This is a genomic window from Curvibacter soli (genome assembly GCF_029211125.1).
Taxonomy (GTDB): domain Bacteria; phylum Pseudomonadota; class Gammaproteobacteria; order Burkholderiales; family Burkholderiaceae_C; genus Curvibacter_A; species Curvibacter_A soli.
The window spans coordinates 1-52,214 of the sequence record NZ_JARGEN010000032.1 but is presented as its reverse complement, the minus strand read 5'-3'; the positions used below and the strand labels follow the sequence as shown (position 1 = coordinate 52,214).

Below are 52,214 nucleotides of genomic sequence, written 5' to 3'. Positions count from 1 at the left end.
TTCGTTGCTCTCAGACTACTTGCGTCAGGAACTCAGAAGTCCATCGCTCTCCATGGCTTTTGCGTAAGTCCTACCTTGAAGTCCAATGCGAACCTGGCCAAGTCCCCCGCGCGAACGCTGCGGACCAAAAGCAACCATGTTTTCATGGTCATGTACGCCACCTTCAGGCTTGAATGCCTGAGCATTATGAACAAGCTCAATCCCTTTGCGCTTTGTCGCAAGCTTCTCATCAACGCATCGCGCACCGCCTACGCCCAGCTTTAGCTTTTCAGGGCGGCTGCGTAACATCAGTGAATAATCAGTGAAGTTAACCAACCCGAGGCAATCCCCATGAGCATGGATATTTCCCGCCGCACCCTAGTGCAAGCGGGCACCACCGCATTGGCCAGCATGGCCTTGCCCTCCCTGGCGCAGACAGATTGGCCGAGCAAGCCGATCAAGATCATCGTGCCCTACACGGCAGGGGGCTTCACCGACCAAATGGCGCGCCTGTTGCAGGTGGGGCTGCAAAAAGCATTGGGCCAGCCCATCGTCATCGACAACAAGCCCGGCGCCAACAGCATCATCGGCGTCGATGCGGTGGCCAAGGCGGCGCCCGACGGGCACACCTTTGGCGTGGTGATCGCGGCCTATGCGGCCAACACCAGCCTGTACCCCAAGCTGCCCTACAACCCGCGCAAAGACTTGGTGGGCGTGTCGCTGATGGGCGTCTCGCCGCTGCTGGCGGCGGTTCCCAACAACGCGCCGTTCAAGAATACCAAAGAACTCGTGGAGTATGCTAAGGCCAACCCGGGCAAGATCAGCTTTGGTTCGTCGGGCACGGGCTCGGCCGCGCACCTGACCGGCGAACTCATGAAGGCGCTGACCAAGACCTATATGGTGCACATCCCCTACCGGGGCGCATCGCCCGCTTTCGCCGACCTGCTCGGCGGCCAGATTCAGCTGTTCTTTGATGCACCCACCGGCCTGATCCAGGCGGGAAAGTCGGGCCGCGTGCGCCTGATCGGCGTCTCGGGCGACAAGCGCCTGCCCGCTGCGCCCGATGTGCCAACTTTTGTCGAGCAGGGTATTCCTGGCCTGATCGGCAGCACCTGGGCCAGCATGATCGCGCCCGCGGGCACGCCGCGCGACATCATCAATCGCATGTCGGCGGCAGTAAACCAGATCATCCACAGCGAAGAGACCCGCGCCAAGCTCGAAGCCATGGGTACGTTTGCCGAAGGCACCACGCCCGAGGCCTGCGACGCTTTTATTGCGGCGGAGACGACTAAGTGGGGCAAGGTGATTCGCGATGCCGGGGTGACGCTGGAGTGAGGTTGCCCCCTGGAAAGTGGAGTTCTTAGTCCCATGCCTTTCAACGTCTTTGCTCAGCCTTCTCGATAACGCGGGCCGTAATGTGTCAATGACTTTGCGTCACCCGGGAACATTAACCTGAATCCGTGAGCTCAACTGTATTTGTTCTTGATTTATCTTTATAAATCAAAGATTTACGTGTGCAATGGCGTCCAGCCTGCCCCCAGAGCATCACGCCGGCGCATAGCGCTCTCACCCACGAGGTGAACCCCATCGAAAGCCGGCAACGCCTGATTGCATGCGGCCTGGCAAGGGATGCGAAGCGGTCAACTGCCGTTTCCAGGATCATCGGGTCGTACTGCCAGCACGGCACCCATGGGCAGTTCCATTCCGGGTTCAAGACGGGCATGAGGCGGCACGGTGCCCTGACCAGCGACTGCGAGCCATCCCGGCAACAGCAGGGTGTTCTACGCCGCCGTGCCGTGCTGCGGGCTGGCAACGCCCAGCAGCGCATGCAGGTGTGTGCTGGTCGTCGTGTACTGCAACGCAATCTTCTCGCCGGGCCGCAGATGCTCCGCCGCGCTGAATGCAGCCAGCGCGGCTTCGTGAAAGGCGCAGAGGATCAGCTTGCGCTTGCCCGGGTACGTCACCACGTCGCCCACGGCGAACACGCCGGGCAGGCTGGTGGCGAAGCTTGCAGCGTCGACGGCAAGCTGCTTGCGCTCCATCGCCAGCCCCCAGTGCGCGAGCGGCCCCAGGCGCGGCGACAGGCCGAGCCAGGCCAGCAGCAGCCGGGCCGGCAGCGCGTGCTCGGTGCCTTCGGCGTCGGTGACGCGCAGCGCTGCCAGTTGGCCGGATGCATCTAGCGCATGCCCCGTGACCTGACCCGCGATGAAGTGAATGCGCCCCGCCGCGCGCAGGGCCGCAAGGCGCTCCATGTTGTGCGGCGCGGCCTGTAGCACCTCGCGGCGGTACAGCAGGGTGACATGGGCGCCGGCATCGGCCAGATGGAAGGCGCGTTCCAGCGCCACGTCGTCGTCGCCATACACCGCCACGGGCTGGCCGGCCCAATCGGCAAGGGTGGCGGGCTCCCCGTCGAGGTGGTAGCGCACGAACGCCTCGGCCTGCGGCACCGGCAGGGCGCGCGGCACGAAGGCGCCCACGCCCGCCGCGATGACCACCGTGCGCGCCAGCAGCCGGGTGCCGCCCATGGTTTCCAGCAGCAGCCGGCCATCGGCCTGCGGCGCGAGCGCCGCGACCTCCTGCCCAAGGTGGTAGACGGGCGCGAACGGCGCGGCCTGCCGTTGCAGACGTTCGGCCAGTTCCTGGCCGGTGCAGAACGGCAGCGCGGGGATGTCGTAGATCGGCTTGTCGGGATACAGCTCGGCGCACTGGCCGCCCGCGTGGGGCAGTGCGTCGATGACGTGGGCGCGGATGCCGTGCAGACCCAGTTGAAAGACCTGGAACAGCCCGGCGGGGCCGGCGCCGATGACGGCGGCATCCGTCTCGATGGGCGCCGGTGCTGCGGCCACGTCAGCGGATCAGTTCAGCCAGCTTGCCGGGTTTGCCGTTCCACTCGTCGGCGTCGGGCAGCGCGGGCTTGCGCTTGGTGATGCTCTTCCAGCCCGCCTGGGTGAGTTCGGCGTTGAGCTTGATGAAGGCCAGTTGATCGGCGGGCACGTCTTCCTCGGCGAAGATGGCGTTGGCCGGGCATTCGGGAATGCACACGGCGCAGTCGATGCATTCATCGGGGTCGATGATGAGGAAGTTCGGGCCTTCGCGGAAGCAATCGACGGGGCAAACGTCCACGCAATCGGTGTATTTGCACTTGATGCAGTTTTCGGTGACGACGTGGGTCATGTTCTGTAGGGGAGGGGCAAGTCGGGCGTAGCCGCGTATTTTAAGAGCGCACCAAGACCGCGCCGGCGGTGCGGTGGCTGGCGGTGTCCACCAGGATCAGCGCGCCCAGCGTGCGGGCCTGCTCGAACGGCAGCACGGCCAGCGGCTCCTGCAGCGTCAGTTCCACGCGGCCTATGGCGTTGGGGCCCAGCTCGTCGGCCTCCTGCTGCGCCAGGGTGGTGATGTCGAGCCGGTGCAGGATGCGCTTGGCGCGTGCCTTGACCCAGCGGTGGCCGTGCAGCGCCCAGTACGCGCGGCCCGCGACCAGCGGCTCGTCGTCGAGCCAGGCCACGGTGGCGGTGATCTCGCGCTGCGGCGCGAAGGCGCCGGGCGCCAGCAGCCAGTCGCCGCGCGACACGTCCACCTCGCGCTCCAGGGTGATGCCGGCGCTGTGCCCCGCCGCCACCGCGCCGGGGCGGCGCACGGTGTCGAGCACCTGCGCCACCGTGGCCGTCTGGCCGCCGGGAAACACGGTTACTGCCTGCCCCACGGCCACGGCGCCCGCGGCCACGCGGCCCCAGAAAATGCGCCGGCCTTGCGAGATGTCCGACGATGCGGAAAACTTCTCCACCCACTGCACGGGGAAGGCGAACGGCGCCTGCGCATCGGCGGGCGTGGCGGGCAACTGTTCCAGCAACTGCAGCAGGCCCGGGCCCTCGTAGCCGGCCCAGCCTGGCCGGGCATCGACCACGTTCCAGCCCTGCAGGGCCGACACCGGCACCGCCGCGCGCACGGCGATACCCGCGGCCTCGGCGAAGGCTGCGAGCGCGGCGCGGATATGGGCGAAGGCCAGCGCCGCGTCGTCCACCGCGTCGAGCTTGTTGACGGCGAATACCAGCGAGGGCACGCGCAGCAGGTGCGCCAGCAGGCTGTGGCGGCGGGTCTGGGGCAGCAGTTCCAGGGCAGGGTTGCGCCAGTCGAGCTTGGTGGCATCGACCAGCACCACGGCGGCGTCGGCGCTGCTGGCGGCCGTGACCATGTTGCGCGTGTACTGCTCGTGGCCCGGCGCGTCGCCGATGATGAACTTGCGCGACTCGGTGGCGAAGTAGCGGTAGGCCACGTCGATGGTGATGCCCTGTTCGCGCTCGGCGGACAGACCGTCGGTCAGCAGCGCCAGGTCGGTGGTGCCCGCGCGCTGTACGCCGGCCAGGTGGTCTTGCAGCACGGCGCGGCTGTCCACCAGCAGGCGGCCGATCAGCGTGCTCTTGCCGTCGTCCACGCTGCCGCAGGTGATGAAGCGCAGCGCGGCTTCATGGTCATTTCGGCCTCCAGCGCTTGTTGCGCCTGCGGTGGCAGCTATGTTTTCAGTAGCATTCGTCATATGCGTTACCTTTGTTCGCAGGATCGCCCATTCCAGAAACGCCGCGGAACTGGCGTTGCCAGGCCGCTGGCGTTGCCCCCCGCAAAGGGGTGGCGCAGCGACACGCAGTGCGCGCAGCCCGGGGGTGTGCCTACGCTAAAAATATCCGTCCCTCTTGCGCTTTTCCATCGAGGCGTCGGATGTCCTGTCGTCCATGCGCGTGGCGCCGCGCTCGCTCACGTCGGCAGCCAGGGTCTCGACCACCACGGCGTCGGCGTCGGCGGCCAGGCTGGGCACGGGGCAGGTGCAGGTGATGTCGCCCACGGTGCGGAAGCGCACGTCGCGGGTGACCACCTGCTCGCCCTCGCGCGGCGGGGTCAGCGGCGTGACGGGCACCAGCAGGCCCCGGCGCTCCACCACCTCGCGGCGGTGGGTGTAGTAGAGCGCGGGCAGGGCCACCGGCTCGCGGGCGATGTACTGCCACACGTCCAGCTCGGTCCAGTTGCTGATGGGGAAGACGCGGAAGTGCTCGCCGGGCGCCAGGCGGGTGTTGAACAGCGTCCACAGTTCGGGCCGCTGGTCCTTGGGTTGCCACTGGCCGAAGCTGTCGCGGTGGCTGAAGATGCGCTCCTTGGCGCGGGCCTTTTCCTCGTCGCGGCGGGCGCCGCCGATCAGGGCGTCGAAGCGGAACTCCTCGATGGCTTCGAGCAGCGTGACCGACTGGTGCACGTTGCGCGATTCGTCGGGACGCGCCAGGCGCACGGTGCCGCGCTTCATCGAGTCTTCGACGCTGCGCACGATCAACTCGGCGCCCAGTTCCCGCGCCCGCTGGTCGCGCAAGGCCGTGACCTCGGGGAAGTTGTGGCCGGTGTCGATCATCAGCAGCGGGTAGGGGATGCGCCCGCCGCCGCAGGGGCCGATCCTGCTGCCGAAGGCTTTTTCTGCGCACCGCAGCAGCACCAGCGAGTCCTTGCCGCCCGAGAACAGCAGCGCCGGGCGCTCGAAGGCGGCGGCGACTTCGCGCAGGATGAAGATGGCCTCTTCCTCCAGCGCGTCGAGGTGGGCATTGCTCAGGTGCCCCGGTGCCTGGGGTTCGGTGCGGGCGTTCATGCGTGGGTTTCCCGGATCGCAATCATGGGGACGGTGCTGGCGTGGTCGGCATGCAGGCCGCATTCCTTGGCGCCTTCCTGCTCCCACCACCAGCGGCCCGAGCGGAAGTCCTCGCCGATGCTGATGGCGCGGGTGCACGGCGCGCAGCCGATGCTGGGCATGAACTGGTCGTGCAGCGGGTTGTAGGGCACGCCGCGCAGGGCGATGTAGTGCCACACGTCGCCCCAGGTCCAGTCGGCCAGCGGGTTGATCTTGGCGCGGCCCTGGCCGGGCTCGATGTCGGCCACGTCGGCGCGGGCGTTCGACTGCTCGCGCCGCAGGCCGGTGATCCATCCGTTGTGGCCGGCCAGTGCGCGCTCCAGCGGTTCCATCTTGCGGATGTGGCAGCACTGCCGGCGCAGGTCGATGCTCTGGTACATGGCGTCTTCGCCATGCGCGGCGGTGAAGGCGGCGGCCTCGGCGGCGTCGGGGCGGTAGACCTCCACCGCGCGCCGGTAGTGCGCGCGCAGGCGGTCGACCAGTGCCAGGGTTTCGGGGTGCAGCCTGCCCGTATCGAGCACGAAGATGGCGCTGGCGATGCCGCCGCGCTGCAGCAGGTCGGTGACCACCATGTCCTCGGCGCCCAGGCTCGACGCCTGGGTCAGCGGCGCGAACTCGCGCTGCGCGCGCGCCAGCAGCGCGAGCGATGCCTCGACCTTGCGGTCGAAACCGGCCGAAGCCTGGTGGGCGTAGAGGTCGATCGCGCCCATGGCGTCAGTCCTTCTGTGGCGATGTCTCGCGGAAATGCGGCAGGTGCGCCACGTCGCCCTGGTAGAAGCCCTTGAAGCGGTCGAACTGGGCTTTGGCATCGGCGGCGTTCACGCCGTCCTTCAGCACGGCGCTGGAAAAGCCGGTGCGCTCCATCTGCACCAACTGATCGATCAATACGTCGCCGGTGGCGCGGATGTCGCCCGCGAAGCCGCGCCGTCGGCGCAGCAGGTAGGCCTGGCTGTAGGCGCGGCCATCGTTGAAGTCGGGGAACTCCAGGTCGATGCGGGCCACGCCGTCGAGCGGCAGCGCCAGCGGGTCGGCGTCGTTGGGCAGCGCGACGACGGCGCTCGCGCCCGCGGCGGGCGGCTGGTGGTCGTGGGACGAAAGGATTTTCAGCATGGTCGTCATGCGGCCTCTTCCTCGGCGGGGATGCGCGCGGCGTTGGCGGCGTCCTTGAACGGCTGCAGCCCCAGGCGGCGCACGGCGGCGATGAAGGTTTCGCGCGGCTGGCGCTGGTCGCGGTAGGTGGCGAGCACGGCCTCGACCACGTCGGGCACCTCGGCGGCGCTGAAAGACGGGCCGATCACCTTGCCCGGCATGGCCTCGCCCGACAGCGCCGAGCCGTCGGAGCCGCCCAGCGTGACCTGGTACCACTCCTTGCCGTCCTTGTCCACGCCCAGGATGCCGATGTGGCCGCTGTGGTGGTGGCCGCAGCTATTGATGCAGCCGCTGATGTGCAGGTCGATCTCGCCGATGTCGTCGAGCTCGTCGAGGTCCTGGTAGCGCTCGGTGATGGCCACGGCGATGGGGATGGAGCGCGCGTTGGCCAGCGCGCACAGATCGCCGCCGGGGCAGGCGATCATGTCGGTGAGCAGATGCACGTTGGCGCTGGCAAAGCCCGCCGCCTTGGCGTCGAGCCACAGCGCATGGAGCTGGTCGGCGCGCACCCAGGGCAGCAGCACGTTCTGGTCGTGCGTTACGCGCGCCTCGCCGGCGCTGTAGCGGTCCGCCAAAACGGCCAGCGTGTCGAGCTGGTCGGCGCTGGCATCGCCGGGCGCCTGGCCGGGGCGCTTGAACGACAGCGTCACGGCGCGCAGCAGCGGGTTGCGGTGCGGCGCCACGTTGCGCTGCAGCCAGCGGGCGAACAGCGGCTCGGGCGCGGCGGGCGTGGGCGCTTCGGCACTGGCGCCGGCCAGGTCCAGCGCGGGCGGCACGAAGCTGGCGGCCACGCGGTCGTATTCGGCCTGCGGGATGGTGTGCGGGCCGCCGTCCAACTCGACGATCTGGCGGAACTCCTGCTCCACCTCGTCGATGTAGCGCTGGCCCTCGGCCTTCACCAGGATCTTGATGCGCGCCTTGTACTTGTTGTCGCGCCGCCCGAAGCGGTTGTACACGCGCACCACGGCTTCCAGGTAGTTCATGATCTGCTGCCAGGGCAGGAACGCGCGCAGCAGCGTGCCGATGACGGGCGTGCGGCCCATGCCGCCGCCTACGCTGACGCGAAAGCCCAGCTCGCCGGCGTCGTTCTTCACCAGGTGCAGCCCCACGTCGTGCCAGCCGGTGGCGGCGCGGTCTTCCGTGGCGCCGATGATGGCGATCTTGAACTTGCGCGGCAGGAAGGCGAACTCGGGGTGCAGCGAGCTCCACTGGCGCAGGATCTCGGCGAACGGGCGCGGGTCGGCGATCTCGTCGGCGGCCACGCCGGCGCGCTCGTCGGTGGTGATGTTGCGGATGCAGTTGCCGCTGGTCTGGATGCCGTGCATGTCCACGCTGGCCAGCAGGTCCATCACGTCGGCGCTTTTCGCCAGCGGGATCCAGTTGAACTGCACGTTGGTGCGCGTGGAGAAGTGCGCGTAGTGCGTGGGCAGATAGGTGGTGCCCATGGCGCCTTGCGTGGCCAGGGCGTTGCGGTAGACCTCGGCCTCGGGCTCGTCGTATTCGCGGGCGATGCGCGCCAGCGCGCGGATCTGGCGGCTCGACAGCTCGCCATACGGCACGGCCACGCGCAGCATGGGCGCGTAGCGTTGCACGTACCAGCCGTTCTGCAGCCGCAGCGGGCGGAATTCGTCTTCGCTGAGCGTGCCGGCCTGCCAGCGCTGGAGCTGGTCGCGGAACTGGTCGGCGCGCAGGCGCACGAACTGGCGGTCGAAGTCGGTGTATTGGTACATCGTGGGTGGGATGGATGCAGTGCGCGCCGGCGGCTGGATGCCGGTTTCCAGGCAAGGCCCGACTGTAAAAGCTTGCCATAGATCGGCAAACTATTTATTTTTTAGCGCCTTATGCTGATAAACATATTAGCAAGTGCTGGCGCGGGTTTCGGGGCGGTTGATCCAGGTTCATCCTGGAAACGGCAGTTGGATGCGCCTGCCGGTGCCGTGATCGGGGGGCCAGGCAAGGCTGAGCGCAGCGGCTCCAACAGCACCTGCGTGCTGTTGGACAGCGCGAAGAAGGCCTGTCTCCGGCAGGCCTGCGCCCTGCAAGGGAGACGACGCGGCGGGCTACTGCCCGCAAGGAGGAGCAACGCCGCATGGCGCGCCGAGCGCGGTGCTGGCAGGTGCATAGCGCTCTCACCCACGAGGTGAACCCCATCGAAGCCGGCAACGCTCGATTTGATGCGGCCTGACAAGGGATACGAAGCGGTCAACTGCCGTTTCCAGGTTCATGGCTTATGCGGGATAAGGGCTGCTCTGCGGCAACGCCTCGGGGGTTCACCATGGCCGTGGCGGCGGCTGCAAAGTGCGCCAGCGCTGCCGCATTTTTCGATGGCAACCATATACTCCCCTATATGCTATCTGCCGCCGCAGTATTTTCGGGCGAAAGATATGGGTACTCCTGGGGAGTATATCGTTTTGCGCCTACAGCACCAGCGTGTCGAACTGCCCGTACACCGCCGCCAGCCAGGTCTTGACGCGCTGGCGCTCCAGCAGGCCCAGCGCGTGCGGGCTGGCCTTGTCGTTCACGGCCTTCCAGAAGCTGGTGTTCTGCGCGTCGATCTTGCGCATGCTGGCGTCGTGCAGGCGCGGCAGCGTGATGGTGCGGGCGCCGAGCGCGGCGGCGCGGGCGTAGCCGGGCGATGCTTGCAGCAGGCCGAAGTCGCTGCCGCGGCCTTCGTTGCGCACCACGATGTAGTTCGGGCGCTCGCCGAAGGTGCCGACCAGGTGGCCCAGCAGGTCGCTGGCGTCCTTGCCGTCGTCGGCCACGTGCCAGAAGTTGACGGCCACGCCGAGTTCGGCGAACACGTCGAACAGGCTGGAGGCCTCGATCCAGCCGGCCAGCGGCGCCAGCGTCTGCGCGGCCAGGTCCACCACCACGCTCTGGTCGGGGCTGTCCTCGAATCCATTCACGATGCTGTCCAGGCCCTCGAAGCTGTCCACCGCCACGGGCGAGGCATAGCCGTCGTAGAAGCGGGTGAAGGAGCCGTGCGAGCGGTCGGTGTCGAAGCCGGTGAACGCGCGGCCATGGTCGATGAAGTACTGCGCCAGCAGCCGCGAGGTGACGGACTTGCCGACACCGCCCTTTTCACCGCCGATGAAATTGATGGAACCCATGAAGAAGTGCCTGGAGAAAGTGGGGGGATGGATGAGCCGGCATTCTAGGGGCCGCCCATGACGGGAGCCGGCGGCTCCATCAGTCATCGACGCGCCGCACGTTGACCTGCACCTCCATGTCCTGGTAGGCGCCGACGCCGCCGAACCAGCTCCCGGACACCGGCGCGGCCTGCGCCGGGTCGCGCGCCACGCCCACGCGGATGAGCTGTGCGCTGGCGCTGGTGAGGTTGTTGGTCGGGTCGTAGGCCACCCAGCCCGCGCCGGGCAGATAGGCCTGCAGCCAGGCGTGGGTGGCGCCCGCGCCCACGGTCGGCTGGCCGTCGGGGCCGGGGGCGCCGTCGAGCGCCGCGTCGTACAGGTAGCCCGAGACGAAGCGCGTGGCCACGCCCAGGCGGCGCGCGGCCTCCATCATCAGCAGGGCATAGTCGCGGCAGGTGCCGCGCCCGTACTCCAGCGTCTCCAGCGGGGTCTGCGTTCCCTCCTCGTGGCGCACGGTGTATTCGAGCGTCTGGCCGATGTGCGCGTTCATGCGCGCCAGCACCTCGCGCGTGGCGTTGGGCGTGTTGCTGAACAGGAACTGGCGGGCCCAGCGGATCAGCACGCCGTCGGGGTCGTCGTGGTAGGGGCGCAGGTAGTGCTCCAGGTCCAGCCGGTCCTGCACCGAGTAGGCGAAGGGCATGAACTCGGCGGAGGGCTCCAGCACCGGCAGGGCTTCGGTGGCCGGCACATGTTCGATGCTGAAGGCGCAGACCACGCGCAGTTCCGTGGCCTCGCCCTCGGGCTGCACCAGCGCGATGGAGTTGGACAGCGGGTCCTGGATCATGCGCACCGTGGCCTTGGGGCTGACCTGCAGGTCGGTGGCCAGCACACGCAGGTCGTGGCTGTCGCGCGGGCGGAACATCACGCGGTGCAGGCCAAAGCGCACGGGCTGCTTGTAGCGGTAGGTGGTGGTGTGGGTGATGTCGTAGCGGAAGGCCATGCGAAGACTCCTCGAAAGATGGGCCCAGGGTCTACCGCGCCGCGCCGCGCCGCGCGTCCAGCGCCCGCGCAAGCGTATCCGGTATCGGCAGCGGCTCGCCATGCCAGCGCGCGGCCAGCAGTTCGGCGCACAGCACGCAGAAGGTCAGCCCGCGCGAGCCGAGCGCCGTGCTCACCCACAGGCCGGGCGCCTCGGCGGGCTGCGGCTCGCCGGCCAGCGGGCGGCGGTCCGCCGAGGCGCAGCGCACCCCGGCCCAGGCGTGCACGCGGCCCGCGGCGAACCGGGGCGCGAGCTTTTCCGCCGCCGCCGGGTGCAGGCGCGCCAGCCGCGCCTGGTTGGCGGCGGTGCCGCTGTCGCGCAGGTCGCAGCCGGTGTCGTCGCGCTCGAAAGTGGCGCCGGTGAGCCAGATGCTGCCGCCGGGCCGCGGCATTTGCGTGACGAGGTGCCCGTCGCCGTTGAGCGCCATGGCGGGCAGGCCGTCCGCCGCGCCGTGCGGCCCCCATGCCAGTTGGCCGCGCACGGGCTGCAGCGGCAGGGCGGGCAGGAAGCGCCCGCTCGCCGGACCCGCCGCGATGACCACGCGGTCCGCCTGCGCCAGCACGCGGCCCGCCGCATCGTGCAGGCGCCAGCCGGCCGCGCCGCCCGACAGGCGCTCCACCGCGGCACCTGGGGCAAAGCGCACGCCGGGCAGCGCAAGCCATGCGGCCACCAACTGCGCGGGGCAGGCCCAGCCGGCCTGCCGGTGCCACAAGGCGGGCGTATCGGCGGGCAGGCCCACGGCGTGCAGCGCGGCGGCGCCGGCGTGCCAGCTTTCGTTCGGCCCGTGGGCCGACCACGGCGGCGGCAGGCGCGGCGCGGGTTCTTCGCCATGTGCCTCGCGGCGCTCCAGCACGCCATCGCCGCTCCAGCCGCTGCCGGTCTGCAGGTGCTGCTCCAGTTCCTGCCAGAGCATGCGGATGCCCGCACGCGTGAGGCGCGAGAGCAGCGCGTCGTCGGGCGACACGTGGGGCGCGAACACGCCTGCGGGCGCGCCCGACGCTCCCTGGGCCGGCTGCGCGGCGGCGTCCAGCACGTCCACGTGCCAGCCGCGCCGCGCCAGGCTGGCGGCCACCGCCGCGCCGGCCAGGCCCGCACCCACCACGGCGCAGCGCCCGGCGCGCTCCACGGGCCGCGTGGCAGCCGGCGCGCGGCGCGGCGTCCAGGCCGGCTCGAACACGGCTTCGAGCCGCTCGCGCTTGGGGGGCAGGCCGGGCGCCTTGGTGGCCTGGAAGCCCTGCTGCGCCAGCGCGTCGCGCACGGCGCGTGCCACGCTCCAGGTGGCCAGCCGCGTGCCGCGGCGCGCGAACCGGGCCACGGTCTTGAGCGTGTCGGCGGACCACATCTCCGGGTTGCACTGTGGGCGAAAGCCGTCGAGGTAGATGCTGTCGGCGTCGAAGCGCTGGGCACGCAGCATGGGCCGCACGTCGCCCACGCACAGCGTCAGCAACACGCGCCCCGCGTCGAAGGCCAGGCGGTGCAGGCCCGGCAGCAGGCCGTGCCACTGGCCGGCCAGCGCCTGGGCCAGTGGCGCCAGCTCGGCAATGGAAGCGCCTGCGCGCAGCAGGTCGTGCGCGGCGACGGGGTAGGCCTCCACCGATACGAAGTGCAGCAGGCCCGGGCGCGCGGCGTCATTGCGCCAGGCGTGCCAGGTCGCCAGGAAGTTGAGCCCCAGGCCGAAGCCGGTTTCCAGGATGCGCCACTGCGGCTGCCCGGCCCAGGCCGCGGGCAGCCCGCAGCCGCCCAGGAAGACATGGCGCGCCTGCGCCAGCGCGCCGGTGCTGGAGTGGTAGATGTCGCCGAAGCGCGCGCTGCGGGGTTCGCCGTCGGCACCCCAGTCCACCGGCTCGACGGCGTGCGGGGCGGTGGGGGCCATTCAGGTAGTGGAGGGGGGCGGGACATAGCCCGCCGCAGCGTCCGCGCCGGCGCCGAAGAAGTGGTTTTCCATCTGGCGGGCCAGGTACTGGCGGGCGCGCTGGTCGGCCAGGTTCAGGCGGTTTTCGTTGACCAGCATGGTCTGCTGCTTCATCCAGGCGGCCCAGGCTTCCTTGCTGACGTTTTCCCACAGGCGCCGGCCGAGTTCGCCCGGATAGGGGGGGAAGTCTAGACCCTCGGCCTCGTGCCCGAGCTTGATGCAATTCACCATGCGTGCCATCTGTTTACCTTTGAGCCATACGGCTAAGATGATTTTCGAATAACAAACTGAAATCTTATTTGTTCCAGTTTTCAGGAGCGGCTTTGAGAATGGCCCTGCATCACGACAACCCTGCAGAGAAACCTTCCCATGAACAATCGCCGCAACTTTATCAAGATTCCCCTGGCCGCCGTCCTGGCAGGCGCCATGTCCCTGTCGGCGGTGCCGGCCCTGGCCCAGCAGGTGGAACTGCTCAACGTTTCCTACGATCCCACGCGCGAGCTGTACGTCGAGTACAACGCCGCGTTCGCCAAGTACTGGAAGGGCAAGACGGGGCAGGATGTGGCCGTCAAGCAGTCGCACGGCGGCTCGGGCAAGCAGGCGCGCTCGGTCATCGACGGGCTCGACGCCGACGTGGTGACACTGGGCCTGGCGCCCGACGTGAACGCGCTGGTCAAGGTCGGCCTGGTGCATGCCGACTGGCAAAAGCGCCTGCCGCACAACGCCGCGCCCTACACCTCGACCATCATCTTCCTGGTCAAGAAGGGCAATCCCAAGGGCATCAAGGACTGGGACGACCTGGTCAAGCCCGGGGTGGCCGTCATCACGCCCAACCCCAAGACCTCGGCCGGCGCGCAGTGGAACTACCTGGCCGCCTGGGAATACGGCAAGCGCAAGTACGGCGGCGACGCCGGCGCCAAGGATTACGTGGCCAAGGTCTACGGCAATGTGCCGGTGCTCGACACGGGCGCGCGCGGCTCCACGATCACCTTCGCGCAGCGCGGCGTGGGCGACGTGCTGCTGGCCTGGGAGAACGAGGCGTTCCTGGTGCTCAAGGAGTTCGGCGCCGAGAAGTTCGAGATCGTCGTGCCTTCGGTGAGCATCGTGGCCGAGCCGGTCGTGGCCGTCGTCGACAAGAACGTCGACAAGAAGGGCACCCGCAAGGTCGCGGAGGAGTACCTCCAGTACCTGTATTCCGACGAAGGCCAGGACATCGCGGGCAAGAACTACTACCGCCCGAGCAGCGACAAGGCCCGCGCCAAGTACGCCGCCCAGTTCCCCAAGCTCACGCTGTTCACCATCGACCAGGCCTTCGGCGGCTGGCCCAACACCACCAAGGCGCATTTCGCCGACGGCGGGTCGTTCGACCAGATCTACACCAACAAGAAGTAGCCAGGAAACCCCCGAGGTGGCCCAAGCCCTGTTCGGCGATTCGCCGATTCGCCGATTCGGCGGAGCGGGGTGTCTGGGGCGCCCGAGCCCGCCATGCCCGTGCCCGCGTTGTGCGGCTTGATGCTGGGTCACGAAAATCCTGTCGATTTCCTTTCCCCCGCAACCCGAAGAGGTATTTCCCATGTCCATCCAAGCCATCAACGTACGCAACCAGTTCCGCGGCAAGGTCAAGGAGATCATCCGCGGCGACGTGGTCTCCGAGGTCGATGTCGAAACGCCCTGGGGCATCGTCACCTCGGTCATCACCACGCGCTCCGTGGACGAACTGGGCCTCGCGCCCGGCTCGGACGTGGTCGCGCTGGTCAAGTCCACCGAGGTGTCGCTGGCCAAGCTCTGATGCTGATTGCTACTGTTTTTGTAGCTGCCAGCGCAGGTTCCGCCTGCGCTGGAGGCCGATTTGATGCTTATTTCATGGACTGCTTACCACCGCATCGCATTTGAACCTGGAAACGGCAGTTGACCGCTTCGTATCCCTTGCCAGGCCGCATGCAATCGAGCGTTGATGGCTTCGATTGCGTTCACCTCGTGGGTGAGGGCGCCATGCGCCTGCCAGCACCGCGCTCGGCGCGCCATGCGGCGTTGCTCCTCCTTGCGGGCACCAAGCCCGCCGCGTCGTCGCGCCTTGCCTGGCACCCCGATCACGGCACTGGCAGGCGCATCCAACTGCCGTTTCCAGGTTGAATGGCGGAGGGGGAAGCTCCTCCATCAGCGCCGTGGCGCTCACGCCGCCAGCGCCTGCAGCAGTTCCGTCTCTATCGCGATCTGCGCCTTGTTGTGCTGCAGCTCGGGGCCCTGGATCAGGAAGGTGTCCTCGACGCGCTCGCCCAGCGTGGTGACCTTGGCGAGTTGCAGGTTCAGCGCGTGGCGCGCCAGGATGCGTGCCACCAGGTACAGCAGGCCCGTACGGTCGCTGGCAGAGATGGAGAGCAGCCAGCGCTGGGCCTTCTCGTCGGGCGCCAGGCTCACGCGCGGCGCCACGGGGAAGCTCTTGACCCGCCGTGACACGCGCCCGCGCCCCGGCGCCGGCAACGGGCCGGCCTGCTCGATGGCGCGCGCCAGGTCGGCTTCGACCATGCTGGTGAGTTCGCGGTAGTGCTCGGACAGCACCGCGGTGACGATCTGGAAGGTGTCGAGCGCGTAGCCGTCGGTGGTGGTGTGGATCTTCGCGTCCTGGATGCTGAAGCCCGCGTGGTCGAAGTAGCCGCAGATGCGCGCGAACAGGTCGGCCTTGTCGGCCGTGTAGACCAGCACCTGCAGCCCTTCGCCGAACGGCGACATGCGCGCGCGCACCACGGGCCTGGGGCTGCCGAGCATGCGCGAGAGGTGGCGCGTGTGCCAGGCGATCTCGCCGGCGTCGTGGCGCATGAAGTAGCTCACGTCCAGCGTGCTCCACAGCGCCTTGTGCGCGTCGGCGGGCATGGAGTTGAGGGCGAGCTGCACCAGCGCCTCGCGCTTGTGGGCCTCGATGTCGGCGTCGGGGTCGGGCATGTAGCCGCCCAGCACGCGCAGCGTGTAGCGGTACAGGTCTTCGAGCAGCTTGCCCTTCCAGGCGTTCCAGACCTTGGGGCTGGTGCCGCGGATGTCGGCCACGGTCAGCAGGTAGAGCGCGGTCAGGTGGCGCTCGTCGCCCACGCGCTGCGCGAAGGACGCGATCACGTCCGGGTCGCTCAGGTCGGCCTTCTGCGCGATGCGGCTCATGGTGAGGTGCTCGCGCACGAGGAATTCGATCAGCTCGCCGTCCTGCGGCGCCACGCCGTGCGCGCGGCAGAAGGCGCGCGCCTCCACCGCGCCCAGGTCGGAATGGTCGCCGCCGCGGCCCTTTGCGATGTCGTGGAACAGCGCTGCGGCGTACAGGATCCACGGCGCGTCCCAGCCCGCGGCGAGCTGCGAGCACAGCGGGTATTCGTGCGCGTGCTCGGCGATGAAGAAGCGCCGCACGTTGCGCAGCACCATGAGGATGTGCTGGTCCACCGTGTAGACGTGGAACAGGTCGTGCTGCATTTGCCCGACGATGCGGCGGAACACCCACAGGTAGCGCCCGAGCACCGAGGTCTGGTTCATGAGCCGGATGGCGTGGGTGACGCCCTTGGGCTGCTGCAGGATATTCAGGAAGGTGGCGCGGTTCACCGGGTCGCGGCGGAAGCGTGCGTTCATCACGTTGCGCGCGTTGTAGAGCGCGCGCAGGGTGCGCACCGACAGGCCCTGGACGCCCACGGTCTGCTCGTGGACCAGGAAGGTCTCCAGGATGGCGTGCGGGCAGCGCTGGTACAGGTCGTCGCTCGCCACCTCGAGCATGCCGGCCTTGTCGTAGAAGCGGTCGTTGATGCGCCGCAGCGCGTGGGCCGAGGGGCTCAGGCGCTCCTCGATGTTGAGCAGCAGGATCTGGTTGAGCTGGCTCACCGCCTTGGCGGCCCAGTAGTAGCGGCGCATCAGCACCTCGCTGGCGCGCATGGCGGCGCGCGCGGTGCCGGCCTGCCGGCCATCCGGGCCGGGCGGCGTGGCGGCGTAGCCGAAGGATTCGGCCACCGCCGTCTGCAGGTCGAACACCAGCCGGTCCTCGTGCCGGTGGGCGATCAGGTGCAGGCGTGCGCGCACCAGGCTCAGCAGCGCCTCGTTGCGCTTGATATGCCGCACCTCGAACGGCGTGGCCAGGCCCGAGCGCTCCAGCGCGTCCCAGCTACCGCCGAAGCCCGCGGCCTTGCTCACCCACAGGATCACCTGCAGGTCGCGCAGCCCGCCGGGCGACTCCTTGCAGTTGGGCTCCAGCGCGTAGGGCGTGTTCTCGAACTTGTTGTGGCGCTGGCGCAGCTCCAGCGTCTTGGCGATGAAGAAGGCGCGCGGGTCCATGGCTTTCATGAAGCGCGCCCTGAAGGCATCGAACAGCGCAGCGGCGCCCGCGATGCGACGCGCCTCCAGCAAGGCGGTCTGGATGGTCACGTCCTTGGCCGCCTCGGCCAGGCATTCGTCCACGGTGCGCACGCTGGAGCCGATCTCCAGCCCCGTGTCCCAGCAGTTGCCGATGAACGCCTCGATGCGCGCCTGCAGGGCAGGGTCGGCGGCGGGGCCGGCGCCCAGGGGCAGCAGCAGCAGCACGTCCACGTCCGAGTACGGGAACAGCTCGCCGCGGCCGTAGCCGCCCACGGCGATGAGCGCGGCGTCGGGTGCGAAGCCCGCGTGCTGCCACAGCGTGGTGAGCACGTGGTCGGTGAGCCGCGCCAACTGCCGCAGCACCACGTGGACGCCGCGCGCCGACGCGCCGCTGGTGCGCACGGCGTCGAACAGTTGCTCCTTCTTCTGGCGGTAATCGTCCCTCAGCGCTGGTAGTTCGGTCATCTTCTGCTATTTTTCTCGTAGCGACGTGAAGACGCGATCGTAAGCAAGGAACATGCAAGCAAGGGCATTCAGCCCTTCGTGGCAAACCCGGGCGGCGGCGGCGGGCTGCCGGCGGACAGCGTCAGCACCTCGTAGCCGGTGTCGGTGACGAGAACGGTGTGCTCCCACTGCGCCGACAGGCTGTGGTCCTTGGTGACGATGGTCCAGCCATCGTTGCCCAGCTCCTTCACCTCGCGCCGGCCCAGGTTGAGCATGGGCTCGATGGTGAAGGTCATGCCGGGCTTGAGTTCTTCCATGGTGCCGGCGCGGCCGTAGTGCAGCACCTGCGGCTCCTCGTGGAACTTCTTGCCGATGCCGTGGCCGCAGAACTCGCGCACCACCGACAGGCCGTTGCCCTCGGCGAACTTCTGGATCGCCGCGCCCACGTCGCCCAGGTGGGCGCCGGGCCTGACCTGCGCGATGCCGATCCACATGGCCTCGTAGGTCAGGCCGCACAGGCGCCGGGCCGCGATGGAGGCGTCGCCGACCACGTACATGCGGCTGGTGTCGCCGTACCAGCCGTCCTTGGTGATGATGGTGACATCGATGTTCATGATGTCGCCCTTCTTCAGCGGCTTCTCGTTCGGGATGCCGTGGCAGACCACGTGGTTGACCGATGTGCACAGCGCGCCGGGGTAGGGCGGGTAGCCCGGCGGCTGGTAGCCGATGGTGGCCGAGCGCGTGCCCTGCACGTTGACCATGTAGTCGTTGGCCAGGCGGTCGATTTCCTTGGTGCAGACGCCGGCCTTCACGTGGGGCTCGATGTAGTCCAGCACTTCGGATGCCAGGCGGCAGGCTTCGCGCATGCCCGCGATTTCCTCGGGAGTCTTATAGGTGATGCTCATGGTCGGGAATTATCCCATCGGCCCTATTTCCCTACCGTCTATGAGCGCCGTGCGCGGACCTGCGGCCGGTAAAATGCCAGGTTTCACGACAACGCCCACGCCGTTCGCGCGCGGCCCCATTCAGCGGCCCGCAGGCGGCGCGGGCACATGCCGCTCCCACCCATACAGGCCGCCACAGTGACCCTGCACACCACCCAGTTCGAGGGCTGCAACGCTCTGAGCGACTTCCGCGCCCAGCAACTCCTGCCCCGCCTGGCGGCGGTGCACGACAAGATCACCGGCATCGCGGCGCGCTACGTGCACCTCGTGGCCACCGGCGCCGCGCCTGATGCCGCGCTGCGCGAGCGGCTGGCCGCGCTGCTGACCTATGGCGAGCCTTATGCCGGCCCGGTGGAGGGCGGCGAGGCGTTCATCGTCACCCCGCGCCTGGGCACCGTTTCGCCCTGGGCGTCGAAAGCCACCGACATCGCCCGAAATTGCGGACTGGGCGGGCCCGGCGGCCTAGCGGTGCACCGCGTGGAGCGCATCGTCGAATACCGCGTGGCCCTGAAAGGCGGGCTGCTGGGCAGCAAGGCCGCGCTCGACGCCGCGCAGCGCGCGCGGGTGGCGGCGCTGCTGCACGACCGCATGACCGAATCGGTGGTGGCCACGCGCGCCGATGCCGAGGCCCTGTTCACCGAGCTCGCGCCCCAGCCCATGGAATACGTGGACGTGCGGGGCGGCGGCCGGCAGGCGCTGGAGGCGGCCAACGCGCGCTTCGGCCTGGCCCTGGCCGACGACGAGATCGATTACCTGGTGGATGCCTTCACGCGGCTGGGCCGCAACCCCACCGACGTGGAGCTGATGATGTTCGCGCAGGCCAACAGCGAGCACTGCCGCCACAAGATCTTCAACGCCCGGTTCATCATCGACGGCGTGGCGCAGGACAAGAGCCTGTTCGCCATGATCCGCAATACGCACCAGCTCGCGCCCCGGCACACGGTGGTGGCGTACAGCGACAACGCCTCGGTCATGGAGGGCGTGGAGGTCGAACGTTTCATGGCCAAATCGGCCCCCAGCGCAGGTAGTGCAAGCGGTGGAAGCTATGAAAAGAGTAGCGGTGTGAACCATGTGCTGATGAAGGTGGAAACGCACAACCATCCCACGGCCATCTCGCCGTTCCCCGGCGCATCGACCGGTGCGGGCGGCGAGATCCGCGACGAGGGTGCCACGGGGCGCGGCAGCAAGCCCAAGGCCGGGCTGACCGGCTTCACCGTCTCCAGGCTCTGGCCCGCCGCCGGCCAGAGCATTGGCAGGCCCGCGCACATCGCCAGCCCCCTGCAGATCATGACCGAGGGGCCGCTGGGCGGCGCGGCCTTCAACAACGAGTTCGGGCGCCCCAACCTGCTGGGCTATTTCCGCGAATACGAGCAGACCGTGGCCAGCGACGTGGATGTGCAGCAGCGCGGCTACCACAAGCCCATCATGATCGCGGGCGGGCTGGGCAGTATCGACGCGGGACTCACGCAGAAGATCGCCTTCCCCGCCGGCACGCTGCTGATCCAGCTCGGCGGCCCGGGCATGCGCATCGGCATGGGTGGCGGCGCGGCCAGCTCCATGGCCACGGGCGCCAATGCGGCGGAGCTGGACTTCGACTCGGTGCAGCGCGGCAACCCCGAGATCGAGCGCCGCGCGCAGGAGGTCATCAACCACTGCTGGCAGCAGGGCGCGGACAACCCCATCCTGGCGATCCACGACGTGGGCGCGGGCGGGCTGTCCAATGCCTTCCCCGAACTGACCAACGACGCCGGGCGCGGCGCGCGCTTGGACCTGCGCGCCGTGCCGCTGGAGGAATCGGGCCTGTCGCCGAAGGAAATCTGGAGCAACGAAAGCCAGGAGCGCTACGTGCTCGCCATTGCGCCCGCGGCGCTGGAGCAGTTCCGCGCCTTCTGCGAGCGCGAGCGCTGCCCATTTGCCGTGGTGGGCGTGGCCACTGAGGCGCGCGAGCTGGTGGTGGCTGATGCGGGCCAGCCCACACCTGTGGATATGCCCATGGATGTGTTGCTGGGCAAGCCGCCCAAGATGCAGCGCGACGTGCGCCGCATCGCGCGCAACGTGCCGCCGATCGACCTGGGCGGCGTGGCGCTGCAGCAGGCCGCCATCGACGTGCTGGCCCACCCCACGGTGGCGAGCAAGCGTTTCCTCATCACGATTGGCGACCGCACCGTGGGCGGCCTGAGCCACCGCGACCAGATGGTCGGCCCCTGGCAGGTGCCCGTGGCCGACTGCGCCGTGACGCTGGCCGATTACAAGGGCTTTGCCGGCGAGGCCATGAGCATGGGCGAGCGCACGCCGCTGGCCGCCACCAACGCGCCCGCATCCGGCCGCATGGCGGTGGCCGAGGCCATCACCAACCTGCTGGCCGCGCCCATCGAGCTGCCGCGCGTCAAACTCAGCGCCAACTGGATGGCCGCCTGCGGCGAGCCCGGCGAGGATGCCGCGCTCTACGACACGGTGCGCGCGGTGGGCATGGAGCTGTGCCCGGCGCTGGGCATCAGCATTCCCGTGGGCAAGGACAGCCTGTCGATGCGCACGCAGTGGGCCGACGAAGGCGGGAAGAAAAAGGTCACCTCGCCCGTCAGCCTGATCGTGAGCGCCTTCGCCACCCTAGACGACGTGCGCGGCACCCTCACGCCGCAGCTCGACGCGCAGGCGGAGGACACCACGCTGGTGCTGGTGGACCTGGGCCGCGGGCGCAACCGCATGGGCGGCTCCATCCTCGCGCAGGTGCTGGGCCAGCCCGGCGGCGAGGTGCCCGACCTGGACGACGCGCAGGACCTCGTGCGCCTGGTCGATGCCGTGAACGCCCTGCGCGCGCGGGGCCGCATCCTGGCCTACCACGACCGCAGCGACGGCGGCCTGTTCGCTGCCGTATGCGAGATGGCCTTCGCCGGCCACGTGGGCGTGGCCCTCAACGTGGACATGCTGGTCACCGAGGGCGACGGCATCTCCGACAGCCGCATGGAAACCGGCGACGCCAAGAACTGGGCCGCCCAGGTCGGCGCGCGGCGCGAGGAACTCACGCTCAAGGCGCTGTTCAGCGAAGAGATCGGCGTGCTGCTGCAGGTGCGCACCGCCGAGCGCGCGGACGTGATGCAGGTGCTGCGCGAGCATGGCCTGTCCAGGCACAGCCACGTGGTCGGCAAGACCCGCCCCGCCGCCTCGGCCATCGACGCCGGCAAGGGCGAGCTGCAGGTCTGGCGCGATGCCAAGGCCGTGTTCAGCGCCAGCCTGCACGACCTGCACCAGGTCTGGGACAGCGTGAGCTGGAAGATCGCCCGCGAGCGCGACAACCCCGCCTGCGCCGACGCCGAGCATGCCGCCGCAGGAATGCCAAATGACCCCGGAGCGCATGTGGTACTTGCGGAAGGCGCTACAGAAAACGTAGCGGCACCGTATCTGAACCTGTCCAGGCCCCGGGTCGCCATCCTGCGCGAGCAGGGCGTCAACTCGCACGTGGAGATGGCCTATGCCTTCACCGAGGCCGGCTTCGAGGCCTTCGACGTGCACATGACCGACCTGCAGGCCGGCCGGGCCGGCCTGGGCGACTTCCGCGGCATCGTCGCCTGCGGCGGCTTCAGCTACGGCGACACGCTGGGCGCGGGCATCGGCTGGGCGCGCTCCATCACCTTCAACCCGGCGCTGTCGGAGCAGTTCCAGCGCTTCTTCGCGCGCGGCGACACCTTCGGCCTGGGCGTGTGCAACGGCTGCCAGATGTTCGCCGAGCTGGCCGGCATCATCCCCGGCGCGCAGGACTGGCCGCGCTTCACCACCAACCGCAGCGAGCGCTTCGAGGCCCGGCTGTCCATGGTGGAAGTGCTGGATTCGCCGAGCCTGTTCTTCGCCGGCATGGCCGGCAGCCGCCTGCCCATCGCCGTGGCGCACGGCGAGGGTTATGCCAACTTCGCGCAGCGCGGCAACGCCGCGCGGGCAGTGGCCGCGATGCGTTTCGTGGACAACGGCGGCATGCCGACCGAGCAATACCCCTTCAACCCCAACGGCAGCGCGGGTGGCCTGACGGCGGTGACCACGGCGGACGGCCGCTTCACGGCCATGATGCCGCACCCCGAGCGCGTGTTCCGCAACATCCAGATGAGTTGGACCAGCGGCGACAGGAGCGCGCTCAGCCCCTGGATGCGCATCTGGCGCAATGCGCGCAGGTGGGTGGGGTAACGCAGGGAAGCAGGAGTGCTGTCGTCATCGGATGAGGGGTTGGCGCAATCATCCTGGAAACGGCAGTTGACCGCTTCGTATTCCTTGCCAGGCCGCATGAAATCTATCGTTGATGGCTCCGATGGCGTTCACCTTTTGGGTGAGAGCGCTATGCACCCGCCAGCACCGCGCTCGGCGCGCCATGCGGCGTTGCTCCTCCTTGCGGGCAGTAGCCCGCCGCGTCGGCGCGTCTTGCCTGGCACCCCGATCACGGCAGCGGCAGGCGCATCCAACCGCCGTTTCCAGGATCATCAGGATGCAGGCTGTGGCGCCGCTTGCGCCGCGCCCGCCGGCTCCGGCTGCTGCCAGCCGCCGCCCATCACCTTGTAGAGCGTGAGGCGGTTCACCTGCTCGGCCAGTTGCAGCGTGATGAGCGTCTGGCCGGCGCTGTAGAGCGAGCGCTGGGCCACCTGCACGTCGAGGTAGCTGTCCACGCCCGTGCGGTAGCGCGCCTGCGACAGCTCCAGCGCCGTGGCCGAGGTGTCGCGCAGCGAGCGCTGGGCGGCGAGCTGTTCGTCCACCGTGGCGCGCGCGGCCAGCGCGTCGGCCACTTCGCGGAACGCGGTCTGCAAGGTCTTCTCGTACTGCGCCACGTTGATGTCGCGCGTGATCTCGGCCACGTCCAGGCTGGCCTGCAGCGCCCCGGCGCTGAAGATCGGCAGCACGATCTGCGGCGCGAAGGTCCAGGCGCCGTTGCCGCCGGCGAACAGGCGGTCCAGGTCGCGGCTGGCGCTGCCGGCCTGGGCGGTGAGCGTGATGCGCGGGAAGAACGCGGCCCGCGCGGCGCCGATGTTGGCGTTGGCGCCGCGCAGCGTGTGCTCCGCCGCCAGCACGTCGGGGCGGCTTTGCAGCAGGTCCGACGGCAGGCCCTCGGGCACCGCCACCAGTGCGGCGGCTTGCGCCGCGCTGTCGTCGTCGGCGGGCGGCAGCAGCGCCTCGGGCACGGCGGCGCCCGCGAGCAGCGCCAGCGCGTTGCGGTCCTGCGCCACGGCGCGCGTGTAGCCGGCCACGTCGGCGCGTGCGGCATCGACCGTGGTGCGGGCCTGGGCCAGCGTCAGGCCCGATTCGGCGCCGACGGCGTGGGCGCGGCGCGTCAGCTCGTACGACGCCTGCTGGCTCTGCAATGTTTCGCGCGCCAGCCGCAGGCGGCGCTGGTCGGCGGCCAGCGTGAGCCAGGCGGTGGCGGTATCGGCTACCAGGCTGATCTGCGTGCTGCGGCGCGTCTCGGTGGTGGCCAGGAAGGTTTCCAGCGCCGCGTCGTCGAGGTTGCGCAGGCGGCCGAAGAAGTCGATCTCCCAGCTCGCCAGCCCGGCGTTGGCGCTGAAGGCGTTTTGCGTCGTCGCGATGCCGTTGGACGACACGTCCTCCGCCGTGCGCGTGCGGCTGGCGGCGCCCGTGGCGTTGATGGCGGGCAGCAGGCTGGCGCGCTGGATGCCGTACTGCGCCCGCGCGCGCTCGATGTTGAGCGCGGCCACGCGCAGGTCGCGGTTGCTGGACAGCGCCAGCTCCACCACGCCGCGCAGGCGCGGGTCGATGAAGAAATCCTGCACGGTCAGGTCCGGCACGGGCGCGGCCAGCGCGCCGGGCCGGGGCACTGCGGACTGCCAAGCCGCAGGCACGGGGGCCGCGGGCTGCACATAGCCGGGCGCCAGGTTGGCGCAGCCGGCGGCCAGCCATGCGGCGGCCAGTGCCGCCGCGCGCCATGCGGAATGCCGCGCTTTCATGCCGCACCCCCTTGTGGCTGCCGGGCCGGCGCTGTGCCGGCGCGCATGCGCAAATAGCTGCGGATCAGCGTGAAGAACACCGGCACGAAGAAGATGCCGAGCACGGTGGCGCTGACCATGCCGCCGAACACCGCCGTGCCGATGGCCTGGCGCCCGCCCGCGCCCGCGCCCGTGCCCACCACGAGCGGCAGTACGCCGAAGCCGAAGGCCAGCGAGGTCATGAGGATGGGCCGCAGCCGCAGGCGCACGGCTTCCAGCGTGGCGTCGAACAGGTCGCGGCCCTGCTCCTGCAACTGCTTGGCGAACTCCACGATCAGGATGGCGTTCTTGCACGACAGGCCCACCGTGGTCAGCAGCCCGACCTGGAAGTACACGTCGTTGGACATGCCGCGCAGCCCCGTGAACAGCACCGCGCCGACGATGCCCAGCGGCACCACCAGGATGACCGAGAACGGCACCGACCAGCTTTCGTACAGCGCCGCCAGGCACAGGAACACGAACAGGATGGACACCGCGTAGAGCATGGGTGCCTGCGCGCCCGAGCGCAGCTCCTCGAACGAGGCGCCGGTCCACGAGTGGCCCACGCCGGGCGGCATCTGCGCCATGAGGGCGTCCACCTTCTGCATCGCCGTGCCCGAGCTCACGCCCGCCACCGCGTTGCCCAGCATCTCGAACGAGGGCTGGCCGTTGTAGCGCTGCAACTGCGGCGAGCCGTAGGTCCAGCTCTGGGTGGAGAAGGCCGAGAACGGCACCATCTGCCCGGCGTTGCCGCGCACCGTCCAACTGTTCACGTCGGTGGGCAGCATGCGGAACGGCGCGTCGCCCTGCATGTAGACCTTCTTCACGCGGCCCCGGTCGATGAAGTCGTTGACGTAGGTACCGCCCAGGGCGGCAGAGAGGGTGCTGTTCACGTCCGCCGTGGACAGCCCCAGGGTGCCGGCGCGGCGGTCGTCGATGTCGATGGCGAACTGTGCCGTGTCCTCCAGATTGTTGGAGCGCACGCCGGTGAGCTGCGTTTCCTGGCGCGCCAGCTCCAGGAAGCGGTCGCGCGCCTGCACCAGCGCGTCGTGGCCGATGCCCCCCGTGTCCTGGATGTGGAAGTTGAAGCCCGCGCTCGACCCCAGGCCGCGCACGGCGGGCGGCTGCAGCACGTAGACCCGTGCGTCGCGTATCTTGGCGAGCGCGGCGTTGGCGCGCCGCGCGATGGCCGCGGCGCTGTGTTCAGGGCCCGGGCGTTCCTCCCAGGGCTTGAGCTTGATGAAGGCGCGCCCCGAGCCCTGGTTGCCTGCCAGGCCGGTGCTCACGTTGTAGATCACCACCTCGGGCTGCTGGCGGATGTAGTCCTCGAACTGGGACACCACGTCCTGGATGCGCGTGTCGGTGGCGCCCGGCGGCATGCGGATTTCGGCGGTGAGGATGCCCTGGTCCTCCACCGGCAGGAAGGACGTCGGCAGGCGCATGAACAGCACCGCCATGCCCGCGGCCACGGCAAGGTAGACCACCATCATGCGCCAGCCGCGGTGCACCATGCGCCGCACCACGCCCTGCGTGCCATCGGCCATGCGGTCGAAGCCGCGGTTGAACCACAGGAAGAAGCGGTCGGTCCAGCCCAGCAGCCCGCGGCGCACCGCGCGGTGGCCGCTGGCGTCGTGCGGCAGGTGCTTGAGCATGGTGGCGCACAGCGCGGGCGTGAGCGTGAGTGCCACCAGCACCGACAACGCCATGGCCGACACGATGGTGACCGAGAACTGCCGGTAGATGATGCCCGTGGAGCCGCCGAAGAACGCCATGGGGATGAAGACCGCCGACAGCACCAGCGCGATGCCGACCAGCGCCGGCGTGATCTCGGCCATGGACTTGCGCGTGGCCTCCTTCGGGGCCAGGTGCTCCTCGGTCATCACGCGCTCCACGTTCTCGACCACCACGATGGCGTCGTCCACCAGCAGCCCGATGGCCAGCACCATGCCGAACATGGTCAGCGTGTTGATCGAATAGCCCAGCACCGACAGCACGCCAAAGGTGCCCAGCAGCACCACGGGCACGGCGATCGCGGGGATCAGCGTGGCGCGGAGGTTCTGCAGGAAGATGTACATGATCAGCACCACCAGCACCATGGCCTCGAGCAGCGCCTTCACCACCTCGTGGATCGACGCCTGCACGAAGGGCGTGGTGTCGTAGTTGACCATCGCCTTCATCTGGTTGGGGAAGCTGGGCTGCAGCTCCTGCACGCGCGCCACCACGGCCTTGGAGACATCCAGCGCGTTGGCGCCGTTGGCCAGCACGATGCCCATGCCCGCGGATGCGCGGCCCGCCAGGCGCGACTGCACGGTCAGGCTCTCGGCGCCCAGTTCCACGCGCGCCACGTCCTTCAGCAGCACCATCGCGCCGTCGGGGGCGATCTTGAGCAGCACTTTCTCGAACTGCTCCACGGTCTGCAGCTTGCTGCGCGCCGTGACGGTGGCGTTGAGCTGCTGCTGCGCGGTGGCGGGCAGGCCGCCGAGCTGGCCCGCCGACACCTGCGCGTTCTGCGCCTGCAGCGCGGCGTTCACGTCGGCGGGGTTGAGGGCGTATTTCTCCAGTTTGCGCGGATCGAGCCAGATGCGCATGGCGTAGCCAGAGCCGAGCACCTGCACCTCGGCCACGCCGTCGATGCGGCTGATCTCGTCGACCATGCTGCTGGAAATGAAGTCGCCCACGTCGGTGCGCGACAGCGCCGGGTTTTCCGAATACAGCGAGACGATCATCAGGAAGTCGTTGCCCGCCTTGGTCACCGTCACGCCCTGCGCCTGCACCGCCTGCGGCAGCCGCGGCATGGCCTGCTGCAGCTTGTTTTGCACCTGCATCTGCGCCACGTCGGGGTTGGTGCCGGCGTTGAAGGTGAGGGTGATGCGCGACTGGCCCGACGAGCTGCTGGTCGCGGCCATGTAGATCAGGTTGTCCAGGCCCTTCAACTGCTGCTCGATCACCTGGGTGACGGAGTCCTCGACTGTCTTGGCCGAGGCGCCCGTGTAGTTGGCCGTGATGGAGATGGCGGGCGGCGCGATGTCGGGGTACTGCTCCAGCGGCAGGCTCTCGATGGACAGCGCCCCTCCCAGCATGATGACGATGGCGATGACCCACGCGAAGATGGGCCGGTCGATGAAGAAACGTGCCATGGGATCGGTGCGCGCGGCGCGTCAGCGGGCAGGGGCGGGCGTGATGACTGGCGCGGCTGGCGCGGCGGCCTGTGCGACGGCAGGCGTTTCGGGCACCTGCACCTCCACGGGCCTGGACTTCTCGCCCACGCGCGCCTTCTGCGAGCCTTCCACGATGACGCGGTCGCCCGCGGCCAGCCCGCCCAGCACCAGCCAGCGGTTGCCGAGCGCGCGGCCCAGCGTCACCGCGCGGCGGACCACCTTGCCGTCGACATCGACCACCAGTGCGCCGGCGCGGCCCACGGCGTCGCGCGTGATGGCCTGCTGCGGCACGAGCAGGGCGTTCTCGTCCACGCCTTCCTCGATCACCGCGCGCACGTACATGCCCGGCAGCAGCAGGCCGTCGGGGTTGGGTACAGTTCCGCGTAGCGTCACGGCGCCGGTAGAGGGGTTGACGCTGATGCCCGCGAACTGCAGGCGGCCTTCGCGCCCATAGGGCGTGCCGTCCTCCAGGATCAGCCGCATGCGCGCCGCGTCGGCGCCGCTCTTGGTCAGCCGGCCGGCGGCGAACTCGCGCTTCAGGCGCAGCACCTCGACGCTGGACTGCGTGACGTCGACGTACAGCGGGTCGATCTGCTGCACCGTGGTGAGCACGGCGGTCTGGTTGGCGGTGACCAGCGCCCCCGGCGTGACGGTGGAGGCGGCGATGCGCCCCGTGATGGGCGATGTGATGCGCGTGTAGCCGAGGTTGATGCGCGCCGTCTCCAGCGCCGCCTCGGCGGTGGCCTCGTCGGCGCGGGCCTGGGCCAGCGCGGCCTGGCTCTGGTCGTTGACCTGCCGGCTCACGGCGTCGATTCGCACCAGTTCGGCGTTGCGGGCCGCCGTGGTCTCGGCCATGGCGGTGCTCGCGCGGCTGCGCGCCAGGGTGGCCTGGGCGCTGGATACCGTGGCCTGGTAGGTGGCCGGGTCGAGTTGGTAGAGCACCTGCCCGGCCTTGACCGTGGCGCCTTCGGTGAAGAGCCGCTGCTGCACGATGCCACCGACCTGCGGGCGGATGTCGGCGGCCAGGAAGGCGCTGGTGCGGCCCGTGAGCTCGGTGGTGAAGGTCTGCCGCCCGGCCTTGAGCGTGAACACGCCGACCTCGGGGGGCGCAGCGGCGGGCTTGTCCGGGGCGGGGCGGGAGCAGGCGGCCAGCGCGAAGAGAACCATGGCGGAGGCAAGCAGTCGGGCAAGCCGCTGGCTGTGCGCTGCGCCGCGCAGCGTAGTGACAGAGATCATGGGGGCTTGTGAGGAGTCGGAGCCGTCATCGTGCCGCAGCACTGTAAAGCAGATGTGAAACAGGGGGTGAGCAGGGCCGCGTTTGCTCATGCACCGCTGGCGCCCAGCCGCTTGCGCACCATGTGGATGTGGTCGCGCAGGGCATAGAGTTCGTCGGCATAGGACAGCGGTACGCTGACCTTCTCGACCTGCGTTTCGAGCCGGTCCAACTCCCCGGCCAGCGTGCCGGCGTCGACTTGTCCGGCCTCGATCCCGGCCTCGATCGCGCGCAGTTGCCCGTACCAGCGGAACACGCGCGAACGCACGCGGTGGGCGTAGAGCGGCGGCACGATGCGCGAGAGCGGCAGCAGGATGGCGACGATCAGCCCCAGCGCCAGCCACATGCGCTCCACCAGGTTGGCGGCCCAGAACGGCAGATAGCGCTGCATCAGCGGCAGCGGCTGGTTGAGGGCGCGCTCGGCCTCGGGAGCGATGGGGTAGTCGCCTGCGGTGCGCAGGTTGGGGAATTCGCGCGCGCGGTTGAACCAGCCGGCGCCGCCATGCAGCGTCTGCGCGGTCTGCGCGAACAGTCGCAGCAGGGCGGGGTGCGTGTCCTCCCGTGCCAGCAGCGACGTGGTGGATGCCACCAGGCGCACGTTGGAGGGCGGCACGTTGCCCGCCAGGTCCACCACGCCGCGCGGCAGCGTCACGGGGCTCAGGAACGGCAGGCGGCGCGCATAGGCCTCACTTTGCGGAAAGTTCATCAGCCGCACGCCGGGCGTCTGCAGCAGCATCTGCACCATCAGCGATTCGGGGGCCGAGACGAACACCAGCGCGTCGAGCCGGCCCGCCAGGAACTCCACCGCTGCGGGCGTCTGTTCGAGCCGCGACAGCTTCAGCGCGTCGGCGGCCATGCGGTTGGCGTCGATGAGCTTGCCCACCAGCGCCGGCACGCCGCTGCCGGGCGTGCCCACGTTGACGCGCAGGCCCTGCAGCGCGGGCAGCGCATCGAGTTTGCCGCCGTGCATGGCCCGGCGCACGGCCTCCTCGCGGTAGAACAGCCAGGCCGGCTCGACGAACAGGCCGCCCAGCGACACCAGGCTGTCGCCCTCTTCGCCGGCGGGCTCGGCGCTGCCGCCCTGCACGAAGCCGATGTCGGCGCGGCCCTCGCGCAGCAGCCGCAGGTTGTCCTGCGAGCCCTCGCTGGGCAGCAGCACGACCTCGATGCCTTCGGCGGCCAGGGCCTGCCGGTAGCGCGTGCCGAATTCGGCATATGCGCTTTGCGCGGGGCCGGTGGCCAGCGCCACGCTGCGCGGCGGCGTGGGCTGCAGCCAGCGGTAGGCCAGCACCAGCAGCACGATGGCGAGCAGGGCGAAGGGCCCGGCGGAAATCAGCAGGTCGCGCAGGTTCAGCAGCGCCGTGCGCAGGCCTTGGGGCAGGCGGCTCATGGCGCGAACTCCGCCGCGCACGGCAGCCGCAGCCCCTCGGCGGTGACGAGCGTCTGCGCGGCCCGCACCGCGCGCACCGTGGCGCGCGCCACGGCTTCGGCGGCCAGGGTGGACAGCACCAGCATGCCCGGCGACGCCGCGCGGCCCGTGGCCAGGGTGAACAGCGTGTCGCCGTCGCTCATGGTGTGCACGGGGTTGATGCTGCGCGCCAGCCCGTCGTGCGCGGCCACGGCCAGGCGGTGGGCCTGCGCCTTGGTGATGGCCGCGTCGGTGGCGACTACGCCGATGGTGGTGTTGGCGCCGGCCAGCAGCGGCGCGGGCACCATGCCGCGCAGCAGCGCGCGCCGGGCGTCGAGCAGCCGGCGGCCATCGGCGGTGCGCACGCCGGCGGCCACGCGGCCCGTCTGCGGGTCCACCACGTCGCCGAAGGCGTTGCAGGCGATGAGCGCGCCCACCGTCACGCCGCCCGCGGTGACGGACGCGGTGCCCACGCCGCCCTTCATGGCGCGCGCCATGCCGAACAGCTTGCCCACCGTGGCGCCCGTGCCGGCGCCCACGCTGCCTTCGGCGGGGCGCCTGGCGCTCGCGGCGGCGCAGGCGCGGTAGCCCGCCGCGGCGTCGGGGCGGATGCGGGCGTCGCCCACCAGCAGGTCGAACAGCACGGCGGCGGGCACCAGCGGCAGCCGGCCCACGCCGGGGATGGGCATGCCCACGCCTTCCTCCTCCAGCCTGCGGGCCGCGCCGCTGGCGGCATCCAGCCCCCAGGCGCTGCCGCCCGCGAGCACGATGGCGTGGACTTTCTCGATCAGGTGGGTGGGCTCCAGCAGGTCGGTCTCGCGCGTGCCGGGCGCGGCGCCGCGCACGTCCACGCCGGCCACGGCGCCGTCGCGCGCCAGCACCACGGTGCAGCCGGTGGGGCGGCGGGCGTCGGTGTCGTGGCCGACCTCGATGCCCGCCACGTCGGTGATGGCGCCGGCATGCCGTGGCGGGCGCGATGCCGAGGGGCGGCGTGGCGGGGTGGACTGGGGCATGGCGCGGGCAAGCTTATTCGATTTCAGCGCCCGGCCGCCGCCCCGACTCCCCGGCGTGCCTACCAGCGGTCGGAGCGCATGCGCAGGCTCCAACTGCCGGCGCGCATCTCGTACACGCCGACGGCGCCGTAGCGCTGCTCGCCTTTTTCGTCCCAGCTCATGGAGCCGGTGACGGGCGCGTAGCCCTTGATCTCGTGCAGCACGCGGACGATGTCCTCGGGCTTGGCCGACTTGGCGCGGCGGATCGCGTCGACCAGGATGTGCGTGCAGTCATCCTATTTCCGGCAGTTGAATCCCCAAAATTCGAGCAAGTGCCTGTCACGCATTGAGTTTCCATGCTTTCCAGACTCACCCATTTGGAACTGCTCTGCAGTCACTTGAAGTCTTTGGAAACCCGCATGGATATTGGGTTTTTTCAGTTTTTCGGTTGGTTCAACTGCCGGATTTAGGGTCATAGGTGTAGTGGCCGCCGTAGGCGGGCATCTTCTTGAAGGCGCCCAGGTATTTTTCGAGGAAGGGCCGCCCGGCGGTGAACTCGCTCGCGTTGAGGATGGGCGAGGTGGCGTACAGGCCGTCCACCATGCCCGCGCCCTTGAGCATGTCGGTGGTCTTCATGGTGTCGCCGCCCAGCACGCTCAGGCGCGTGTAGTCGATTTTGCGCAGCGCCTCCAGCAGCGCCAGCACCTGGAAGTCGCTCAGCGTGGAGATGAGCAGTTCGGTCTTGCTGCTTTTCAGCTCAGCGGCGAGCGGGTCGAACGAGGTGGTCTTGTCGTCATAGGAGTGGCGGATGGCGACTTCCTTCTTTTCGCTGGTCAGTTGCCGGGCGGCGCCGTCGGCCAGGTCCTTGCCGTAGGGCGTGCTGTCGTCTACGACGGCATAGCGCGTGGCCACGAACTGGCTGGCCGCGAACGAGCCGATGGCGCGCGCCTGCAGCGTGTCGTTGGCGACCAGCCGGAAGGTGGTGGGCAGGCCCAGCTCGGTGTACTTGGGGTTGGTGGAGATGGCCATCTGCGCAATGCCCTTGGCACCGTAGATGGGGGCGGCGGCGATGCTGACGCCCGAGTTGAGGTGGCCCACCACCGCCACCACGCCCGCGTCGACGAGCTGCTGCGCGACGGCCTTGCCGGTGTCGGCGTTGGCCTTGTCGTCGAACGACACCACTTCGAGCGTGACGCGCTTGTCGTTCACCACCAGGCCCTTGGCGTTGATCTCCTGCACGGCGAGCTGCACGCCGTTGAGCAGATCCTGCCCCAGCAGGGCGAGCGGCCCCGACAGCGGCTGCGCCACGCCGATCTTGAGGGTGTCGGGAATGTTGTTGCATCCGGCCAGCAGGCCGGCCGCGGGGGAAAGCCCGAGCGCGGCGGAAAACCGGCGGCGGCTGATGTGTGCTTGTGTCATGCCTGGACTCCTTGTTGTGTGCATTCGTGAAGCGCCGCCTGCCTCGTGGGAGTGACGGGGGTATGAATGTACCTTTTGCAATAAGCAAGTTCCAGGCCCCGCGCAACGCCGGCGCGGCCTACGGCGCGGCTTTACGGATCTGCGTCACCACGAGCTGGCCGCCCTGCCGGTCGGCGGCGAACCGCACCTGGTCGCCCACCCGCAGGCCCTGTAGCAGCGCGGCGTCGGTGGCGCGAAAGACCATGGTCATGGCGGGCATGCCGAGGTTGGCGATATCGCCGTGCCGCAGAGTGATGCGTCCCGTGGCGGCGTCGATCCCGCGCACCTCGCCGTCGGTCAGCGCGGCGGCGGGCGCGGCCTCGGCGGCGTTGTGCATGGCTGCGTGGTCGCTCTGCGCACTGGCCGCGCAGGGAGCCAGCGCGGCGGTGGCAAGGAGGGCGGCAACGGCATGGAAAAGGATTTTCATAAGCGGAACTTTCGTGTCTGTAAACCTAGAAAGGCAGGTGCATAGCGCTCTCACCCACGAGGTGAACCCCATCGAAGCCGTCAACGCTTGATTCCATGCGGCTTGTCAAGGGATACAAAGCGGTCAACTGCCGTTTCTAGGGTAAATCTTGTGAAGGATGTGGCGGGGGCTCCTGCTGGATGGTGCCGCGCAGGGGTTTGCTTGCCAGGTTTTTTATATGAAAAGTGGCTCCAGCGCTTTGTATGACTGCGGTGGCAGCTATCAATTCAGGAGTGGCGTGGCTCAGTGGTGACCCTCGTGCTCGGCGCCGGGCTTGCGCACCGATGGCATGCCGGGCACGGTGGCGCCTGGCGCGGCGCGTACGGTATCGGGCGCGTCGCCGCTCCATTCGGCGGCGCGGGTGCCGGGCGGGTGCTGGTACCAGCCCGGGTCGCCGTAGTCGCCGGGCAACTGGCCGCGGCGCACCTTGAGCAGGCTGAACATGCCGCCCATCTCGGCCGGGCCGAACGGGCCCTGGCCGCCCATCATGGGCAGGGTGTTGTCGGGCAGCGGCATCTCCATGGCGCCCATGTCGGCCATGCCCTTGTCGCCCATCGCCATGTAGTCGGGCACGATGGCGCGGATCTTCCGCTCCAGCCCGCCATGGTCCACGCCGAGCATGGTGGGCACGTCGTGGCCCATGGCGTTCATGGTGTGGTGGCTCTTGTGGCAGTGCAGGGCCCAGTCGCCTTGCGCGTCGGCCACGAACTCGATCTGCCGCATCTGACCCACGGCGATGTCGGTCGTCACCTCGGGCCAGCGCGCGGCGGGCGGCACGGGGCCGCCGTCGGTGCCGGTGACCTCGAACTCGAAGCCATGCAGGTGGATCGGGTGGTTGGTCATGGTGAGGTTGCCGATGCGGATGCGTACGCGGTCGCCCAGGCGCACGTTGAGGGTGTCGATGCCGGGGAACACGCGGCTGTTCCAGGCCCAGAGGTTGAAGTCGAGCATGGTGTTGACGCGCGGCGTGCGCGCGCCGGGCTCCACGTCGAAGGCGCCGATCAGGAAGCAGAAGTCGCGCTGCACGGGGGCGATGAGCGGGTGCCTGCCTTTCGGATGCGTGATCCACATGCCCATCATGCCCATGGCAAGCTGCACCATCTCGTCGGCGTGCGGGTGGTACATGAAGGTGCCGGGCCGGCGCGCGGTGAACTCGTACACGTAGGTCTTGCCGGACGGGATCTGCGGCTGCGTGATGCCGCCCACGCCGTCCATGCCGTTGGGCAGGCGCTGGCCGTGCCAGTGCACGGTGGTGTGCTCGGGCAGGCGGTTGGTGACGAAGATGCGCACGCGGTCGCCTTCCACCACCTCGATGGTGGGGCCCGGGCTCTGGCCGTTGTAGCCCCACATGTTGACCTGCATGCCGGGCGCGATTTCACGCACCACGGGCTCGGCCACCAGGTGGAATTCCTTGACGCCAGCGTTCATGCGCCACGGCAGCGTCCAGCCGTTGAGCGTGACCACGGGGTTGTAGGGCTGGCCCGCGGGTGCGGGCAGCGGCGCGGCGGTGGCGCTGCCGGTCTGCTGGGCCACGTCGGGCAGGGCGGCGAGGGCGCTGTGTGCCACGCTGGCGGCGGCCACGGTGGTGGCGGCGCTGGTGAAGAAGTTGCGGCGGTTCATGTTCAGTGGCGCTCCGGTGTGTTGCTGGCGGCGCCGGCGGCGAACGCCTGCGCCGCGCCGGGCGAGGTGCCCGTGATGGCCTGCTGCAGGTCGGCGTCGGCGAGCCAGTAGTCGCGCTCGGCCTCGGCGGCGTCGGCCACGGCCTGCGTGGCGGCGGCGGCTTCGGCCAGCAGCTCCCAGGTGCTGGCCAGCATGCCGCCGTGGCGCAGCGTGGTTTCGTCGCTGATCCGCTGCGCCAGCGGTACCACTGCCTGGCGCTGCTGGTGCGCCAGCGCATGGGCCGTGCGCACCGCTTGCGCGGCGGCGCGCACCTCGCTGCGGGCCAGCACGGCCGCGTCGCGCACCTGCTCGGCGCTCTGGCGGTAGCGCGCCTGCGCGCTCGCGGTGGCGGCGCCACCCCAGTCGAACAGCGGGATGGGCACGTCGAGTGCCCAGCCGCGCTTGGCGACCCCGCCGCCGCTGCCGTCGTTGGCGAAGGTGGTGTCGTGGGTGTAGCCGATGTCCAGTGCGCTCACGAAGCCCGTGGCGCGCGTGTAGCCCAGGCTTTCGGCGACGTAGGCGTTCTGCAGTTGCGCCGCGCGCACGTCCAGGCGCTCGCGCAGGGCGCGGGCCTCCAGGCCGTCCGTGGCCGGCGGCGCAGCGGGCAGGTCGGGCAGGCGATCCGGCAGGGTGAAGCGCTGCGCCTCCCCGCCTTCCAGGCCCATGCGGCGCGATAGATCCTCGCGCGCCTGCGCGGCGGCCAGGCGCGCGCGGGCCAGGCGCGCGGTGCTGCCGGCCAGCGCCATCTGCTCGCGCGCCTGCCGCAGGCGGCTCCAGTTGCCCGCGTCGGCCATGCGCCGGGCGAGTTCGGCGCCGGCCTCGGCGGCGTCCTGCATGCGGCCATGGGCGGCGGCCACCTGTTCGGCGGCCACGGCGCGCACCCAGGCGCGGCGCGTGCCGGCGGCCAGCCGCACCACGTCCTGCGCGGCCTGGAGCTTGGCGATCTCCACCGCGCGGCCTTGCTGCTGCACGCGCCACGGCAGGGTCAGCAGGCCCAGCACGTCGAAGCGCAGGGAGCGCTCGATCTGGCGCGCGCCGCCTTCGGTGAAACGGCCGATGGAGAAATACGGGTTGGGCAGCGTGGCGGCCTGCACACGCTCGGCGTCGGCGATGTCGAGCGCCGACAGCGCCGCCTGCAGCGCCGGGTTGTTGAGCAGCGCGATGCGCACGGCGCTGTCGGCGTCGAGTGGCGCGGCCAGCCACTGCGCGACGAGCGCATCGGCCTGCGCGCGCGTCGTTGCAGCGGGGGGCAAGGTGCCGCGCGGATCGTGCGCGGCGGCCAGTTGCGCCACGTCGCCGCGCAGCGCGTCGGGCGCGGTCTGGGCGCAGCCCGCGAGCGCGGCCGCGCAGAGCGCGAGCAGGGCCGGGCGCCTGCGCCTTGGCAATGGGGGAATGCGAAGCATGGATGACTCCGAAAAAGAAGCACGGACAAAAGCGTCCGCCGCCCGCGCCTGCGGGCAGTTGGCGGACGCACCTCGGGCGTCGGAGTCAGGAAATGGGCGGCTTGAAGCTCTGCCGGGGCTCGGCGCTGGTGAAGCGCGCATGCGGCTGCGCGGGGGGCGCATGGCCCTGCGGGGGCATGGCCGGCGCGGTGCGCGGCAGGCCGAGCATGGCCGAATGGCAGATCTGGCATGCCCCGCAGGAGGCATGGGAGGCGTGGCCAGACGGGTCGGGATACGGCGCGGGATCGGCCTGGCAGGTGCTCGGCTGCGCATGGCATGCGGCGTGGGCGGCGTGGGCGGCGTGCGTGGAATGCGCGTCGCCCATGGCGTGGGCCGCAGGCGGGTGGCCGGTGGCGCCTGCCGGGGCGGCGTCCATGGCCATGGCGCTGCCGGCCAGCCCACGCAGGGCCAGCAGCACGGCCATGGAGAAGAGGACGAAGCGGCGCATGGCGGGGATGTTACATGCCCGTGTAGCGGCCCGGCTTGTGGTTCATGGCCAGCACGAGGTTGAGCGCCACGGCGCCCGCGACGGACCAGGCCACGCGCAGCGGCTCCACCATACAGAGCGCCAGCAGCACGATGCAGCAGTCCACCGCCATTTGGAACTTGCCCGCGCGCCAGCCGAAGCGGTCCTGCACGTAGAGCGCCACGATGCCCACGCCGCCCAGGCTGCTGCGGTGGCGGAACAGCACCAGGAAGCCGTTGCCCGTCACGATGCCGCCGACGATGGCCGCGTACAGCGGCTGCAGCTCCGTGAAGCGCAGGAAATGCGGCTGCAGCGTGGTGAGGGCCGACAGCAGGCCCACGGCCGCGAAGGTCTTGAGGGTGAACGCGCGGCCCATGCGGCGCAGTGCCAGCCAGTAGAAGGGCAGGTTGAGCACGAAGAACACCGGGCCGAAGCCCCAGCCCGTGGCGTAGTGGACCAGGAAGGCCAGCCCCGCCGTGCCACCCGTCAACAGGCCCGCGCTGCCGTAGAACGCCACCCCCACCGAGATGAGCAGCACGCCCACGCACAGCGCCATCGCGTCTTCCGCCCGCGTGTGCGGGTGGCGGGCGGCGGCAAGGGGGTCGACGGCGGGCATGGGGCGTATTCCATCACAGCGGATGTTACGCAGCCGCCCTGAACGGATGAAGCTGGGCGTAGGCGGTGCGCAATGCGTGGATGGCAGTCTTGCGACAAAGCGCAAAGGGACTGAGCTTGTTCGTAACGGCGCCAGCTCGCGCGTGGCCGCCGCGCCCTTGTGTTCCACCTTGCGGTGGAGCTTGAAAAAACTCACTCATGGGCGTGGTGAGTGAAGCTGCGCAGGTCAACGGCTTTCTTGCATTTCATGACCAGATTGTAAGGATGAGGCTTTACCAACGTTCCTTAGTAAACCAGTGCCAAAGGGCGAAAAAGCGCCAATTGAACCTGGAAACGGCAGTTGACCGCTTTGTATCCCTTGCCAAGCCGCAGGAAATCGAGCGTTGCCGGCTTCGATGGGGTTCACCTCGTGGGTGAGGGCGCTATGCACCTGCCAGCACCGCGCTCGGGGCGCCATGCGGCGTTGCTCCTCCTTGCGGGCATGAGCCCGCCGCGTCGTCGCGTCTTGCCTGGCACCCCGATCACGGCACCGGCGGGCGCATCCAACCGCCGTTTCCAGGTTGAACGTAAATCAGCGCCAAAGCGCGCGGCGCGCCATCCATGGTGGCGACCTTTGCCTGCCGGAAATATGTCGAGGACGCCCATGGCATGCGCGGCGTGCTTGCGGCCATTTTATTGTATATACGAATCATTCTTCTTTACTTTTGCGTTTCAGATCTTTACCATCCTCGAATGCCAGCCATCGGGCCGATTTCGTCCGCTAGTGCAGCGTTCAACGCTAAGCAGCACATAAAACCGCGCCTTTTGACGCATGGCGGCGTTGCAAATCCTCGCGATAGCGACGGCTATCGCTGCGGTTTGCGCCTTGCCCTGCGCCAAAACGCATCGCTTTTATTGGTGCCGCCAAGCATCGAACACTGCACTAGCCAGTCCGTTCCTGCCCGCGCGCAGAACCGTCCCCCTTGTATCCCTTTCGTTATCTTTTGGAGCACATCTCGATGGCCTACATCACCCGCCGCAAGCACCCTGTGGCCTCACCTGCACCCGTTGCCTTCGGCAAGGCCGGCCCCGCTGCGGCCAGCCTGCTGACGGCAGGCCTGACGCTGACGCAGGCGCTGCCGCTGCATGCGCAGGCCCAAAGCAACACGCTGTCCGAAGTCGAGGTGAAGTCCAGCGCCGCCAGCGACTACAAGGCCGACCGCGTTTCCTCGCCCAAGTTCACGCAGCCGCTCGTGAACACGACGCAGACCATTTCCGTCATCAGCGAGCAAGTAATGCAGGAGCAGGGGGCGACCACCCTCACCGAAGCGCTGCGCAACGTGCCGGGCGTTGGAACCTTCTATGCGGGCGAGAATGGCAGCACCTCGACCGGCGACGCGATCTACATGCGCGGCTTCGACACCTCCAGCAGCATCTACGTCGATGGCGTGCGCGACCTCGGTTCGATCGCGCGCGACGTGTTCAACATCGACCAGATCGATGTCGTCAAGGGCCCCGCGGGCACCGACTATGGCCGCAGTGCCCCGACGGGCTCGATCAACCTGTCGACCAAGCAGCCCAAGCTCGAAGACGGCTTCAGCGCTTCGGCGGGCGTCGGCAGCGGCAGCTACAAGCGCGGCACGGTGGACTGGAACAAGGCGCTCACCGGCTACGACGGCGCCGCGTTCCGGCTCAACGCGCTGGTGCAGGACGCGAGCGTGGCCGGGCGTGACGGGATAGAGAACAATCGCTGGGGCATCGCCCCGTCGCTGGCCTTCGGCCTGAATTCGCCCACGCGCACCTACCTGAACTTCCTGCACGTCAAGCAGGACAACGTGCCCGACGGCGGCGTGTTCACCATCGGCTTGCCCGGCTACTCGTCGCCCGACGCCGCAGCCTATGCCGAGCGCCGCGGCTTCCTCGATACCGCCGCCGCCGTCGATCCGAAGAACTTCTACGGCACCAGTTCCGACCACGACAACGTGACCGCCGACATGGCGACGCTGCGCATCGAGCACGACTTCACGCCCGAAACCACGCTGCGCAACACCACGCGCTGGGGGCAGACCAAGCAGGACTACCTGCTGTCGGGCATCATGGGGCAGGGTTATTCGGCGGCGGGCGTGCTCGGGACCAACGGCCTGCAGACGCCCAACCCCGCCGATCCCTCGACCTGGTCGATCGCGCGCATCATCAGCACCAGGGACCAGGTCAACAAGATCATCACCAACCAGACCAATGTGACGACGAGCCTGGTTTCGGGCGCCGTCAAGCATGACATCAGCGCCGGCCTGGAGCTGACGCGCGAGGAACAGACCAGCTATACGCTGGCGACCACCGGCACCATCCCGCGCGTGGGCGTCTACAACCCGGATTCGAGCGTTTCCCTGCCGGCCTATGCCCGCACCGGCGCACGCAACGACGGCTCGACCGACACCTACTCGGTCTACGCCTTCGACACGCTGAAATTCGGTCCGCACGACCAGTGGCAGGTCAACGCCGGCCTGCGCTACGACCGCTACAAGACCGACTACGACACCTTCGACGCAACGGGCGCCTCCACTCTCGGGCTCAGCAAGAGCGGCGGCCTGTGGAACTACAAGGCCGGCGCGCTCTACAAGCCCGCGCCGAACGGCAGCGTCTACGTGAACTACGCACTGTCGCAGCAGCCGCCGGGCGGCAGCAACTTCACGCTCTCGACCGCCGCCAACAACGCCGGCAACCCCAACATGGACCCGCAGAAGGCCAAGACGCTGGAGTTCGGCACCAAGTGGGAGGTGTTCAACAAGAAGCTGCTGCTGACCGGCGCGATCTTCCGCACCGACATCGAGAACGAGATCGTGTCGAACCCCGACGGCACGGTGGAGCAGACCGGCAAGAAGCGCGTCGATGGCATCGAGATCGGCGCCATCGGCCAGATCGCCCCGGCCTGGGCCGTGACCGCCGGCTACACGGTGCAGGACACCAAGGTCATCAAGGGCGCCAATGTGGCTGCGAACGGCTCCGCCGACCTGGCCTACACGCCCAAGGACGCCTTCTTGCTGTGGAGCACCTACCGCCTGCCCATGGGCCTGACCGTCGGCGGTGGCGCGCGCTATGCCGGCGGCCTCAAGCGCGGCACCGACGGCGCCGTCGGCACGCCCAACCACACCGATTCGTACTGGGTGTTCGATGCCATGGCGACCTACCGGCTCATGAAGAACCTCGACATCCAGTTGAATTTCTACAATTTGTTCGACAAGGACTACGTGTCGGCGATCAACAAGAGCGGCTACCGCTACTTCCCCGGCATCCCGCGCTCGGCCCGCCTGACCGCGAACTTCCGTTTCTGAACCAGAGAAGCCGATACTAGCCATGATGCTGCATGTTCCCCGGGTGCTGACGGCCGAGCAGGTGCGCGAGTTCCGCGCGGTACTCGATGCCGCCGACTGGGTGGATGGCCGCGCCAGCGTGGGCAGCCAGGGGGCGCAGGTCAAGCAGAACCGGCAACTGCCCACGGGTTCGCCCGTGGCGCAGCGCCTGGGCGCCCTGGTGCTCGAGGCGCTGTCGCGCAGCGCGCTGTTCTTCTCCGCCGCGCTGCCGCTGCGCATCGTGCCGCCGCTGTTCAACCGCTACGAAGGCGGCGAGAACTACGGCCTGCACGTCGATGGCGCGGTGCGCCGCCAGCCCGACGGGCAATGGCTGCGCACCGACCTGTCGTGCACGCTGTTCCTCAGCGAGCCCGACAGCTACGAAGGCGGCGAACTGGAGGTGGTGGACACCTATGGTACGCACGAGGTCAAGCTGCCCGCGGGCGACGCGATCCTGTACCCGTCGAGCAGCCTGCACCAAGTGCTGCCGGTGACGCGCGGGGCGCGCGTCGGCTCGTTTTTCTGGTTGCAGAGCATGGTGCGCGACGAGGAGCGGCGCCGGCAACTGTTCGAGTTGGACCAGGTGATCCAGGCGCTGCGCGGGCGCGTGGGCGAGTGCGCGCAGACACTGACGCTGACCAACCACTACCACAACCTGCTGCGCATGTGGACCGAGACGTAGCGCCAGGCAGGAAGGTATCGGAATCTACCGCCCGTTTCCCGGGCGGCAGTGCTTGATATCCGCTACCAGTAGCGAAGTCACTTCAACACATCGCCGATGCACAGGTACTTCATCTCCACGTATTCCTCGATGCCGTGGCGCGAGCCCTCGCGGCCCAGGCCGGACTGCTTGACGCCGCCGAACGGCACCTCGCTGGTGGAGATGGCGCCGGTGTTGATCCCCACCATGCCGTATTCGAGCGCCTCGGCCACGCGCCACACGCGCCCGACGTCGCGGCTGAAGAAGTACGCGGCCAGACCGAAGATGGTGTCGTTGGCGCGGGCGATCACATCGGCCTCGTCCTTGAATTTGATGACCGAGGCCACGGGGCCGAAGGTTTCCTCGCGCGCACAGAGCATGTCGGCCGTCACGTCGGCCAGCACCGTGGGCTGGAAGAACTGGCCTGCGATGCGTGCGCCGCCGGTCAGCACGCGCGCGCCGCGCGCCTTGGCGTCGGCCACGTGGCGCTCCACTTTCTCCACCGCCGCGGGCTCGATCAGCGGGCCCACGGTGATGCCTTCCTCGAAGCCGTTGCCCACCTTCACGGCGCGGCTCTTCTCGGCCAGCTTGGCCACGAAGGCTTCATAGATGCCTTCCTGCACGTAGAACCGGTTGGCCGCCACGCAGACCTGGCCCGCGTTGCGGTACTTGGCCGCCACGGCGCCGGCCACCGCGGATTCGAGGTCGGCGTCGTCGAACACGATGAAGGGCGCGTTGCCGCCCAGCTCCAGCGACAGGCCCTTGATGGTGTCGGCACTCTGCTTCATCAGGATGCGGCCCACCTCGGTGGAGCCGGTGAAGCTCAGATGCCGCACCACAGGCGAGGCTGTCAGCACGCCGCCGATGGCGATGGACTGCTCCGCGTCGGCGGACAGCAGGTTCAGCACGCCCGCCGGAATGCCCGCGCGCACGGCCAGTTCGGCCACGGCCAGTGCGGTCAATGGCGTCTGCTCCGCCGGCTTGATGACCACCGGGCAGCCTGCGGCCAGTGCGGGCGCCACCTTGCGCGTGATCATGCCCAGCGGAAAGTTCCACGGCGTGATGGCCGCGCACACGCCCACGGGCTGCTTGATGACCACGTAGCGCTTGCCGCCGTCGGTGGTCGGGATGGTCTCGCCATAGATGCGGCGGCCTTCCTCGGCGAACCATTCGACGAAGCCGGCGGCGTAGGCCACCTCGCCCTTGGCCTCGGCGAAAGGCTTGCCCTGCTCGGCGGTCATGATGCGGGCCAGGTCGTCGGCGTTGGCGACGATCAGGTCGTACCACTTGCGCAGCAGCGCGCCGCGCTCCTTGGCCGTGCGCGCGCGCCAGGCGGGCCAGGCCGCATTGGCCGCCTTGACCGCGGCTTCGGCCTCCGGCGCGCCCAGGTTGGCCACGTCGGCCAGCTTCAGGCCGGTGGCCGGGTCGTGCACCGCGAAGCGGCTGGCGCCGGGCAGCCATTGGCCGTCGATCAGTGCGTCGGTCCTGAGCAGGCCGGGGTCTTTGAGCTGGGCGAGGGGGGATGTTTTCATGTCCATGTCGGGGTCTCCGTGAAAAAGGGGCGCGTTGGCCCGTGGCAGCGCATGAGCATAGCGCCGCAGGCGCCGCGCTGCGCACCTGGGGCTGCACCCTCGAAATCTATAATGGCCGGTTGCGCCCGAACCCGCCCCGCAGGCCCCGACCATCCCCCATGAACACACCCGTTTTTTCCGTCGCCGACATCCGCAAGACCTTTCTGGATTTTTTTGCCTCCAGGGGCCACACCGTCGTGGCGTCCAGCCCGCTGGTGCCCGGCAACGACCCGACGCTGATGTTCACCAACTCGGGCATGGTGCAGTTCAAGGATGTGTTTCTGGGCACCGACAAGCGCCCCTACAACCGGGCGGTGTCGGTGCAGGCCTGCCTGCGCGCCGGCGGCAAGCACAACGACCTGGAGAACGTGGGCTATACCGCGCGCCACCACACCTTTTTTGAAATGCTGGGCAACTGGTCGTTCGGCGACTATTTCAAGCGCGAGTCGCTGAAATGGGCCTGGGAACTGCTGACCGAGGTGTACAAGCTGCCCGCCGACCGCCTGCTGGCCACGGTGTACCAGGAGGACGACGAGGCCTATGACATCTGGACCAAGGAAATCGGCCTGCCGCCCGAGCGCGTGATCCGCATCGGCGACAACAAGGGCGGCCGCTACAAGAGCGACAACTTCTGGATGATGGCCGACACCGGCCCCTGCGGCCCCTGCAGCGAAATCTTCTATGACCACGGCGACCATATTCCTGGCGGCCCTCCGGGCAGCCCCGATGAGGATGGCGACCGCTTCATCGAGATCTGGAACAACGTGTTCATGCAGTTCAACATGGACGAGACCGGCGCAGTAACTCCGCTGCCCGCGCCCTGCGTGGACACCGGCATGGGCCTGGAGCGCCTGGCCGCCATCCTGCAGCATGTGCACAGCAACTACGAAATCGATTTGTTCGACCAGCTCATCAAGGCCGCAGCGCGCGAGACCGGCGAGAAGGACCTGAACCACAAATCCCTGTGCGTGATTGCCGACCATATCCGCGCCACCGCATTTCTGGTGAGCGACGGCGTGATCCCCGGCAACGAAGGCCGCGGCTACGTGCAGCGCCGCATCGTGCGCCGCGCCATCCGCCATGGCTACAAGCTGGGCCAGAAGACGCCGTTCTTCCACAAGCTGGTGGCCGACCTGGTGCGCCTGATGGGCGATGCCTATCCCAATCTGCGCGCGCAGGAGCAGCGCATCACCGAGGTGCTCAAGACCGAGGAAGAGCGCTTCTTTGAAACCCTGGCCAATGGCATGGAAATCCTCGACGCAGCCCTGGACGGCGGCGCCAAGGTGCTGCCGGGCGACGTGGCCTTCAAGCTGCACGATACCTACGGCTTCCCGCTCGACCTGACCAACGACGTATGCCGTGAACGCGGCGTGGAAGTGGACGAGGCGGGCTTCAGGACCGCCATGGAAAAGCAGAAGGCCCAGGCCCGCGCCGCCGGCAAGTTCAAGATGGACAAGACCCTGGAATACACCGGCGCAGCCAACCGGTTCACCGGCTACGAGCATCTGGCAGAGACTACAAAAATCGTAGCTATCTACGTAGACGGGACAAGCGCTGCAGCCCTGAAACATGGTCAAAGCGGCGTGGTGGTGCTCGACACGACCCCGTTCTATGCCGAAAGCGGCGGCCAGGTGGGCGACGAGGGCGTCATCACCAGCGGATCGGCCCGTTTTGCGGTGGGCGATACGCTCAAGATCAAGGCCGACGTGTTCGGCCACCACGGCACGCTCGAACAAGGCACGCTCAACGTGGGCGACACCGTGCAGGCCCAGGTCAACAAGGCGGTGCGCGCCGCCACCATGCGCAACCATTCCGTCACCCACCTCATGCACAAGGCCCTGCGCGAAGTGCTGGGCAGCCATGTGCAGCAAAAGGGCAGCCTGGTCAACGCCGAGCGCACGCGCTTTGACTTTGCGCACAACGCCGCCGTGACCGCTGCCGAGATCCGCGAGATCGAGCGCCGCGTGAATGAGGAAATCCTGGCCAACCAGCCCACGCTGGCCCGCGTGATGGACATCGAATCGGCCCAGAAGACCGGCGCCATGATGCTGTTTGGCGAGAAATACGGCGAAACCGTGCGCGTGCTCGACATTGGCACCAGCCGCGAGCTGTGCGGCGGCACCCATGTGCAGCGCACGGGCGACATCGGTCTGTTCAAGGTGGTGAGCGAGGGCGGCGTGGCCGCGGGCGTGCGCCGTATCGAGGCTGTCACGGGCACCCATGCGCTGGCCTACCTGCAAAACCTGGAAGACACCGTGAACCAGGCCGCCAGCACGCTGAAGGTGCCGGTGGCCGAACTCAATGGCCGCATCAGCCAGGCGCTGGACAACGTCCGTGCACTCGAAAAAGAACTGGCGGCCCTCAAGGGCAAGCTCGCGTCCAGCCAGGGCGATGAACTGGTCAGCCAGGCGGTGGACGTGAAGGGCATCAAGGTGCTGGCTGCTGCATTGCCCGGCGCCGACGCCAGAACCCTGCGCGACACCATGGACAAGCTCAAGGACAAGCTCAAGACCGCTGCCATCGTGCTGGCCGCGGTGGATGGCGACAAGGTGCAGATCGCCGCTGGCGTCACGGCCGACAGCGTGGGCCGCATCAAGGCCGGTGAGCTGGTGAATTTTGTCGCCAGCCAGGTGGGCGGCAAGGGCGGCGGCAAGCCCGACATGGCCATGGCGGGCGGCACCGATGCGTCCAGGCTGCCAGCAGCCCTGGCATCGGTGGCCGGCTGGGTGGCCGGGCATGCCTGACGGAGGCATACTCCCCCCACTACATGCCAGCCACCGCAATGATTAAGCCATAACCAGCAGCATACTCCCTGGGAGTATCTGGAATATCACCCGAAAAGCGACAGGATCAGAACAACTCGACGCTGTCGTTCGTGGCCGTGGTGGTCAGCAGGCCCGCGGACACGAGCTCGTCGTAATAGCAGACGCGGTTGCGGCCGTTTTCCTTGGCGTAGTACAGCGCCTGGTCGGCGCGGCCCAGAATCTCGGTGGGCATGCCGGTGCTGGCTTCCACGAAGCCGATGCTGACCGTCACGCGCCCGACCTGCGGAAAGTCGTTTTGCTCGACTGCCGCGCGGAAGCGGTTGAAGATGCGGTGCGCGGCCTCCAGCGTGGCCGAGCGCAGCAGCACGACGAATTCCTCGCCGCCGAAGCGGAAGATGCGGTCCTGCGCGCGAAACGAGGTCTTGAGCAGGTTGGCGATGAGGATCAGCACCTCGTCGCCGTAGAGGTGGCCGAAACGGTCGTTCACCAGCTTGAAGTGGTCGATGTCCACCACGGCCAGCCATTGGCTCGCGGCACCGCCGCCCGCGGGCGGCACGTCGGCGGCCTCGCCGGTTTGCGCAGCGGCGGCGGGCTCGCGCAGCGCGTTGGCGGCCTGGGCGCGGGCGTGCCGGGCGAACTGCTCGTCGAAGGTCTTGCGGTTGAACAGGCCCGTCAGTGCGTCGCGCTCGCTGTAGTCCAGCAGGTTCTGGTAGTTCTGGTAGACCCGAAAGATCGCGTGGATCACGTCGCGTTCCTGGCGGCTGAACGGCGTGGGCTGGGCGATTTCGAGGCAGGCCACGGGCTGGTTGTGCATCCACACCGGCAGCCACAGCACATGCATGCCGTCGTCGCGCTGCGCCGTGGCGGTTTCCTGGCGCTGCTTGATGCTCTGGGCCAGCGCGGGGAAGTTGTCCAGGGGCTCGCGCTGCGGATCGACGCTGGCTTCGAACCCGCTTTCGGTGGCGACGCCATCGTGCACGAACACCAGCGGCCGCACGTACAGCACGTCGTGGAGGTTGAAGACCTCGAGCGTGCGGACCGCCTGCGTGCCCATCAACTGCTGAAGCGCGGTCACTACCGAGATCTCAAGCCGGGAGTGGTCCCGGTGGCCGGTCATTTCTACCAAGTGCTTGAGTACAGGCTTCATGCGGGTGAAGTCAAGGGGAGGGGGGTGGCAGGGCCGCGGAGCCAGGGCGAATGCAGGAATACCGGTGGCGGTTCATGGCAAGGAAGGATGCACGCGGGAGGCGTCGGCGCAATGACATGCGATCACCGTAGCATTTTGTGCGCCTGCCCTGAACGGAGCAAGAGAGAGAAGCATGAATACCATGGCATCAGCGTGCGATGCATCCATTATGGGCGCGCCGGTGCGTCCATGGGGCCGCCCAGGGCCGGGCGGCGTGTAAAAACCACGTCCCACACGCCATGGCCGAGGCGCAGGCCGCGGTTCTCGAACTTGGTCAGTGGCCGGTAGTCGGGCTTGGGCGCGAAGCCGTCCGCGGTGTTGGCCAGCAGTGGCTCGGCGCTCAGCACTTCGAGCATCTGCTGCGCATAGGGCTGCCAGTCGGTGGCGCAGTGCAGGTAGGCGCCCGGCGCCAGCCGGCGCGCCAGCCGCGCGACCAGCGGCGGCTGCACCAGGCGGCGCTTGTGGTGGCGCTTCTTGTGCCAGGGGTCGGGGAAGAAGATGTGCGCGCCGGCCAGGCAGGCATCGGGCAGCATGTGGTCGATGACCTCCACCGCGTCGTGCCGCACGATGCGGATGTTGGAGAGCCCCTGCTCGCCGATGCGCTTGAGCAGCGCGCCGACGCCGGGTTCATGCACCTCGCAGCACAGAAAATTCTTGTCCGGCATCAGCGCGGCGATGTGGGCCGTGGCCTCGCCCATGCCAAAGCCGATCTCCAGGATGAGGGGGGCGCTGCGGCCCCATGCGGCATCGGCATCGAGCGGCTGGGCGCGGTAGGGCAGCACGAAGCGCGGCGCCAGGTCGGCGAACGCCTTGGCCTGGCCGGCGGTCACGCGCCCGGTGCGGCGCACGAAGCTGCGGATGGCCTTGGGGTGGGCGACGCCCGCGGGCGCGGCGGCGGTGGAGGGGGCGGTGGGAGTGGTGGGAGCGTTCACGGGGCCGGATTGTAGAGAGCGCCGGGCCACGCGCGCACCCAGGCCGCCAGGGCTTCGGGCACCGCCGCGCCGGGCGCCGCCGCGGGCAGGCCCAGCACCCGCGCGGCGGCGGCCAGTGCCCGCAGCGGCTGGGCGGTGTCGAGCGCGGCGGCGCCGTTCTGCTTGGACAGCTTCTCGCCATTGGCGCCCCGCACCAGCGGCGTGTGCAGGTAGCGCGGCGTGGGCAGGCCCAGGGCGCGCTGCAGCAGGATCTGGCGCGCGGTGTTGTCGGTCAGGTCTTCGCCGCGCACCACGTCGCTCACGCCCTGGTCGGCGTCGTCCACCACCACGGCCAACTGGTAGGCCCAGAGTCCGTCGGCGCGCAGCAGCACGAAGTCGCCCACCGCGGCGTCCACGTCCTGCGCCTGCGGCCCCAGGCGCCGGTCGTTCCAGTGGAGGATTTTTGCTACCGTATTGATAGCTGCTGCCGCAGGTTTGTCAAGCGCTGGGGCCGTATTTGGCTTGCAGATGTCCGTGCGCAGGCGCCATGCGCGCGGGGCCTTGCCATTGAGGCCGTGGCGGCAGGTGCCGGGGTAGCGCGCGGCGGCATGGCGCGCGCGCCCCAGGCCCTGGGCCGCCAGTGCGGCGGCGATGTCGCTGCGCGAGCAGCCGCAGGGGTAGGCCAGCCCGTCGGCCACCAGATGGTCGAGCGCGCGCCGGTACAGCGCGACGCGGGTGGATTGCCACACGGGCGGCGCGTCGGGCAGCAGGCCGCACTGCGCGAGCTGGCGCAGGATCGCCTGGTCGGCCCCGGGCACGCAGCGCGGGGTGTCCACGTCTTCGATGCGCACCAGCCAGCGCCCGCCTGCCGCGCGCGCGTCGAGCCAACTGGCCAGTGCGGCCACCAGCGAGCCCGCGTGCAGCGGGCCGGTGGGCGAGGGCGCGAAGCGGCCCGTGTAGCGCATGGCGGGCCTCTGACCTCAGGACGCAAGCACGTGCTCAGCGCCTCTCGGGCTCGGCGGGAAACGCATGCGGCATCGACTCGAACGGCTGGCCTTGCAGCAGCGCGATCTGCGTGGTGCGGTTCTCCAGGCGGTTGAGCCACCACAGCAGTGCGCGCCCCGGCTTTTGCCCGACGCTGCCGCGCCAGGCGTAGCGCACCGTGATCGTGCGGGCGGGGCGTTCCACCGCCTTGGCCACCAGCCGGCCCGTGGTCAGGTAGGGCCGTGCCATGTGCTCGGGCAGAAAGCCGCCGCCGATGCCGCGCAACTGCGCCTGCAGCTTTTCCTGCAGGCTGGAGACGGTGAACACGTCCTGGCCCTTGAGCAGCCCCACCGTGATGCCTGCGCCGCGCTGCACCGTATCGGCCACGGCCACGGCGCGGTGGCGGGCGATGGTCTGGTCGCACAGCGGCTCGGGCGCCTGCGCCAGCGGGTGGTGCGGCGCGACCACGTAGGCGAAAGCCATCTCGCCGAGCGCCCGGCTCTGGATGTTGGCAGCGGTGCCGGACTCGAACACCACGCCGATGGCCAGGTCCGCCTGCCCCGACACCAGCGCCTCCAGCGTGCCGGAGAGGATTTCGTCGCGCACGCGCAGGCGCGTGGGCGGGTTTTGCGCCAGGAACGCCTCGGCCAGGTCCAGCAGCACCGTGCGCGAGACGATGCCGTCCGCCGCGATGGTGAACTGCGGCTCCCAGCCCGTGGTCACGCGCTTCACGCGGTTGGCCACGGCGTCCACCTCCTGCAGCAGCCGTTCGCCTTCGCGCAGCAGCTCGGTCCCGGCCTCGGTCAGGCGGGCCTGGCGCGAGCTGCGGTCGAACAGCAGCACGTCCAGCGCGTCCTCCACCTGCCGCACGCGGTAGGTCAGGGCGCTGGGCACCAGGCCGAGCCGCCGAGCCGCCGCGGCGAAGCTGCCGCCATCGGCCACGGCCTGCAGCATGCTCAGTGTCTCGGGGGTCAGGATGTCGCGTGGGGTCTGCACGGAGCGGAGCGCCTTGATCGTTCAATCGGTTTGAATGATGCCATCAAAGCGCAGTGAGTGCCCGGGTGATCCGGCCGGCCTAAAGTCCTTTCACGTCGCCTCCGCGAGTTGGTCGGGGACACAACGCAACGCAAGGAGATTGCGCCATGATGAACATTCGCAAATCCCAGGGCCGCGGGTTTGCCGACCACGGCTGGCTCAAGTCGCGCCACAGCTTCTCGTTCGCCGAGTACTACGACCCGCAGCACATGGGCTTCGGCAACCTGCGCGTCATCAACGAGGACCGCATCGCGCCGGGCATGGGCTTCGGCATGCACGGCCACCGCGACATGGAGATCATCAGCTACGTGCTGGAGGGCGAACTGGCCCACAAGGACAGCATGGGCAACGTGACGGCCATCCCGCCCGGCGAGGTGCAGCGCATGAGCGCGGGCCGCGGCGTGATGCACAGCGAGTTCAACCATGCCGAAGGCCGGGCCACGCACTTCCTGCAGATATGGATCCAGCCCAGCGTGAGCGGCATCGAGCCCGGCTACGAGCAAAAGGCGTTTTCCGACGCCGAGAAGCGCGGCGCGCTGCGCCTGGTGGCCTCGCCCGACGGCGCGCAGGGATCGGTGTCGATCCATGCCGACGCGTCGCTGTACGCCGGGCTGTTCGACGGCGCCGAATCCGCCGCGCTGACGCTCGACCCCGCGCGCAAGAGCTACGTGCACCTGATCCGCGGTGCGCTCGAAGTCAACGGCCAGCCGCTCGCGGGCGGGGACGCCGCGCTGATAGAGGGCGAACCGCAGCTCACGCTGGCCGGCGGCAAGGATGCCGAAGTGCTGGTGTTCGACCTCGCGGCCTGACCCCCGTTTTTTCTTCTTTTTCAATCGATGGACCCAGGAGTTTTCACCATGGCAACTGACGCCGCTTCCCGCGCTCGCGCTTCGCAGTCCTCGACCTCGGGCCTGCAGGACACCCTGGCCCTCGCGGGCCGCATCCTGGTCGCGCTGATGTTCATCCCCGCGGGCATCAGCAAGATCACGGGCTTCGACGGCACCGTCGGCCACATCGCTGCGGCCGGCCTGCCGCTGCCCGCGCTGGGCGCGGTGCTGACCATCGTCGTGGAAGTGGGCGCGGGCCTGCTGTTCCTGCTGGGCCTCAAGACCCGCTGGATGGCGCTGGTACTGGTGCTGTTCACCCTGGTCGCCTCGGTCTTCTTCCACAAGTACTGGGCCATGGAAGGCCAGATGGCCTACATGAACCAGTTGATGTTCTTCAAGAACCTCGCCGTCACCGGCGGCCTGCTGGCGGTCGCAGCCTTCGGCGGCGGCGCGTTCAGCGTGGACGCCAGTGCAGTGTTCAACGCTTGGCGGCACAAATGAAAGCGATGCGTTTTGGCGCAGGGCAAGGCGCAAACCACAGCGATGGCCGTCGCTATCGCGAGGATTTGCAACGCCGCATGGCGCCCCGAGCGCGGTGCTGGCAGGTGCATAGCGCTCTCACCCACGAGGTGAACGTCATCGAAGCCGTCAACGCTCGATTTCATGCGGCCTGGCAAGGGATGCAAAGCGGTCAACTGCTGTTTCCAGGTTGAACACTGCACAAGGCTGGCCCGCGGCTGAACGCCACGGCAGGCAGCCCTTTTTTTCACCCCGGTTGAAAGGAAAACCACCATGACCAAGACCATCGTCGTCTACCACTCCGGCTACGGCCACACCCAGCGCCTGGCGCAGTTCGTCGCCGAAGGCGCGAATGCCGAGTTGCTCGCCATCGATGCCGAGGGCAACCTGCCCGAAGGCGGCTGGGACAAGCTCGCCGCCGCCGACGCCATCATTTTCGGCGCGCCCACCTATATGGGCGGCCCGAGCTGGCAGTTCAAGAAGTTCGCCGATGCGTCGTCCAAGGCGTGGTTCACCCGCCAATGGAGCGACAAGGTGTTCGGTGGCTTCACCAACAGCGCGAGTTTCAACGGCGACAAGCAGAACACGCTGGTCGCCCTGCAGACGCTGGCCTCGCAGCACGGCGGTATCTGGGTCAGCCTGGGCCTGCTGCCGAGCAACAGCAAGGCCGCCACGCGCCAGGACCTGAACAGCCTGGGCGGCTCCATCGGCGCGCTGGCGCAAAGCCCGTCGGATGCCAGCGTGGACGAGATTCCGCAGGGCGACCTGGACACCGGCAAGTCCTACGGCGCGCGCGTGGCGGCCATCGCCGCCAAGTTGAAGGGCTGATACCCTTTCGCCTGCAACGATCGATAGGCTTTCGAGGCGCCCTGCGGGGCGCCTTTTCTACATGGTGCGCCCGGCACGGGCGCACTCCTGCGGGTGCAAGTCCCGCCGTAAGTTGATCACAGCGAACGAA

The 52,214-nt window shown here is 68.9% G+C and carries 40 protein-coding genes and 3 pseudogenes; 13 read left to right on the top strand and 30 right to left on the bottom strand.

The features are described from left to right. Positions 1-264 (top strand): annotated as a pseudogene (locus PY257_RS08175) (hypothetical protein); the annotation flags it as partial. A gap of 66 nt (positions 265-330) precedes the next feature. Continuing rightward, complete coding sequence (locus PY257_RS08170; RefSeq protein ID WP_419095675.1) at positions 331-1,314, top strand: Bug family tripartite tricarboxylate transporter substrate binding protein; 984 nt, start codon at positions 331-333, stop codon at positions 1,312-1,314. A 446-nt stretch (positions 1,315-1,760) separates the two neighbouring features. Here the strand turns inward: PY257_RS08170 and PY257_RS08165 are convergent, their stop codons facing one another. The 11 genes from PY257_RS08165 to PY257_RS08115 form a co-directional block, all read right to left on the bottom strand. Further along, complete coding sequence (locus PY257_RS08165) at positions 1,761-2,825, bottom strand: NAD(P)/FAD-dependent oxidoreductase (RefSeq protein ID WP_275740774.1); 1,065 nt, start codon at positions 2,823-2,825, stop codon at positions 1,761-1,763. A 1-nt stretch (position 2,826) separates the two neighbouring features. Beyond that, positions 2,827-3,153, bottom strand: a complete 327-nt coding sequence (gene fdxA, locus PY257_RS08160; RefSeq protein ID WP_275740772.1) for a ferredoxin FdxA — start codon at positions 3,151-3,153, stop codon at positions 2,827-2,829. A gap of 40 nt (positions 3,154-3,193) precedes the next feature. Then, entirely contained in the window at positions 3,194-4,513 is a 1,320-nt protein-coding gene (locus PY257_RS08155) for a sulfate adenylyltransferase subunit 1 (RefSeq protein ID WP_275740770.1), read from the bottom strand. 135 nt (positions 4,514-4,648) lie between these two features. Continuing rightward, positions 4,649-5,602, bottom strand: a complete 954-nt coding sequence (gene cysD / locus PY257_RS08150; RefSeq protein ID WP_275740769.1) for a sulfate adenylyltransferase subunit CysD — start codon at positions 5,600-5,602, stop codon at positions 4,649-4,651. Then, entirely contained in the window at positions 5,599-6,351 is a 753-nt protein-coding gene (locus PY257_RS08145) for a phosphoadenylyl-sulfate reductase (protein ID WP_275740768.1), read from the bottom strand. Before PY257_RS08145 ends, cysD begins: the two co-directional genes overlap by 4 nt. Before the next feature lie 4 nt (positions 6,352-6,355). Then, positions 6,356-6,748: a DUF934 domain-containing protein gene (locus PY257_RS08140; protein ID WP_275740778.1), complete on the bottom strand. Its 393-nt coding sequence runs from the start codon at positions 6,746-6,748 to the stop codon at positions 6,356-6,358. Between the two features lie 8 nt (positions 6,749-6,756). Beyond that, a complete protein-coding gene (locus PY257_RS08135; protein ID WP_275740766.1) occupies positions 6,757-8,520 on the bottom strand; it encodes a nitrite/sulfite reductase in 1,764 nt (587 codons plus the stop codon). 687 nt (positions 8,521-9,207) lie between these two features. Continuing rightward, positions 9,208-9,900 carry a P-loop NTPase family protein gene (locus PY257_RS08130; protein ID WP_275740764.1) on the bottom strand — a complete coding sequence of 231 codons (693 nt, stop codon included), beginning with the start codon at positions 9,898-9,900 and terminating at the stop codon, positions 9,208-9,210. 79 nt (positions 9,901-9,979) lie between these two features. After that, the gene (locus tag PY257_RS08125; protein WP_275740762.1) at positions 9,980-10,879 is read right to left on the bottom strand and encodes a transglutaminase family protein; all 900 of its coding nucleotides are present in this window, start codon (positions 10,877-10,879) and stop codon (positions 9,980-9,982) included. A gap of 31 nt (positions 10,880-10,910) precedes the next feature. Next, positions 10,911-12,791, bottom strand: coding sequence for a bifunctional tRNA (5-methylaminomethyl-2-thiouridine)(34)-methyltransferase MnmC2/FAD-dependent 5-carboxymethylaminomethyl-2-thiouridine(34) oxidoreductase MnmC1 (mnmC, locus tag PY257_RS08120; RefSeq protein WP_275740760.1), 1,881 nt, complete (start codon positions 12,789-12,791; stop codon positions 10,911-10,913). Then, complete coding sequence (locus tag PY257_RS08115; RefSeq protein ID WP_275740758.1) at positions 12,792-13,070, bottom strand: oxidative damage protection protein; 279 nt, start codon at positions 13,068-13,070, stop codon at positions 12,792-12,794. It abuts the gene before it with no gap. Between the two features lie 129 nt (positions 13,071-13,199). Between PY257_RS08115 and PY257_RS08110 the strand changes: the two genes are divergently transcribed. The 3 genes from PY257_RS08110 to PY257_RS08100 all read left to right on the top strand — a co-directional run bounded on the left by PY257_RS08110 (position 13,200) and on the right by PY257_RS08100 (position 14,963). Further along, on the top strand, positions 13,200-14,222 hold the full coding sequence (locus PY257_RS08110; protein ID WP_275740757.1) for a sulfate ABC transporter substrate-binding protein: 1,023 nt from the start codon (positions 13,200-13,202) through the stop codon (positions 14,220-14,222). Positions 14,223-14,403: 181 nt separating this feature from the next. Then, on the top strand, positions 14,404-14,619 hold the full coding sequence (locus PY257_RS08105) for a TOBE domain-containing protein (RefSeq protein WP_275740755.1): 216 nt from the start codon (positions 14,404-14,406) through the stop codon (positions 14,617-14,619). A gap of 149 nt (positions 14,620-14,768) precedes the next feature. Beyond that, on the top strand, positions 14,769-14,963 hold the full coding sequence (locus tag PY257_RS08100; RefSeq protein ID WP_275740753.1) for a hypothetical protein: 195 nt from the start codon (positions 14,769-14,771) through the stop codon (positions 14,961-14,963). Between the two features lie 39 nt (positions 14,964-15,002). On the opposite strand, the gene PY257_RS08095 is transcribed toward PY257_RS08100, so the two are convergent. Both PY257_RS08095 and map read right to left on the bottom strand, forming a co-directional pair. After that, positions 15,003-17,615, bottom strand: a complete 2,613-nt coding sequence (locus tag PY257_RS08095) for a [protein-PII] uridylyltransferase (RefSeq protein ID WP_275740751.1) — start codon at positions 17,613-17,615, stop codon at positions 15,003-15,005. Positions 17,616-17,683: 68 nt separating this feature from the next. Continuing rightward, positions 17,684-18,499: a type I methionyl aminopeptidase gene (gene map, locus PY257_RS08090; RefSeq protein WP_275740749.1), complete on the bottom strand. Its 816-nt coding sequence runs from the start codon at positions 18,497-18,499 to the stop codon at positions 17,684-17,686. 177 nt (positions 18,500-18,676) lie between these two features. Here map and purL point away from each other — a divergent pair, with 177 nt between their 5' ends. Further along, on the top strand, positions 18,677-22,711 hold the full coding sequence (gene purL, locus PY257_RS08085; RefSeq protein ID WP_275740747.1) for a phosphoribosylformylglycinamidine synthase: 4,035 nt from the start codon (positions 18,677-18,679) through the stop codon (positions 22,709-22,711). Positions 22,712-23,001: 290 nt separating this feature from the next. Here purL and PY257_RS08080 read toward each other — a convergent pair whose 3' ends face one another. From PY257_RS08080 to PY257_RS08025, 12 genes and pseudogenes are all read right to left on the bottom strand, one after another. Continuing rightward, on the bottom strand, positions 23,002-24,474 hold the full coding sequence (locus tag PY257_RS08080; protein WP_275740745.1) for an efflux transporter outer membrane subunit: 1,473 nt from the start codon (positions 24,472-24,474) through the stop codon (positions 23,002-23,004). Beyond that, positions 24,471-27,629: an efflux RND transporter permease subunit gene (locus PY257_RS08075; RefSeq protein WP_275740743.1), complete on the bottom strand. Its 3,159-nt coding sequence runs from the start codon at positions 27,627-27,629 to the stop codon at positions 24,471-24,473. The genes PY257_RS08080 and PY257_RS08075 overlap by 4 nt, the downstream gene beginning before the upstream one ends. Before the next feature lie 21 nt (positions 27,630-27,650). Beyond that, entirely contained in the window at positions 27,651-28,886 is a 1,236-nt protein-coding gene (locus tag PY257_RS08070) for an efflux RND transporter periplasmic adaptor subunit (RefSeq protein ID WP_275740742.1), read from the bottom strand. 86 nt (positions 28,887-28,972) lie between these two features. Then, a complete protein-coding gene (locus tag PY257_RS08065; protein WP_275740740.1) occupies positions 28,973-30,313 on the bottom strand; it encodes a TAXI family TRAP transporter solute-binding subunit in 1,341 nt (446 codons plus the stop codon). Then, positions 30,310-31,344 carry a P1 family peptidase gene (locus PY257_RS08060; RefSeq protein ID WP_275740738.1) on the bottom strand — a complete coding sequence of 345 codons (1,035 nt, stop codon included), beginning with the start codon at positions 31,342-31,344 and terminating at the stop codon, positions 30,310-30,312. The genes PY257_RS08065 and PY257_RS08060 overlap by 4 nt, the downstream gene beginning before the upstream one ends. Before the next feature lie 59 nt (positions 31,345-31,403). Beyond that, positions 31,404-31,616: pseudogene (locus PY257_RS08055) on the bottom strand (branched-chain amino acid ABC transporter substrate-binding protein); the annotation flags it as partial. Between the two features lie 178 nt (positions 31,617-31,794). Beyond that, positions 31,795-32,742 (bottom strand): annotated as a pseudogene (locus tag PY257_RS08050) (branched-chain amino acid ABC transporter substrate-binding protein); the annotation flags it as partial. A 118-nt stretch (positions 32,743-32,860) separates the two neighbouring features. After that, the gene (locus tag PY257_RS08045) at positions 32,861-33,208 is read right to left on the bottom strand and encodes a copper-binding protein (protein ID WP_275740736.1); all 348 of its coding nucleotides are present in this window, start codon (positions 33,206-33,208) and stop codon (positions 32,861-32,863) included. A gap of 282 nt (positions 33,209-33,490) precedes the next feature. Next, positions 33,491-34,867 carry a multicopper oxidase family protein gene (locus tag PY257_RS08040; RefSeq protein WP_275740734.1) on the bottom strand — a complete coding sequence of 459 codons (1,377 nt, stop codon included), beginning with the start codon at positions 34,865-34,867 and terminating at the stop codon, positions 33,491-33,493. A gap of 2 nt (positions 34,868-34,869) precedes the next feature. Continuing rightward, on the bottom strand, positions 34,870-36,309 hold the full coding sequence (locus tag PY257_RS08035) for a TolC family protein (protein ID WP_275740732.1): 1,440 nt from the start codon (positions 36,307-36,309) through the stop codon (positions 34,870-34,872). Positions 36,310-36,394: 85 nt separating this feature from the next. Beyond that, the gene (locus tag PY257_RS08030) at positions 36,395-36,796 is read right to left on the bottom strand and encodes a hypothetical protein (RefSeq protein ID WP_275740730.1); all 402 of its coding nucleotides are present in this window, start codon (positions 36,794-36,796) and stop codon (positions 36,395-36,397) included. A gap of 10 nt (positions 36,797-36,806) precedes the next feature. Beyond that, on the bottom strand, positions 36,807-37,430 hold the full coding sequence (locus PY257_RS08025; RefSeq protein ID WP_275740728.1) for a YitT family protein: 624 nt from the start codon (positions 37,428-37,430) through the stop codon (positions 36,807-36,809). Between the two features lie 997 nt (positions 37,431-38,427). Here PY257_RS08025 and PY257_RS08020 point away from each other — a divergent pair. Further along, positions 38,428-40,740, top strand: a complete 2,313-nt coding sequence (locus PY257_RS08020; RefSeq protein ID WP_275740726.1) for a catecholate siderophore receptor Fiu — start codon at positions 38,428-38,430, stop codon at positions 40,738-40,740. A 22-nt stretch (positions 40,741-40,762) separates the two neighbouring features. Further along, on the top strand, positions 40,763-41,440 hold the full coding sequence (locus PY257_RS08015) for a Fe2+-dependent dioxygenase (protein ID WP_275740724.1): 678 nt from the start codon (positions 40,763-40,765) through the stop codon (positions 41,438-41,440). Positions 41,441-41,517: 77 nt separating this feature from the next. On the opposite strand, the gene PY257_RS08010 is transcribed toward PY257_RS08015, so the two are convergent. After that, positions 41,518-42,996 carry an NAD-dependent succinate-semialdehyde dehydrogenase gene (locus tag PY257_RS08010; protein WP_275740722.1) on the bottom strand — a complete coding sequence of 493 codons (1,479 nt, stop codon included), beginning with the start codon at positions 42,994-42,996 and terminating at the stop codon, positions 41,518-41,520. Between the two features lie 152 nt (positions 42,997-43,148). Here PY257_RS08010 and alaS point away from each other — a divergent pair, with 152 nt between their 5' ends. Next, the gene (gene alaS, locus PY257_RS08005) at positions 43,149-45,773 is read left to right on the top strand and encodes an alanine--tRNA ligase (protein ID WP_275740720.1); all 2,625 of its coding nucleotides are present in this window, start codon (positions 43,149-43,151) and stop codon (positions 45,771-45,773) included. 106 nt (positions 45,774-45,879) lie between these two features. Here the strand turns inward: alaS and PY257_RS08000 are convergent, their stop codons facing one another. From PY257_RS08000 to PY257_RS07985, 4 genes are all read right to left on the bottom strand, one after another. After that, positions 45,880-46,941, bottom strand: coding sequence for a GGDEF domain-containing protein (locus tag PY257_RS08000; protein ID WP_275740718.1), 1,062 nt, complete (start codon positions 46,939-46,941; stop codon positions 45,880-45,882). A 206-nt stretch (positions 46,942-47,147) separates the two neighbouring features. Further along, positions 47,148-47,912 (bottom strand): tRNA (guanosine(46)-N7)-methyltransferase TrmB, encoded by a 765-nt coding sequence (gene trmB, locus PY257_RS07995; protein ID WP_275740716.1) that lies wholly within the window; start codon positions 47,910-47,912, stop codon positions 47,148-47,150. Beyond that, entirely contained in the window at positions 47,909-48,856 is a 948-nt protein-coding gene (gluQRS, locus tag PY257_RS07990; RefSeq protein ID WP_275740714.1) for a tRNA glutamyl-Q(34) synthetase GluQRS, read from the bottom strand. The genes trmB and gluQRS overlap by 4 nt, the downstream gene beginning before the upstream one ends. Positions 48,857-48,890: 34 nt before the next feature. Continuing rightward, positions 48,891-49,871, bottom strand: coding sequence for a LysR family transcriptional regulator (locus tag PY257_RS07985; RefSeq protein ID WP_275740712.1), 981 nt, complete (start codon positions 49,869-49,871; stop codon positions 48,891-48,893). A gap of 146 nt (positions 49,872-50,017) precedes the next feature. Here PY257_RS07985 and PY257_RS07980 point away from each other — a divergent pair, with 146 nt between their 5' ends. The 4 genes from PY257_RS07980 (at position 50,018) to PY257_RS07965 (ending at position 52,084) form a co-directional block, all read left to right on the top strand. Next, entirely contained in the window at positions 50,018-50,719 is a 702-nt protein-coding gene (locus PY257_RS07980; RefSeq protein WP_275740710.1) for a pirin family protein, read from the top strand. Positions 50,720-50,767: 48 nt separating this feature from the next. Further along, positions 50,768-51,238: a DoxX family protein gene (locus tag PY257_RS07975; RefSeq protein ID WP_275740708.1), complete on the top strand. Its 471-nt coding sequence runs from the start codon at positions 50,768-50,770 to the stop codon at positions 51,236-51,238. After that, on the top strand, positions 51,235-51,450 hold the full coding sequence (locus PY257_RS07970) for a hypothetical protein (protein WP_275740706.1): 216 nt from the start codon (positions 51,235-51,237) through the stop codon (positions 51,448-51,450). Before PY257_RS07975 ends, PY257_RS07970 begins: the two co-directional genes overlap by 4 nt. Positions 51,451-51,529: 79 nt before the next feature. Continuing rightward, positions 51,530-52,084, top strand: a complete 555-nt coding sequence (locus PY257_RS07965; RefSeq protein ID WP_275740705.1) for a flavodoxin family protein — start codon at positions 51,530-51,532, stop codon at positions 52,082-52,084. The last annotated feature ends 130 nt before the right edge of the window (positions 52,085-52,214 follow it).

Bases quoted from the DNA above. Each gene is read 5' to 3' on its own strand.
- PY257_RS08075 (WP_275740743.1), bottom strand. From the start codon at position 27,629: ATGGCACGTTTCTTCATCGACCGGCCCATCTTCGCGTGGGTCATCGCC.
- PY257_RS08135 (WP_275740766.1), bottom strand. From the start codon at position 8,520: ATGTACCAATACACCGACTTCGACCGCCAGTTCGTGCGCCTGCGCGCC.
- PY257_RS08080 (WP_275740745.1), bottom strand. From the start codon at position 24,474: ATGAAAGCGCGGCATTCCGCATGGCGCGCGGCGGCACTGGCCGCCGCA.
- mnmC (WP_275740760.1), bottom strand. From the start codon at position 12,791: ATGGCCCCCACCGCCCCGCACGCCGTCGAGCCGGTGGACTGGGGTGCC.
- PY257_RS08025 (WP_275740728.1), bottom strand. From the start codon at position 37,430: ATGCCCGCCGTCGACCCCCTTGCCGCCGCCCGCCACCCGCACACGCGG.
- cysD (WP_275740769.1), bottom strand. From the start codon at position 5,602: ATGAACGCCCGCACCGAACCCCAGGCACCGGGGCACCTGAGCAATGCC.
- PY257_RS08105 (WP_275740755.1), top strand. From the start codon at position 14,404: ATGTCCATCCAAGCCATCAACGTACGCAACCAGTTCCGCGGCAAGGTC.
- PY257_RS08040 (WP_275740734.1), bottom strand. From the start codon at position 34,867: ATGAACCGCCGCAACTTCTTCACCAGCGCCGCCACCACCGTGGCCGCC.
- PY257_RS08010 (WP_275740722.1), bottom strand. From the start codon at position 42,996: ATGGACATGAAAACATCCCCCCTCGCCCAGCTCAAAGACCCCGGCCTG.
- map (WP_275740749.1), bottom strand. From the start codon at position 18,499: ATGAGCATCACCTATAAGACTCCCGAGGAAATCGCGGGCATGCGCGAA.
- PY257_RS08110 (WP_275740757.1), top strand. From the start codon at position 13,200: ATGAACAATCGCCGCAACTTTATCAAGATTCCCCTGGCCGCCGTCCTG.
- PY257_RS07980 (WP_275740710.1), top strand. From the start codon at position 50,018: ATGATGAACATTCGCAAATCCCAGGGCCGCGGGTTTGCCGACCACGGC.
- gluQRS (WP_275740714.1), bottom strand. From the start codon at position 48,856: ATGCGCTACACGGGCCGCTTCGCGCCCTCGCCCACCGGCCCGCTGCAC.
- PY257_RS08030 (WP_275740730.1), bottom strand. From the start codon at position 36,796: ATGCGCCGCTTCGTCCTCTTCTCCATGGCCGTGCTGCTGGCCCTGCGT.
- PY257_RS08170 (WP_419095675.1), top strand. From the start codon at position 331: ATGAGCATGGATATTTCCCGCCGCACCCTAGTGCAAGCGGGCACCACC.
- PY257_RS08035 (WP_275740732.1), bottom strand. From the start codon at position 36,309: ATGCTTCGCATTCCCCCATTGCCAAGGCGCAGGCGCCCGGCCCTGCTC.
- PY257_RS08100 (WP_275740753.1), top strand. From the start codon at position 14,769: ATGCAATCGAGCGTTGATGGCTTCGATTGCGTTCACCTCGTGGGTGAG.
- PY257_RS08145 (WP_275740768.1), bottom strand. From the start codon at position 6,351: ATGGGCGCGATCGACCTCTACGCCCACCAGGCTTCGGCCGGTTTCGAC.
- PY257_RS07970 (WP_275740706.1), top strand. From the start codon at position 51,235: ATGAAAGCGATGCGTTTTGGCGCAGGGCAAGGCGCAAACCACAGCGAT.
- PY257_RS08065 (WP_275740740.1), bottom strand. From the start codon at position 30,313: ATGAGCCGCCTGCCCCAAGGCCTGCGCACGGCGCTGCTGAACCTGCGC.
- PY257_RS07965 (WP_275740705.1), top strand. From the start codon at position 51,530: ATGACCAAGACCATCGTCGTCTACCACTCCGGCTACGGCCACACCCAG.
- alaS (WP_275740720.1), top strand. From the start codon at position 43,149: ATGAACACACCCGTTTTTTCCGTCGCCGACATCCGCAAGACCTTTCTG.
- PY257_RS08130 (WP_275740764.1), bottom strand. From the start codon at position 9,900: ATGGGTTCCATCAATTTCATCGGCGGTGAAAAGGGCGGTGTCGGCAAG.
- PY257_RS08115 (WP_275740758.1), bottom strand. From the start codon at position 13,070: ATGGCACGCATGGTGAATTGCATCAAGCTCGGGCACGAGGCCGAGGGT.
- PY257_RS08000 (WP_275740718.1), bottom strand. From the start codon at position 46,941: ATGAAGCCTGTACTCAAGCACTTGGTAGAAATGACCGGCCACCGGGAC.
- PY257_RS08095 (WP_275740751.1), bottom strand. From the start codon at position 17,615: ATGACCGAACTACCAGCGCTGAGGGACGATTACCGCCAGAAGAAGGAG.
- PY257_RS08125 (WP_275740762.1), bottom strand. From the start codon at position 10,879: ATGGCCTTCCGCTACGACATCACCCACACCACCACCTACCGCTACAAG.
- fdxA (WP_275740772.1), bottom strand. From the start codon at position 3,153: ATGACCCACGTCGTCACCGAAAACTGCATCAAGTGCAAATACACCGAT.
- PY257_RS08015 (WP_275740724.1), top strand. From the start codon at position 40,763: ATGATGCTGCATGTTCCCCGGGTGCTGACGGCCGAGCAGGTGCGCGAG.
- PY257_RS08070 (WP_275740742.1), bottom strand. From the start codon at position 28,886: ATGATCTCTGTCACTACGCTGCGCGGCGCAGCGCACAGCCAGCGGCTT.
- PY257_RS08045 (WP_275740736.1), bottom strand. From the start codon at position 33,208: ATGAAAATCCTTTTCCATGCCGTTGCCGCCCTCCTTGCCACCGCCGCG.
- PY257_RS08020 (WP_275740726.1), top strand. From the start codon at position 38,428: ATGGCCTACATCACCCGCCGCAAGCACCCTGTGGCCTCACCTGCACCC.
- PY257_RS08060 (WP_275740738.1), bottom strand. From the start codon at position 31,344: ATGCCCCAGTCCACCCCGCCACGCCGCCCCTCGGCATCGCGCCCGCCA.
- PY257_RS08155 (WP_275740770.1), bottom strand. From the start codon at position 4,513: ATGACGAATGCTACTGAAAACATAGCTGCCACCGCAGGCGCAACAAGC.
- PY257_RS07975 (WP_275740708.1), top strand. From the start codon at position 50,768: ATGGCAACTGACGCCGCTTCCCGCGCTCGCGCTTCGCAGTCCTCGACC.